The sequence below is a fragment of the Gordonia sp. NPDC003376 genome (assembly GCF_053589235.1).
In genome coordinates this window covers 208605-266096 of record NZ_JBSFRM010000001.1, presented here as the reverse complement: position 1 = coordinate 266096, position 57492 = coordinate 208605, and the positions used below count along the sequence as shown (strand labels likewise).

Here is a 57492-nt window from a genome sequence, read left to right as displayed (position 1 = left end):
GGTGCCGACGCCGTGTGCATCGGCCGTCCGCACATGTACGGGCTGGCGCTCGACGGTGCCGACGGCGCCCGCGACGCGGTGGCCAACATCATCGCCGAACTCGATCTCACGCTCGGGTTGTCGGGGCACACGTCGGTGTCGGAATTGGATCGGAAAGTCCTGAAACGGATTAGGTGAGCGCTGCGCGGTATCGACGGGGCCGTGCTCAGACCAACGGCCGATGGGTTCGCATGCGCCACTTCACGTCCGCGAGAAGGAGGTTGAACGGAAACGCGCGCAACGGCTTCGGGAGCCGCCGGATCAGCGTGCGGGCGACGGTGTTGTGGATGTCGAAGAACCGCTGCTGCCACGGTGTCATCTCGACGCCCATCGCGGTACGGAACCCCTCCGGGAGGAATCCGATGGTGAAGATCTCCGAATGCCAGCCGAACAGTCTCGACATCACCGGCCCGGCGAATTCCATCCGGGCGATCGCCATCAGGTGCTCGCGGATCACCGGATCGATCTCCAGGTCGTCGAGCATGCCGTTCCAATAGTCCTCGAAATCGGCGCGCGTCGCGGGCCACATCTCACGCGGCATCTGCAGGGTGGTGCCCATCACCGCGCCCTGCTGATACGCGGTCTCGGTGATCGCCGCGGGATCGCCGTAGATGCGCTGAACATCCTCCCATCCCTTGTACAGGCATGCCGCGACCCACAGCTGCAGCCGCGGGTCGAAGGCGTTGTACTCGACGGGGCTCTCGGGAGTGGAGCGCACCTTGGCGTGGGAACGGCCGACCGCACGACGATATGCCTTGCGCACCGTGGGATCATCGCTGCTCGCCACCGCCAGGTACGACAGTGTGGTGCGGGTGCGTTTGAGCGGGTGCCGGAACAGGTTGCCGGAGTCGACGCGGCTCTCGTAGACGCCGTAGCCGACGGCGGGCAGGGCCAGCTGCATGATCACGTTGGCGGGTCCGGCGAGTGCGGCGATCCCGAGCAGTTCCAGGTTCGCGGCCGGGAGTGCGTCGCGCTCGGCGCGTGAGATCCGGCCAACGCTCGGCGGGAACCCGGTATCCGGTGATGCTGCTGTGCTCAGGTGGTCCCTTGCCGCGGTCATATGTCCTCCCCGGTGTGTCGTGCGCGTGATCTCGTGACTGTCGGGTCGGCACCCCTCGAGCCGCCCCGGCAATTGTGGAAACGCATGTTTCCTGATTGATTGAACCGCTCTGGACAGTGGGGTGTCAAGGGTGGGGATGCCAAGATGGGAGCCGTGACCGAAGGTTCCCGGCCCGTCGACGGCCAGTCCGAGCGGAGTGCTCCACTGCGCTCCTATGGCGGCGTCGACGGTGACGAGCGGGTTGCGCGGCGCCGGACCGCCCTGATGGACGCCGCGCTCGACCTGCTCGGCGCCGACGGTGGCGGATCGGTCACCGTCCGGGGGGCCTGCCGGGCATCAGGGCTCAACCCGCGCTATTTCTATGAGAGCTTCGAGTCGGTGGAGGCCCTGGTGGCGGCCACCTTCGACCGTGTCGTCGACGAGATCTCGGACTCGGCCCTCGCCGGATTCGGCGCCGGGTCCGGTATCGACGACAAGGTCGCCGGTGCGGTGGGCGCGATCGTCGACATCATCGACGACGACCGGCGCAAGGGTCGGTTGTTGTTCTCTCCCAAACTCCTGTCGCCGACGATCGCCGACAAGCGCAGCGAGTCGACGGCACTGTTCGCGATGCTCACCGTCGACACCGCATCGAACGCGCTGGCCAAGGCGGTCTCGCCGGAGGCGATCGGCGCCGCCCAGTTCGAGGTCGGCGGCCTCGCGCGACTGCTGTCGGCGTGGCTCGACGGCGACGTCGCGCTGGGTCGTGACGAGGTCGTCGCGCTCAGCGTGCGACTGATGATGTCGCTGGTGGATGCGGTGGCCGGGTAGGCGTCGGGATATGTTGGTCACATGAGTGGCGGAGTCGAGCAGACGCAGGTGGAGTCCGCGGACACCCCCGAGAGTGCCGAGGACGGCTGGCGGGACTATGGGGTCGAGGAGCTTCCCGTCCCGCTCGCGGCTGCGCTCTCCGCGTTCGCCGAGCACGGCTACCACGGCACCTCGGTGCGTGAGATCGCTGCGCGCGCCAATCTCTCGGTACCCGGTCTGTACCACCACTATCCGTCCAAGCAGTCCCTGCTGCAGGGACTGCTCGAACGCACCATGACCGACCTGCTGGCCCGCTCGGAGAAGGCCATCGAGGAGGCCGGCCCCGAGCCGGTCAACCGTTTCGACGCGGTCGTCGAGTCGCTGCTGCGGTTCCACATGTACCGCCGTGAGCAGGCCTTCGTCGGCTCCACCGAGATCCGCAGCCTCGACGACGACTACCGCCCCACCTACATCGGGTATCGCGATCGGCAGCAGCGGATGGTCGACGAGATCGTGTTCGCCGGCGTCGACCAGGGTGTGTTCGCCACCGAGTATCCCAAGGACGCCGCCCGGGCGGTCGCGACCATGTGTGTGGGTGTGTCCACCTGGTTCAAGCTCGACGGCGAGCTCGGCGCCGATGAGCTCATCCGCCGCAATCTGCAGCTCGCGCGGTCCATCGTGGGATACCGTCCGCAGCAGTGAGGGGTTGACCCCCGCGGGCGGGCCTGGCAGTCTGACTCCGACAGAACGAGCGATCGGTCGGCACGCGAACAGCGTGTCGTGAGGAGGAATGCATGGCCATCGACCTGCGGTACGGCCCGGACGTGGTCGACGTCATCGAGAAGACGACCCGCTTTGTCCGCGAGTACGTGTTGCCGATCGAGGACCGCTTTGCCGGCGACATCACCGCCGCCGGCGGCGACGAGCTGCGGCGCGAGATGAACGCCAAGGCCCGTGCCGAGGGCATCCTCGCCCCGCACGCGCCCGTCGAGTACGGAGGACTCGGACTGGACATGTCCGACCGCGTACCGGTGTTCGAGGCGGCGGGATACTCGACCTTCGGGCCGGTGGCCCTGCACATCGGTGCTCCCGACGAGGGCAACGTGCACATGCTCGCCCACATCGCCGACGACCGGCAGCGTGAGCTCTACCTCGGGCCACTGGCCACCGCGGAGGTCCGATCCGGCTTCGCGATGACCGAGCCCGCTCCGGGTGCGGGCGCGGACCCCAATGCACTGCGCACGCAGGCCACCAAGGTCGACGGCGGCTGGAAGATCAACGGGATCAAGCACCTGATCACCGGTGCCGAGGGGGCCGCGTTCTTCATCATCATGGCGCGCACCGCCGGCGCCCCCGGTGACCGCGGCGGGGCCACGATGTTCCTCGCCCCGGCCGACACCCCGGGAATCGAGGTGGGGCGGCACGTCCCCACCATCGACCGGTCGATGATCGGCGGACACTGCGAGGTGCTGTTCACCGATGTGTTCGTCCCCGACGAGGACGTCCTCGGCGAGGTCGACGAGGGCTACCGCTACGCCCAGGTGCGCCTCGGTCCGGCCCGCATGACCCATGTCATGCGCTGGCTCGGTGCGGCCACCCGCTGTCACGACGTCGCCCTCGACTATGTCTCGCGCCGTGAGGGTTTCGGCGGCCGACTCGGTGATCTCGGCATGATCCAGCAGATGGTCGCCGACAACGAGATCGACCTTGCCGCAACCCGATCCCTGCTGGTCAAGGCCTGCTACGAGCTCGACCAGGGCGGCCATGCGTCCACCGAGACGTCGATCGCCAAGACCTTTGCGGCCGAGGCGTTCTCCCGGGTCGCCGACCGGTCGATGCAGATGTGCGGCGGGCTCGGTGTGTCCGACGACCTGCCGATCGCCCGACTGCAGCGGGAACTGCGGCCGTTCCGGATCTACGACGGCCCCTCCGAGGTGCATCGCTGGTCCATCGCCCGTCGTTCGATCGGACGTGCCCGCAAGACCGCCAGCGTCAGCCGAGGCGGCCCAGGCATGAGCGGCACCGGGACCGGGATCGACCCGCTCAGCGTCCTCGACCCGGCCGTCCTGCGGAAGTTCCTGGAGGACAACGGTGTCGGAGTTGCCGGTGACCTAGAGATCGGTCTGATCAGCGGCGGTAAGTCCAATCTGACGTTCACCGTCACCGACGGTGTCACCCGCTGGATCGCGCGTCGCCCGCCGACCGGTGGCCTGACGCCCTCGGCACACGACATGGCCCGCGAGTGGTCGGTGACCAGCGCGCTCGGTGGTACGGATGTACCGGTGGCACCGACCGTCGCCTTCGACGTGGAGGGAGACGTCCTCGGTGCGCCGTGCACCGTCGTCGAATTCGTCGACGGTCGGGTGGTCCGTACCCGCGCCGACCTCGACGAGCTCTCCGATGCCGAGGTCGACAGCAATCTCGACGGCCTGGTCTCGACCCTCGCCGCCCTGCATGCGGTGGACTACGAGGCGGTCGGCCTCGGCGAATTCGGCCGTCCCGCAGGGTTTGCCGCCCGTCAGGTCAAGCTGTGGGCACGGCAGTGGGGGATCGTCAAGTCCCGTGAGCTGCCCGACGTCGACAAGCTCGTCGGTCTGCTGTCCGAGCGGGTGCCGGCGACCGCCCGCAACACGATCGTGCACGGTGACTACCGGGTGGACAACACGATCCTCGCCGCCGATGACCCGGGACGGGTTGCGGCCGTGGTGGACTGGGAGATGGCCACGCTCGGCGACCCGATCACCGACGTCGCCCTTATGTGCGTGTACCGGGAGCCGGTGTTCGACGCCGTCGTCGGCTTCGACGCCGCATGGACCTCACCGCGCTACCCGTCGGCCGATGACATCGCCCAGCGGTACGTGACCGCCACCGGAAACGACCTGGGGGACTGGAAGTTCTATCTCGCCCTGGCGAACCTGAAGCTCGGGGTGATCGCCGAGGGCATCGCCCACCGGGCGCGGGCCGGGGCGTCATCGGGCGACGGTGCCGAGAAGGCCGACCAGGCGACCGGTGAGTTCATCGCCGCCGGTCTGGGTCACCTGGCCTGATCGGCACGACCGGGCCGAATCCCACGAGTTCGGCGCGAGGGTGGTGCCGTCACCGGAAGGTGGCGACACCACCCTCGCGGTCGTCGAGGTGGGCGTGCTCGTTGAACGACACCACCGACACCCCACGACGTCCGACGATCAGTTTGGTGACCGAGGCGTTGACCATCGCGCGCGACACCGCGGGCCACTGCCGACCGGGAACATCCCACAGGTCGGCGATCCACTGACTGATCACGCCCGCCGACGACACCACGAGCACCGTCTGTCCACTGCCGGCCTGCTCGGTGGCGGTCTGGGCGGCTGCGCCGACCCGATCGCGGAATCCGGCGTAACTCTCGCCGCCGGCCGTCGGGGTGGCTCCGTCGAGATCGATCCACTGCCCGAGCGCGGCGTCGAGGCGTTGCTGGTAGCTGCGACCGTCGGCGTACTCGGCGGCGCTGGCCTCACCGACGAGGGCCGGGAGCGCGTACTCGTTCCATCGCGGGTCGATCGCGGGGGTGGGTGCGGTGTCGAATGCCGACAGCACGCCGGCGAGGGTGTCGCGCTGACGTGGAAGGTCACCGCAGAACGCCGAGGTGATCTCCCCGGTCCGGCCGGCGAGCAGTTGTCCGGTCAGCGTGGCCTGCAGCACCCCGGTCGGCGTGAGGCCGCCGATCTCACCGGACGCGCTCTGCGATGCCGCATCGACGATGCCGTATGCCTTGGGATCGGCCTGACCGTGCCGGACGAGATAGATCACACCCATGCCTGCAGCCTATGTGGTGTGGGTCTCGCCGTCTCCGTCGGGCCCGTCGAGAACGGGACCGATGAATTCCATGGTCCCCGTTGGTCATACCCGTGGTGCTCGGCGACGACCGACGCCCACGGGGCCGAGGAGGGATGTCGTGACGCGGATGCTGTTCGTCAATCTGGCGGTCGCCGAGGTGTCGCGTACCCGTGACTTCTTCGAGGGGCTCGGGTTCGTCTTCGACGAGATGTTCAGTGACGGCTCCACGCTGTGCATGCCGGTCACCTCGGACGCCGTGGTGATGATGCACCGGTGCCACCGGTTCGCCGGATACTCGGCGGGCCCGGTGGCCGATCCCGCCGTCGGCCGGGAGACCGTGCTCGCGTTCGCGGCGGAATCACGTGCGGAGGTGGACAGGCGCCTCGACGCGGCGCTGGCCGGTGGTGCGACGGTCCTACGGCCTCCCACCGACCTCGGCTTCCTCTATGCCCGCACCTTCTGCGACCTCGACGGTCACGCCTGGGAGGTGGTGTGGACCGATCCACGGAACTCGGGGGTGTCAGCCTGCTGAATCGTCGTACGGCAGTGCCGGCAGGCCGAAACGCGCGAACTCCGCCTCCAGGTCTCCATCGAAGAAGGCGACGACGTGGGCCACCTTGTGGACCGACGGATCGAGGTCGAGGACCTGTAGCTGGAACGGGCGATGCACGCCGTCGTGGCCGCGCATGTACAGACCGAACGCGGGCTGCCCGTTGGCCGTCGTCGGCAGCAGGATCTGATCCCCGGCCTTCTCGGCAGGACAGTTGCCCCGGATGAGGGTCGCGATCGACTCGGCCCCCTGGTACCACCCGGTGAACGGGGGCATCTCCCAGATCGAGGAGTCGGTGAACATCGCTGCGATCGCGTCGACGTCGTAGCGTTCGAACGCCGAGACATACCGTGCGAGCAGGTCCCGCGTCGCCGGATCGTCGATGGTGACCGGGGCGTCGCGGTCGGGTCGGGCCACACGGAGTTGTTCACGGGCACGCTGCAGCAGGCTGTTCACCGCGGCGGTGGTGATGCCGATGGCGTCGGCGACCTCGGCGGCCTTCCACTGCAACACATCCCGCAGGATGAGGACGGCCCGTTGCCGTTCCGGGAGGTGCTGCAGGGCGGCGATGAAGGCGAGCCGGACCGATTCCCGGGCGCTCACCACGAACGCCGGGTCGGCGTCGTCGGCGGGGGTCACCTCGTCCACCGTGCCCGCATATGGCTGCAACCACGGGACCTCATGGTCTTGCAACAGGGTGTCGGTGGGGTCGAACGCGTCGCCGCCCAGCCCCGACGGCAATGGCCTGCGACGCGATCCGTCGAGTGCGGTGAGGCAGGTGTTGGTGGCGATCTTGTGCAGCCAGGTCCGGACCGAGGCGCGATGATCGAACTTCGGGTACCCGCGCCAGGCGCGCAGGTAGGTCTCCTGGGTGAGGTCCTCGGCGTCGTGGTGGGACCCCGTCATGCGATAGCAGTGCGCGATGATCTCGCGCCGGAAAGGCTCGGCGACCTCGAGGAACTCGGCCTCGGAAGGGATTGGTTCCGTGCTCGTGGACATGTGACCCAGGCTACGTCCCACCACTGACAGTGACCATGGTGTGACGAAGTCCCCTCGGGCTCCGGGTTGCCATGCGGTGCCGCGCGTTGTTAGCTTGACACCCATGCACGCGAACGAGCAGACCCGCATCCCGGAGGTGACCTATATGATCACCGCTCTGGGCTGTCGCCTGCCGTTCGCTCGTGTCCTGTGTTGTTGTCGAATGCGCTGACCAGCCGCTCGTGAGATGCGTCCGTCGTCGGACGCCGTGCGGCTGCTGTTCTCGAATCCGCCCGAAACAACGAACTCGCCGCAGAATGTCGCCCGATCGGTCGCCGATGACCGGTGCCGGATGCCGACAATGATCTGTGGCCCACTCCGTGAGGACACGAAACATGACCGCCACCATCGATCACCGCACCACCGCCACCGTCTCCGCCCCGTCCCGACCGGTGCCGCCGCGGATCTCCCGCCCTCGCCCCACCGGCAGTCGGGTGAGCTCACCTCGACCGACGCGCACCCAGGGAGGCCGGCCGATTCACGTCGCGACCCCGCAGCTCGAACTCTCCACCAAACCGGCGGCGCTGGTCCTGCGCACCGCTCGGCTGTCGGGCCCGCTGTTCCGGGACGAGGCCGCCGAACTCACCGGTCTGTCCATCTCCACCGTCAATCGCCAGGTCGGCACCCTGCTCAAGGCGGGTCTGCTGCGTGAACGTGCCGACCTCGCACCCGCCGGTGCGATCGGCCGGCCGCGCCTGCCGTTCGAGTTGAATGTCGCCGACTACCTGACCCTCGGCATCCACATCGGCTACAAGGTCACCTCGATCACCACCCACGACCTGCTGCATCGCGTCGTCGGTGCCATCCAGATCCCCACCCCGGTCGCCGAGTCGCCCGAGCAGACCCTGGCCGCCATCGGTGACAGCGCGCGCCGCTTCCTCGGCCGTTGGAACAACCGTCGCGTCCTGTGGGCCGGGGTCGCCGTGGGTGGCCGCGTCGCCTCCGGTGGCTTCGTCGACCACCCGCGCCTGGGCTGGACCAACGCCCCGGTCGGGCGGATCATCGCCGAGTCGGTCGGTCTGCCGGTGTCGGTGGCCTCGCACGTGGAGGCGATGGCCGCCGCCGAACTCGTGGTGAATCCGGGCACGGTCACCGACGACGAGTCGCAGCGCGCGAGCTTCCTCTACTTCTATGCCCGTGAGATGGTCGGCATCGCCTTCAGCGTCGACGGCACCGTGCACACCCCGGCCGCCGGTCCGCCGGTGATCGGTCACTTCCCGGCTGCCGGGACCACCCTGCTCGACCCCAACCGCACCGGTCGGCTCGAGCCGGCCGTGAGCGACACCGGAGTCGTCGAGGCCGCGCAGTCGCTGAATCTTCCGGTGGAGGACGTCGACGGCGTGATCGCGCTCGCCCGTGCCGGTGATCCCACCGCACAGGCGCTGCTCGAGGAGCGGGCCGAAGTGCTCGGCCGCACCGTCGCCCTGATCGCCGACATCTTCAACCCCGATCACGTCATCCTCGGTGGGCAGGCGTTCACCGACTACCCGACCACCCTCCCCGCCGTGGCCGCAGCCATCCGGGGGACCTCGGTTGTCACCAATCGTGATGTGCGCGTGTCGCATTCGGGTGCCACTGTCCAGCAGCAGGCCGCCGGCGCGGTGTCGTTGGACGCGGTCTACAGCGACCCCATCGCGGCACTCGCCGCGACGGAGTGACCTGAGCCGGCCGTCCTCAGGAGGGCGGGTCGGGCGAGTTCGCCGCCGCCGCCTCCCGAAAGCCGTCGTCGCTTCCCGAAAGCCGTCGTCGCTTCCCGAAAGTAGGGGAAGGCGACTTTCCCCTACTTTCGTCGCCTTCCCCGTGTTTCAACCAGGGGAGGGTTGCGAAACCAGGGGAAGAACAACCTTCCCCTGGTTTCGGGGACGGGGACGGGGCCGGGGAGCTGGGGACCGTGGGAAACGGACGGTCGGTGGAGTCTGGTGCGCTCCGCGGCGCCGCCCCACGGCCTGGCGAACGCCCGTCAGTCGGCGGTCCGGCGGTTGTAGCCGCGTACGGCGAACGGGGCGAACACAGCGGTCAGGACGATCGCCCAGATCAGGGTGGCGAGTTCGGGATGGCGCATCGGCCACGCGGCGTCGGCCGCGGCCGCCGGTCCGTTCCCCCACAGCACACGCATGGCCTGCACGAGCGCCGACATCGGATTCCACTCGGCGATCGCGCGCAGCCACGGCTGCATGTTGGCGGTGGGGACGAAGGCGTTGGAGACAAAGGTCAACGGGAACAGCAGGGTGAACATGAACCCGTTGACCGCCTCGACCGATCGCAGCCAGGAGCCGATGAGCACGCCGAACCAGATCATCCCGAAACCGAAGAGCAGCACCAGGGCGAAGCCCAGGATGCCCTCGCCGACCGACGTGGTGATCCGCCAGCCGATGATCAGCCCCGTCACGGCCATCACCACGATGCCGATCGAGGAGTGGATCAGGCTGGCGATGCTGCGCCCGACGAGCACTGAGGAGCGTCGGATCGGCAGCGAGCGGAAGCGGTCGACGATCCCCTTCTCGATGTCTGCGGTGATGCCGGTGGCGACGATGAACGCGGTGAACACGATGGTCTGCCCCATGATGCCGGGCAGCAGGTACTCCTTGTAGCTCACGCCGGGGACGCCGAGGCTGATCGCCGGCCCGAAGACGTAGGCGAACAACACGACGAACATGATCGGCTGGATCGTCACGTCGGAGAGCATCTCCGGCATTCGGCGTGTGTGGATCAGATTGCGACGCACCATGATCCAGGATTGCTGGGCGATGTTCGTCTGATGGATCGTGGGTGCGGCGGACAACGATCGTGGCGAAGGCGTGGTGGTCGAGGTGGTGGCGGTGGTGGTCATGCGGATTCTCCGTCGGTGGTGGAGGAGTCGGAGTCAAGTGGATCGGGGACGCCTTCGGCCCGGTGTCCGGTGAGCGACAGGAAGACGTCGTCGAGGCTCGGGCGGGCGAGGCCGAGATCGTCGACGCCGATCTGCGATTCGTCGAACAAGCCGGCGATCCGTGTCAGATCCGACAGCCCCGACGCCGGGGTGGTGACGGTGCGCGACGCGGCGTCGACGAACACCTCCTGGCCGTGGCGGGACAACAGTTCGCGTGCCGGCTCGAGATCGGTGTCCGCCGACACGGTGATCACCACACTCGCCGCCCCGGCCTGCTGTTTGAGCTGCAGCGGGGTGCCGTGCGCGATGATCGTGCCGCGGTCGATGACGACGATGTCGTCGGCGAGCTGATCGGCCTCTTCCAGATACTGCGTGGTGAGCAGCAATGTGGTGCCGCCGTCGACGAGTTCCCGCAACACATCCCACAACTCGTTGCGGCTACGCGGATCGAGTCCGGTGGTCGGCTCGTCGAGGAACAGCACCGGTGGTGCGGCGAGCAGGCTCACGGCCAGGTCGAGGCGTCGGCGCATACCACCGGAATAGGACTTGACCTGCTTGTTGCCGGCATCGGTGAGCGAGAACTGCTCGAGGAGCCGGTCGCTGCGCCGGGCCAGTTCGCGGCGTCGGATGCCGTAGAGGCCACCGATCATCCGGAGGTTCTCGCGGCCGGTCAGGATCTCGTCGACGGTGGCCGCCTGGCCCGTCAGTCCCATGTGGCGGCGGACCTCCTCCGGATCGTCCCGGACGTCGAATCCGGCGATCCGTGCGGTGCCGGAGGTGGGCTCCGACAACGTGGTCATCATGCGGACGATGGTGGTCTTCCCGGCCCCGTTGGGGCCGAGGAGTCCGAGCACCGATCCCTGCGGGACAGTGAAGGACACACCGTCGACGGCGGTCAGGTCGCCGAAGGTCTTGACGAGGTCGATGGCCTCGATCGCGGGGGTGTCGGGGCCGATGGCCCCGACCTCGACTGCTGGTTGTGCGGTCATGTTTCTCCAGGCTAGGGACGGGCGCGCACCGGCGCCAGGGGTTTTCGGTGGACTGTCCTCGATACAGACCACCTGGGTGCGCAGAACTCATCGGCAAACGGTCGTCGCAGGTCTGCGACCATGAACGAATGGCAAGCGACAGTTTTGATCACGATTCCGAATCATTCGAGAACGGTCTCCGGATACGGCGCGCGGTGATGGGCGACGACTTCGTCGACGCGGCCCTCGCGCGCACCGACGGAACCCCCTCGGCGACGCTGCAGCAATTCGTCACCGAGCACGTGTGGGATGCGGTCTGGAACCGCCCGGGACTCGAGCGTCGCGACCGCAGTCTGCTCAACATCGGCATCCTCACCGCATTGCGTGCTCACGAGGAACTCGTCGGGCATGTCCGCGGTGCGCTCACCAACGGACTCACGCAGGACGAGATCGTCGAGGCGATCGTGCACACCGCCGGGTACTGCGGCGCGCCTGCCGCGTTGTCGGCGATGAAGGTGGCGCAACAGGTCTTCGACGCGCACAACGCGTCCTGACGAGAGAGAGCGTGGCTCCTCCTCCGCGTTTGCGAACGCTGGTGCGGCATCGATCCGCAAGTGCGGATAGGGTACCCGTATGGTCGCGATCAGGATCAAGGAGGCGGCGGCGCTGCTCGGGGTCAGTGACGACACCGTGCGCCGGTGGATCAGTGTGGGGGCATTGTCCGCCACCAGCGCCGAGGGTGCGACCACCGTCGACGGTGCCGAACTGGCCGCACTCGCGGTCGACCGTGCCCGCGACCCGGGGCAGGACGACGACCGAGTGCTGACGTCGGCCCGTAACCGCTTCACCGGTCTCGTCACCGACGTCGAGATGGACGGGGTGATGGCCAAGGTCGGCCTGCAGTGCGGGCCGTTCGCGGTGACCTCACTGATGAGTGCCGAGGCCGCCCGTGAACTCGGCCTCGAACCCGGCGTGATCGCGAGTGCGGTGGTCAAGGCGACGACCGTGATCGTCGAGCGCGACGCGCACCGCTGACGCTCCGGCGTCGGACACCACTACGGACAGTTTTCCAGGGAGAGCAGATGATGTTGCGCGGTAAGAGGATTCGTCAGACGATTGCGGCCGTCGGGGTGGTCGCGGCCGCGTCCGTGACCGTCGCCGGATGCTCGTCGTCGGATGACGGCGGGTCCGGCGAGAAGACCGTCCTCAACGTCTACGCGGCCGCATCGCTGAAGAAGACCTTCACCGAGTTGGAGAAGGCCTACGAGGCGCAGCATTCCGACGTCGACGTGAAGATCAACTTCGACGGATCGTCGGCCCTGGTCAACCAGATCCAGCAGGGCGCCGACGTGGACGTGCTCGCCACCGCCGACCAGAAGACCATGGACAAGGTGGCCGACAAGGTCGACACCCCGCAGATCTTCGCCCGCAACACCCTGGTGATCGTCACCGCCCCCGGAAACCCGAAGCACGTCACCGACTTCGCGAGCCTGCGCAACCCGGACGTCACCACCGTGGTCTGCGCGGTCGAGGTGCCGTGTGGCGCCGCGACCGCCGAGGTCGAGCAGAACACCGGCGTCGACATCGCGCCGAAGAGCCAGGAGACCTCGGTGACCGCGGTCCTCACCAAGGTCACCAGCGGTCAGGCCGACGCCGGTCTGGTCTATGTCACCGACGCCAAGGGCGCCGGTGACAAGGTCACCACCGTCGACGATCCCGCCTTCGCCGCGGTGGTCAACAGCTATCCGATCGCCACCCTCACGGCGTCCAGGCACGAGCAGCAGGCGCAGGAGTTCGTCGATCTGGTTCTCGGCAGCACCGGTCAGAAGATCCTGACCGACGCCGGCTTCGCCGCGGCCTCCTGATCGGGCGCCACGTCAGCAGATGAGGCGCGTCCCGCTCTGGATTCACGTCCCCGCCACCCTCGGGGTCGCGCTGATCCTGATGGGTCCCATCGCGATCCTGTGGCGGATGCCGTGGGACACCTTCTGGGAGTCGGTGACGTCGCCGGACTCGGTGGCGGCGCTGCGGCTGGGCATGCTCACCGCGGTGAGCACCACCGTCGTATGCCTGCTACTCGGTGTGCCGATGGCGATCGTGTTCGCCCGGTACGACTCGATGGTCGTCCGGGTGATCCGTGCGGTTGTCCTGCTGCCCCTGGTGCTGCCACCGGTGGTCGGTGGTGTGGCGTTGCTGTACGCGCTGGGCCGGTACGGGCTGATCGGGCAGTACCTCGACCGGGCGGGGATCGTCATCGCCTTCACCACCCCGGCGGTGGTGATCGCGCAGACCTTTGTGGCACTGCCGTTCCTGGTGATCAGCGTGGAAGGTGCCCTGCGCACCGCCGGTGACCGGTACGAGCAGGTCGCCGCCACCCTGGGTGCTGGTCCCACGCGCACCCTGTGGCGGGTGACGTTGCCGCTGATCGTGCCGGCACTGATCGCCGGCAGCGTCCTCGCCTTCGCCCGGGCGCTCGGCGAGTTCGGTGCCACGATCACCTTTGCCGGGAACCTGCCCGGGACCACCCAGACGGCACCGTTGAAGATCTACCTCGACGCAATCTCCGATCCGCTTGCCGCACTGCCGATGTCGTTGGTGTTGATCGTGATCGCCCTGGTGGTCGTGGTGGGCGTGCACCTCCGGAAGGGATCGGGGGTGATGACGTGACCGAGGAGTCCGCGGCCTTCCGCGCCGCCGTGCGGTGTGAGCTGCCGCCGCTCACCGCCGATCTCGAGGTGCCGCCGGCGACCACGCTCGGCGTGATCGGCCCCAACGGCGCCGGAAAGTCCACGCTGCTGGGGATTCTGGCCGGATTGCGCCGCACCCCGGACTCCGAGGTGCGATTGGGGGAGCGGGTGCTGCAGGGCCGCGGTGTCTTCGTCGAACCGCACCGGCGTTCGGTGGTGTTGCTCGAGCAGAAGGCGAAGCTGTTCCCGCATCTCGACGTTCGGCGAAACGTCGCCTTCGGTCCGGCGGCCGCAGGGTTGTCCCGTCGTGCGACGCGGGACCGCGCCGGGCACTGGCTCGACGCGGTGGGCGTCGCCCATCTCGCCGACCGCATGCCCTCGCAACTGTCGGGTGGGCAGGCCCAGCGCGTGGCGATCGCCCGGGCCCTGGCCACCGAACCGTCGGTGCTGCTGTTCGACGAACCATTCGCGGCACTCGATGTGGATGTGGCACAGCAGATGCGGGCCCTGGTGCGATCCCTGCTCGCGGACCGGGCGGGTTGTACGGTGCTGGTCACCCATGATCTCGTCGACGTGGTCGGGCTCGCCGACACCGTTGCCGTGCTCGACCACGGCAGGCTGGTGCAGACCGGCCCGACCAGTGAGGTGCTGATGCATCCGGAGACGCCGTTCGCGGCGTCGCTGTCGGGGGTCGACCTGGTGACCGGCCGGTTCGACGGTCCGTCGACGATCGAAGGGCCGGGCGGGATCACGGTGGTCGGGGAGCCCACCGAGCCGCTGAGCTCAGGGCAACCCGCGGCCGCTGCGTTCTCCCCGCGTGCCGTCGCAGTGTATCCACAAGCGCCGCATGGTAGTCCGCGCAACAGCTGGGCAGGAACCGTCACCGAGGTGCTGCCGCGCGGCGATCACGCACTGGTGTGGGCGGACTGCGGGGGACTTCGGATCGGTGCCGAGGTGACCTGGGCGTCGGTGGCCGAACTCGGGCTGGGACACGGGAGTCCGGTGTACCTGGTGGTCAAGGCCACCGAGGTGCGGATCTACGGAACCGCCGGACCGGTGTCGACGCTTCCGGGGGTATCGGAATCGGGGCGGTGACGACCCGCCGTCAACGCCTTCGCCTTCAGTCGGCGATAGCCGCGCACCGAGAGCGTGGGGATCGATCGCAAGTGCACCGGCGCGACGTCGGCGAGCTCGTCGGCCACCGCCTGGTCGACCAGAGTCGTTCCCGGACGTGCTGATCCGCAGAGCCGGGCCGCGATGTTCACCGGCTCGCCGAAGACGTCGCCGAGACGGGTCAGGATGTGTCCGCGGGCGAGGCCGACCCGCAACGACGGGATTCGGTCGTCGTCACTGAGCCGGTGGATCGCCAGCGCGGCCTCGGCGGCGTCGGATGCTCCGGTGAAGGTGAACATGACGGCGTCGCCGAGCGTCTTGATGACCGTTCCACCGTTCTTCGCGATGATCTCGTGCGTCCGGTCCTCGAAGATCTCGAGCAGCACCTCGAGCTCGGCCATCCCGATCCGGCGCGACAGGCTGGTGTAGCCGACGATGTCGACGAATCCGACCACCAGTTCCTGCGATTCGTCATGGGGATGGGTGATGTCCCGTTCGAGGGCCACCGACAGGTGGCGCCGCCAGATCATCTGCTGGATCAGGCCGAGTGCCAGCGCCATCTGGTCGCGGGTCCACGGGATCTCGGGATTCTTGTCGAACTCGATCAGCTGTTCGGCCTGCCAGTCGGCCAGTCGTGACATGGTCTGTCCGATCGCCCGCGCGACCGGCACCTGCGCGGCCGGGGGAATGGCCTCGTCGGAATGGGCGAAGAACCGCAAGGCCTCCACCTCGGCGGCGGTGAAGATCTTCTCGTCGGTGGTCTGCCGGGCGAAACCGAAGGCATTCCACATCTTCTCGGCGTACTCGGTGGAGATCCCGAGTTCGGCGATCAGCTCGTCCCGGGTGTACTCGGGTTCGCCCGCGGTGGTCATACCGAGAGTATCCCCTTCATCAGGTACGCCATGGTGGCCGGGAACTCCGGACGGTTCACCCCGCGTCGCACACGCACCGCGTCGTTGACGATCGACAGTGCGGCATGGACCGCGATCGCTGCCTGCGCGCGGTTCAGTTCGGGATGGGCCGCACCGAGCAGGTCGATCCACCGGGTGACGTAGCGACGTTGCACGTCCAGGAGATCCCCCGCGGCCGGTTGGCCGGCCAGCGCGTAGGAGTTGTTGAACGCCACCGACAGGTCGGAGCTCGACGTGATCACCCCGACATACGAATCCACCAGCAGCGCAAGCACTGCGGCGGCGTCCTCGGCCTCTGGCCCGCCTGCCTCGGCCGGGATCGCGGCGTACGCGGCCATCACCCCGGCCTCCAGCCGGGTACCGCTGCGTTGGCCGATTCCGAGCAGGATCGCCAGTTTGGACGAGAAGTGTTTGTAGACACTGGGTCCGGTGATGCCCACCGCGGCACCGATGTCGTCGACGCCCACTCCGGCATAGCCCCGCTCGGCGAACAGGTCGGCTGCGGCGTCGAGGATCTCGTCCCGGCGCGTCCTCGTCGAGGTACCCATCGGTGGGGGAGTGGTCAGCGGCGGCGCCGACAGCGGCTGCACCGCCACCAGACGACGCACCAGGATGCCGAGCTCGGCCTGCGCCCGCGTGCTCGAGAGCCGGGTGGTGTGCACCGCGAGACTGCCGGCGATCGACAGCATCGCCCAGGCGATCTGGATCGCGTTGCGCTCACCCATCGTCGTCGCGGCGTCGATGGTGGCCGCCCAGCGGTGCAGGACCTCACGCGTCCGCAGCACCACCTCGCGGTTCTGCTCATCGGTGAGGTGCTGGCTGGCCGACCGCCACAGTGACGTCGACTCCGGCCGCTTGGCGCCCAGTGCACACAGCATCGTCACGAGGCGATCCATGCTCTGGTCGCCGACCAGTGCACGGTCGGTGCAGGACTCGAGATCGTCGACGGCGGCGATCACCGCGGCGTCGAGCAAGGCCAGCTTGTCGGTGAAATGCCGATACACCGACGGTGCGGTGACGCCGGCGGCGCGCGCGATGTCTGCCACCGAGACCTGCTGGTATCCGCGTTCGGCGAACAGCGTCGTCGCGTGGTCGACGAGCTGCCGTTTGCGGTCGGCCGGACGCGTCCGACGCGGTCCGGCCGGTGGGGTGGAGGTAGACATGGTGAATCGACCTTAGCTGAAAATCCAAGGCTTCATCTAGTCCCTGACCTCTAGGTATAGCCAAACAAGTTATTCCGCGTTAGCCTGGGGTGAAACCATCGCTGGTTCGTGTGAAAGGAACACTTCATCGTGGCCGATCAAGCATTCATCTACGAGGCACTCCGTACGCCTCGCGGCAAGCAGCGCGGTGGTGCGCTGCACAGCGTCAAGCCGGTCGATCTCGCCTCCGGACTGATCAACGAGGTCCTCGCCCGCCACGGCGGCCTGGATGGCTCGCAGGTCAACGACGTGATCCTCGGCGTCGTCTCGCCCGTCGGCGAGCAGGGCGCCGTCATCGCGCGCACCGCAGCCCTCAACTCGGGCCTGCCGGAGAACGTCCCCGGCACCCAGATCAACCGCTTCTGCGCGTCGGGTCTGGAAGCCACCAACCTCGGCGCGGCCAAGGTCGCCAGCGGCTTCGACGATCTGGTGATCGCCGGTGGTGTCGAATCGATGTCGCGTGTGCCGATGGGCAGCGACGGCGGCGCGCTCTTCACCGATCCGCTGACCGCCTACCAGAACTACATCGTCCCGCAGGGTATCGGTGCCGACCTGATCGCGACCATCGAGGGCTTCTCCCGCGAGGACGTCGACGCTTACGCCGCCGAGTCGCAGGTCCGCGCCGAGAAGGCCTGGACCAGCGGCTTCTTCACGAAGTCCGTGGTTCCGGTGCGTGACATGAACGGTGTCATCCTGCTCGACCACGACGAGCACCGCCGCCCGAGCAGCACCGTCGAGTCGCTGGGCAAGCTCAAGCCGGCCTTCGCCGCGCTGGCCGACATGGCCGGCTTCGACGACGTGATCCTGCAGCGTTACCCCGAGGTGGAGCGCGTCAACCACGTCCACACCGGCGGCAACAGCTCGGGCATCGTCGACGGTGCCGCAGCGGTCCTGATCGGTAGCGAGGAGGCGGGCAAGCGCAACGGCCTGACCCCGCGCGCCCGCTTCGTGTCGTTCGCGCAGGTCGGTTCCGAGCCGTCGATCATGCTCACCGGCCCCACCCCGGCCACCGAGCTCGCCCTCGAGCGCGCCGGCCTGACCGTCGACGACATCGACGTCTTCGAGCTGAACGAGGCGTTTGCGTCGGTCGTCATGAAGTGGATGAAGGACCTCAAGGTCCCGCACGAGAAGGTCAACGTCAACGGTGGCGCGATCGCGATGGGTCACCCGCTCGGTGCCACCGGTGCGATGATCCTGGGCACCTGCCTCGACGAGCTCGAGCGCACCGGCGGTCGCTACGGCCTGGTCACCCTGTGCATCGGCGGCGGCATGGGCATCGCCACCGTCATCGAGCGCGTCTGATTCCACCTCGACAGATCAAAGGACTTTCGAAACACCATGACTGACAACATGATTGCGTGGGAGAAGGACGCCGACGGCGTCGTCGTGCTCACCATGGACGACCCGAACCAGGGCGCCAACACCATGAACGACCTCTACATGTCGTCGATGGCGGCCACCGTCGACCGACTCGAGGCCGAGAAGGACGACATCACCGGTGTCATCATCACCTCCGCGAAGAAGACCTTCTTCGCCGGTGGCGACCTCAAGGACATGACCGCCGAGCGCACCCAGAGCAAGGAAGAGATCGCCACCGCGATCACCACGCGCACCAACGCCATGAAGAAGGTGCTGCGTCGGCTCGAGACCCTGGGCAAGCCGGTCGTCGCCGCCGTCAACGGTGCCGCCCTCGGCGGTGGCCTGGAGATCGCGCTGCACACCCACTACCGCGTCGTCGCCGACGTGAAGGGTGCCGTCGTGGGCCTGCCCGAGGTCACCCTCGGCCTGCTGCCCGGTGGCGGCGGCGTGGTCCGTACCGTGCGTCTGCTCGGCATCCAGAACGCGCTGATGGGTGTCCTGCTGCAGGGCCCGCGCCTGAACCCGACCAAGGCCAAGGAGATCGGCCTGGTCAACGAGGTCGTCGCCTCGATCGACGACCTGGTCCCGGCCGCCAAGGCCTGGATCGCCGCCAACCCGGAGGCGCAGCAGCCCTTCGACGTCAAGGGATACAAGATCCCCGGTGGCGACCCCAAGAACCCGAAGTTCGCCGCCAACCTGCCCGCGCTGCCCGCACTGCTGCGCAAGCAGATCAAGGGCGCCAACATGCCGGCCCCGCGCAACATCCTCGCCGCGGCCGTCGAGGGCGCCTACGTCGACGTCGACACCGCCGACATCATCGAGACCCGCTACTTCGTGGATCTCGTGACCGGTCAGGTCGCGCAGAACATGATCAAGGCGTTCTTCTTCGATCTGCAGCACATCAACAACGGTGGTTCGCGGCCCGAGGGCTACCCGAAGTACACCGCCAAGAAGGTCGGCGTCATCGGCGCCGGCATGATGGGTGCGGCCATCGCCTACGTCTCGGCCAAGGCCGGTATCGAGGTGGTCCTCAAGGACATCGACATCGAGGCCGCCAAGCGGGGCAAGGGTTACGCCGAGAGCCTCGAGGCCAAGGCGCTCTCGCGCGGTAAGACCACGCAGGAGCGCTCCGACGCGCTGCTCGCCCGGATCACCCCGACCGTCGACCCGGCCGACTTCGCGGGCGTCGACCTCGTCATCGAGGCCGCGTTCGAGTCGGTCGAGGTGAAGAACAAGGTGTTCCAGGAGATCGAGGACATCGTCGAGCCCGACGCCATCCTCGGCTCCAACACCTCGACGCTGCCGATCACGATCCTCGCCCAGGGCGTCAAGCGCCAGGAGGACTTCATCGGCATCCACTTCTTCTCGCCGGTCGACAAGATGCCGCTGGTCGAGATCATCCGCGGTGAGAAGACCTCGGATGCGGTGCTGGCCAAGGTCATCGACTACACCCTGCAGATCCGCAAGACCCCGATCGTCGTCAACGACAGCCGCGGGTTCTTCACCAGCCGTGTGATCGGTACCTTCATCAACGAGGCCATCGCGGCCGTCGCCGAGGGCGTCGAGCCGGCCCTGATCGAGCATGCCGGCACCCAGGCCGGTTACCCGGCCGCACCGCTGCAGCTGAGCGACGAGCTGAACCTCGTCCTGATGCAGAAGATCCGACTGTCGGGTCAGGAGGCCGCCAAGGCCGAGGGCAAGGAATTCCCGCACCACGGGTCGTTCGACGTCATCGACTACCTCGTGGAGCAGGGTCGCCCGGGCAAGAAGGACGGCGCCGGCTTCTACGAGTACGACGAGAGCGGCAAGCGTGTCCAGCTGTGGCCGGGCCTGCGGGAGAAGTTCAACTCCGGCAGCGGTTCGGCCACCCTCGAGGACCTCAAGGAGCGCATGCTCTTCGCGGAGGCCGTCGAGACCGCTCGCTGTATCGAGGAAGGCGTCATCACCTCGGTGCCCGACGCCAACATCGGCTCGATCTTCGGCATCGGCTTCCCGGCGTGGACCGGTGGCGTCGTCCAGTACATGAACCAGTACGAGGGCGGCCTGCAGGGCTTTGTCGACCGCGCCCGCGAGCTGGAGGCCAAGTACGGCGCCCAGTTCACCCCGCCGGCCTCGCTGGTGGAGAAGGCCGCCAAGGGCGAGAAGTACTGATCTCGTTCTCGGACTGCTGAACTGACGCGCAGGGCCCCGACCGGATCTCCGGTCGGGGCCTTGTTGCTGTTCGGTTGCCGCGTACTCGATGTGTTCCCGCCCATCGGAGCCGACAAGCGGGAAGTGAACGAGTACGCCGGAACCCGGTCAGCGGGTGCCGTCGGACGTGGCGGGCCGGCCGGCCGCAGCGTCGGCATCACCGATGGCGAGAACCACCTTGGCGCCGTACGGCGCCTCCTGCACCAGCCGCAGCCGTGCGAGTGCCGGGTGCGCGTCGAGCAGTCGTCCGGCGTTGGCCAGTGCACGCAGGGCGGCGGTCTCGGCGCGGGCCTTCTCCAGACGGGCCTGCCCCTGCATCGTGGCGGTGATCAGTTCGAGTGCCGCCGAACGGATCTCGGACGGCACGATCACGTCCTTGAGGAACACCGCCTCGACGTCGATACCCATGGTGGCACCCGTGGTGCGGGCGGCCTGCAGGATCGAGTCGGCGTCGACGCTCTGGTCGCGGGCGAGCAGCTGCTCGACGGTCGACGACGCGCAGGCATCCCGGAGGGCGACCTGGGCGGCGAGATAGACCGCCGACCAGGGGTCGGCCGTGGTCTCGGTGTACGCCACCGCGTCGGTGACCCGTGCCCGCAGTGCCATGGTGACCCGGACCGAGACGGTATCTGCGGTCAGGACCTCCTGCGGCGCAACGGGAACGATGTGCGTACGGAGGTCGACGTCGACATACGATGCGGTGCGCCGAACGCGGTGACGGCCGGGGGTCAGCGTGCGCGACAGGCGTCCGCCACGGTATTCGAGGACCGTGTGACCGGGCTCGATCTCCTGGTGGGAGAACAGCTTCCGCTTGGGCTGGAGTGCGAAGGCGAAGGACATGGCGAACCTCCTTCCGTGTGCGCCGCGCATGTCGATGTTCGATTGTGGGTTCCACGTGGAACGCGACGGCATGCGACACCGCCCGCGGGCGGGTGTACCGGTGGGGACACGCGCGGGACGAACCGGACGCGCGCCACAGGACCGATGCCACCCGGAACCCCGGGGGCGGTGCCAGGATGGAGGAGTCGAACCCCGGGCCGTGCCGGCCGTTGCCATGTGGAGACACGAGAGTGTCACGCGCAGAACATGATCGGCGGTACCCCGCGACCGGCTGCTTCCCTCGTGTGGATATGACTCTGGCAGATCCGACGACCCGGGCGCAATCGATTAAACGTGTGTCGGTCGGCGGGCGAGGAAGGCCGCGACCGCGGACTCGAAGGCCTCCTTGGCCTCGATCATCACCCAGTGCCCGCAGTTGGGGAAGATGTGCAGCTCGGCCTGCGGGATCAGCCGCATCGGGACCATCGCCATGTCCGGCGGGCTCACCCTGTCGTCACGACCCCAGGTGAGCAGTGTCGGGCACGAGATCTTGTGCATCATCGACCAGTACGGCGGGATGTCGGAGTCGGCCATGAACTTCTGTTGCATCGCAAAGGATGCCGACCCGTACATCATCCTGCCGGTCTGCAGGGCGTCGGGATGCATCGCGGCCTCCCAGCGTTCCTCGATCAGCTCGTCGGTGACCAGTGCCGGGTCGTAGACCATGCCGCGCAGCCAGCGGATCAGTTTGTCGCGGTCGGGGTCGTCGGCGAACTCCTGCAGCAACCGCAGTCCTTCGGAGGGGCTCGGGGAGAAGATGTTGGGCCCCACCCCGCCGATGGTCACCAGCTTCTCGACGCGGTCGGGCTTCTTGATCGCCAGGTTGACACCGACGACGCCGCCCATCGAGTTGCCGATCATCGGCGCCGAGTCGATGCCGAGGGCGTCCATGAACGCGATCACCGACTTGCCCGCGGTCAGTACGGGCATGCCCTCCCAGGCGTCGCTGACGCCGAATCCCGGGAACTCGACGATGTAGCAGTGGTGGGTCTCGGCGAAGAATCCCAGGTTGCCGCGATAGTTGCGCCAGCCGTTGACGCCCGGCCCGGACCCGTGCAGCAACAGCAGCGTCGGGGCGTCGGGGCTACCGGCCTCGTGGTAGCGCAGCACGCCCTTGTCGGTGGTCAGTTCGCGTCTGGTCGCGTCATAGGTGACATCCACCCCATCAGACTAGAACGTGTTCTCGTTCGTTGTCACCGGGTCGCCGCGCGTCGACCCTCGACGTCTCGGCTGTCCCGCCCTGTCCGGTTGGTCAGTAATGCGTCGAAAGACTGGCCAACGGCTGTCCGGATTGCGACGATCACCCAATGGGCTGAGAATATGCTCATATGTTCAACTGAACAGACTTTAGAGGTGGTAAATGAAGCGGCGCGCAATGCTCGCGATGGCCGGAGCGGTGGCGATGCTCGCGGCCGCCTGTTCCGGCTCGACGGACGAGCAGGACGATCGGCTGGTCCTGGCCACCGGGTACGAGCTGGGTGACTACAACCCGATGATGGGCTACGGGCAACTCGGTGTCTCCCCGATCTACGAGGGATTGCTGCAGCCGCAGGCCGCCGACGACTCCGTCGTCCCGGACCTGGTCCCGGCGCTCGCCGCGGCGGCACCCGCCCGGATCGCAGACACCAACACCTGGCGTATCCCGTTGCGGGAGAACATCTCCTTCTCCGACGGAACCGCCTTCGACAGCGCCGACGTCGTGGCCACCTACCGGGCGGTGCGCAACCCGGCCGTCGCGTCGGAGATCTCCACCGATGTCGCACCGATCACCGAGATCACCGCGGACGGGCCGAACGCGGTGCTGGTGAAGCTCGACACCGCAGCCGACCCGTCGCCGTACCTGCTGCTGGGCATCGTCCCGTCCGAGCGGGTGCAGGACGCGCCGGCCGCCGAGTGGAAGCTCAACACCGAGCCTGTCGGCACCGGCCCGTACCGCCTGGACTCCCTGCAGCCCGACCAGGCGGTCCTGGTCGCCCGCGACGACTACTGGGGCCGCGCGCCGCAACTGCGCCGCGTCGTCTACAGCTACGTCCCCGACGACAACACCCGTGCCCAGCGGATCGCCGCCGGCGAGGTCGACGGCACCAACCTCCCACCGCGACTGGCGAACACGCTCCACGGCCGGGACGGTGCACAGGTGGTGGCCGTGCGCTCGGCCGACTGGCGCGGCGTGTCGCTGCCGGCCGGCAACGCCTTCACCGCCGACGTGCAGGCGCGACTGGCGATGAACCTCGGTGTGGACCGGCAAGCGCTGGTCACCGACGTCCTCGCCGGCCGGGGGGAACCGTCGTCGACGCCGATCGCACCGGTGTACGGCGAGGCCTACTACGCCGCAACACAATTCGGATACGACCGGGCTGCGGCGGAGGCCGTCCTGGAGCGTGCCGGATGGGTGGCCGGTGGTGACGGAATCCGCGCCAAGGGCACCGATCGCGCGTCGTTCACGCTGCTCTACAACGCCCAGGACACCCTCCGCCGCGATCTGTCGGTGGCCTTCGCCGCGGCGATGAAGCCACTCGGTGTCGAGGTCACCCCGCGCGGCACCAGCTGGGACGATATCGACACCCGACTCGGCACCGACGCAGTGCTCCTCGGCGGCGGCTCCACCCCGTACAGCATCGACTCGCAGGTGTACGACACCCTGCACACGCGCGTGCCGGACTCGTCGCCGTACTCGAACCCGGGGAACTTCACCGCACCCGGACTCGACGCACTGCTCGACGCCGCCCGGATGAGCGCGCCGTCACCGGAGAACACCGAACGGTACCGACAGATCCAGCGGGTCTACGCCCAGGCGCCGTCGTCGGTGTTCCTGACCTTCCTGCACCACACCTATGTCTCCCGGCCCGGCGCATGGACACACGACGCGCCGATCCTCGAACCCCACTCCCACGGGGTCACGTGGGGGCCGTGGTGGAACCTGCCGTCGTGGACCGAGGGTGGCCGGTGATGACCGCCACCGTTTCCGCCGACTCGACGTCGGACCCGAAGGTCGCTGCACGACATCAGGGTTCCGATGAGGTGATCGGTCCAGGTGTGGCCGGGCGCCGGCGGCCGTCGCGGAACCGGGTGGCGCTGCGACTGCTCGCCCGCCGGCTGCTGATCGCGATCCCCACCATCGTGCTGGTGTCGCTGGGTGTGTTCCTGGTGGCGGGGATGTCGCCGTTCGATCCACTGACCGCGCATCTCGGCGACCGCTACCAGTCGGCGACCGAGTCCCAGCGCGAAGCCGTCCGCGAGGCCTACCACCTCGACCAGAGCTGGCCGTCGGCATGGTGGGACTGGTGCCGCAACCTGATACACGGTGATCTCGGCTGGTCGGCGACGCAGTCGCAGCCGGTCGCCGACGTGATCGCCGCACGCATGCCGTTCACCGTCGGTATGTCGCTGGCGGCATTGCTTGCCGCAGCGGTCATCTCGATCATCCTGGGCGCGGTGATCGGCATGCGCCGCGGCGGGAGCGTCGACCGGGTCTGCACCGGTCTCGCGGCGGTCCTGGCCGCGACACCGCCGTTCGTGGTGTCACTGTTGCTGGTGAGCGTGCTCGCGGTGGGGCTCGGGGCGTTCCCGACGTCGGGCGCCCGACGGCCCGGCGACGACTACAGCGTCGACGGCATCCTCACCCACGCCGTGCTCCCGTTCGTCGCCCTGACCGTGTCGATGATCCCCTGGCTGCTGCTGTCCATGCGGGCGGCGGTGATCGATGCCGTCGACTCCGATGCGGTGCGCGGTGCGCGCGCACGCGGGATCGGCGGAATCCGTTTGCTCCGCGGCCATGTCGCGCCGATGTCGGTTCTGCCGACTTTGGCCCTGCTGGGTACACGCCTGCCCGAGCTCATCGCCGGGGCCGCGATCGTCGAGACCGTCTTCGGCTGGCCGGGACTGGCCCAGGCGCTCGTCGATTCGGCTGTGGCCCTGGACTTCCCGCTGCTCGCCTCGCTCGCGGTGGGATCGGCGGTGCTGGTGCTGATCGGCTCGGCACTCTCCGACGCCGCAGCCGTCTGGATCGACCCGCGGATCGGGCTGACCGCATGACCGCCGGGAACCTCACCGGAGGTGCAGACGTCCGGACGCGGACAACCGGCCGTGCACAGGCCGTCCGGGATGCCGCCGGTCGGCTGTGGCGACACGGGCCCTGGGTGGTCCTGGCGCTGGTGGCGGCCTTCGCCGTACTCGTCCCGGTGCTCGCCGGTGACCAGTCCGCCGACTTCGCCGGCGCCCTGCGCGCACCGGGCGACGGAACATGGCTGGGTACAGATCATTCCGGCTACGACCTCGGTGTCCGAACCGCAGAGGGGCTCCGCATCTCCCTGCTCATCGCAGCACTGTGCGCGGTGATCTCCACGGTCCTCGGCCTGGTGGTGGGAATCGGTGCGGTCACCATCGGCGGATGGTTCGACGCCGTCGTGATGCGCGTCGTCGACGGGGTCAATGCGTTGCCCCACCTGGTGGTGGGCGTGGTGATCGCCGCGATGTGGCGTGGTGACCCGGTGGCGATCATCGCCTCGATCGCGCTGACCCACTGGCCGTCGGTGGCCCGCGTGGTGCGTGCCGAACTGCTCGACAACGCGCACGCCGGGTGGATCGAGTCGGCCCGGCTGGCCGGAGCGTCCCGCTGGTTCGTCGCGCGTCGGCACCTGCTGCCGGCGGTCACCGGACAGGCGTTGGTGGCCATGATCATCCTGCTGCCGCATGCGGTGTGGCACGAGACCACGCTCTCGTTCCTCGGTGTGGGACTCTCCCCGGACGCGGCCAGCCTCGGCACACTGCTGGGACAGGCCCGCGGTGACGTCCTGACCGGTGCCTGGTGGACGCTGGTCGTCCCCGGACTGGCGTTGATCATCGCCGCCCTGGCGTGTACCGCCGCGGGATCGGCGTTGCGCCGCGACCATCGTCCGCCGAGCGGGGAGGTGTGGTGATGCCGGAGTCGATCACGCAGGTGAGGGGTCTGACCGTCGACATCGCCGGCCGTCGCGATCGCCGCGCCGCCGCGGTGCGTGTGCTCGACGATGTCGACCTCACCCTGACCGCCGGGGACGTCACCGCGCTCATCGGCGAATCCGGTTGCGGCAAATCGATGCTCGCCGCCGCACTGACCGGACTGCTCCCGCCGGGATCACGGGTCACCGGCACGGTGACCGTCGCGGGGGAGACCCTCACCGTGGACGACCCGCGCTGGCGCCGGTTGCGCGGCAAGCACATCGGGTTGGTCCCGCAGTCGCCGATGACATCGTTCACCCCGGTCCGCACCCTCGGCGGTCAACTGTCCGAGGTCGTCGGTGTGCTGGGCGGTTCGCGCACGCCCGCCGAACTGTGTGCCGACGTCGAACTCCCGGTCGACGCACTCGACTGTTACCCGCACGAGCTGTCCGGCGGAATGGCCCAACGGGCGGCGGTCGCCGCAGCGATCGTCGCCGAACCGGCCGTGATCATCGCCGACGAACCCACCTCGGCGCTCGACCCGGAACGGGCGCAGGCGATCTGGACGCTACTCGGAGGTCTGGCCGACCGCGGTGCGGCGGTCCTGGTGATCACCCACGACGTGGACGCGTTGATCGAGGCCCGTGTGTGCCGGTCGATCGCAGTGATGCGGGCCGGGCGGATCGTGGCCGAACAGGATCTCGAGACGTGCACCACGCATCCCGACCAGTACGTCGCCGCCTTCTTCACGCCGATCCGATGAGACGGAGTATCCCCATGCCGCACAGGCGGACCGCCACCAACGCGACAGTGCTGGACTCCCTGGCGCCCGATTCCCCTGCACTCGTCGCCGAGCGGCTGCACCTGACCTTCGACGGGCACACAGTTCTCGACGACGTCGACCTCACCGCCCGTTCCGGCTTGATGACCGGCGTGACCGGGCCCTCGGGAACCGGGAAGACGACGCTGCTTCGGGTACTCGCGGGTCTGTTACCGGCCGATGAGGGCATCGTCCGATACGGCGGTCGCCACAAAGCGGAACCGGGTGCGATCGGCATGCTCGCCCAGCACCCGCGGCTCGTCACCAATCCGAGGTGGACGCTGCGCCGCATCGTCGCCGAACCGGCTGTGATCGCCGGACGTGAGGTCGATGTCGACGATGTCGCCGATCGCATCGGTCTGGAACCCTTTCTACTGGAACGGTTTCCGGCACAGGTGAGTGATGGCCAGCTGCAACGGGCGTGCGTTGGGCGTCTGCTCGTGCAGGGCCCGAACATCGTGCTCGCCGACGAACCCACCTCGATGCTCGACCCGGTGGCAGCCCGGTCGGTGATCGCACTCCTCCAGGAGATCGTCGACGATGGAGCGGCGCTGGTCCTCGTCAGCCATCATCGAGGGCTGGTCGAGTCGCGGTGTGCGGAGATCGTCGAGCTGGGGAGCAGGTGAGCCGTCTTGTCAACTGGCAATTGGCAGTTGGTGGTCGAGCAGACGAGGAGCGTGGCGACGAGGCGTGTCGGACTCGCCGCCGGCCGGATTCGGGTGGTGACCGGCTGGTGGCGGATGCCGTCGTGCTCGACCGGCATGGGTGCGGCAATGGATTCCACCGTCGGGGCAGTCAGACCGAACCCATCGCCGCGGCGTCCTCTTGCCCGAACTTCTCCTCGAGCTCGGCGGGGGAGTAGTCCAGGTCGATCTCGGCGACGTCGCGGCCCCGCGCGGATTCGATGGCACCGAGTCGACGCTGCGCGCGGTCGGCGGCATAGGCGACGAACTCGTCGTTGTCGAGGCCGAACGGCTGCTCGTCGAACTGGTCGTCGACCCAGTTGATCAAGCCGACGGCGAGGGGCAACAGTTCGCCCATCCGGTCGGTGATCACGGTCCACAGCGAGTCGTCGGCAGCCACGTGCCGACGGCAGGTGAACGTACCCCACGCCATGTGGCGGCGCTCGTCGTCGCCGATCAATCGGATCAGGTTGCGCATGCCGGGGAAGATCTCGTACTCGGTGCAGACCTTGTGCCACGCGTGGTATCCGGTGAGCGCCAACGAACCCTCGACGACGTGGTTGTAGGTCACGCTGGCGCGCACCTGATTTCGCGGTGACGGGTCGGCGTGCAGTGCCTGCAACGCCTGCGGCAGCTCGTGGTAGAACAACTGCCGGTAGTAGGGGTTCTCGGCGACATACGGATTGAGGTCGGCGGTCAGACCCACCGCATCCATCCACAATCGGAACACCTGGGTGTGTTTGGCCTCCTCGAAGCAGAACTGACTCAGGTACATCTCGTCGCCGAAACGCCCCTCCGCCGCCATCGCGTCCATGAAGGGGCGGATGTCGGCGGTGACGGCCTCCTCACCGGCGACGAACTCGGACACCAGGAAGGTGGCGCTGCGCCGCTGATCGTCGGTGATCTCCCGCCAGTCCTCGGTGTCGGCGCCGAAGTCGATCGCCGTCGGATCCCAGAAGCGGGCATTGCCCTTGCTGAACAGGCGCAGGGGCAGAGAATTCCAGTTCAGGCCACCACGACGAAGGGAGGTGAAGTCCTCCCGAAGGTCCGCGGTGTGATCGGAGAGGGTCATCGGACACCAGATTTCACGTCAATACGGGCTGTGGTGCCGACGCTAGCCCTCTTCGTCGACGCGGGCCGCGGATTCGGCCGAACCGGTTGCGGGACAAGGTGTCTGAGCGGACTCGTCATGAGGCGGCTCGGCACGGGCGAGGGCACTCGGCCACCAGATCCGGCGCCCGATGTCCAGCGACAGCGCGGGGACGAGCAGCGTCCGGACGATCAGCGCGTCCACGAGCACACCGAACGCCACCAAGAAGGCGACCTGCGCCAAGAACAGCAGCGGGATCACCGCCAACGATGCGAAGGTGGCGGCGAGAACGACACCCGCCGAGGTGATCACACCTCCGGTGGAGGTGAGTCCGGTGATCACCCCCGCCCGGGTGCCGTGCCGTATCGATTCCTCGCGCACCCGGGTCATCAGGAAGATGTTGTAGTCGATCCCGAGTGCCACCAGGAACACGAAGGCGAACAACGGGACCGTCGGGTCTGCCCCGGGGAACCCGAACGGGCCGTTGAACAGCAGGGCGGCGACCCCCAGCGTGGTCGCGAACGACAGCACCGTGGTGGCCAGCAACAGCAGGGGGGCGACGAGACTGCGCAGCAGCAGGATCAGCACGGCGAGCACCACCAACAGCACCACCGGGATGATCCGATTACGGTCGGAGATCGCGGTGGTCCGGGTGTCGAGGTCGACCGCGGTGGTGCCGCCGACGTCGGCGTCGGCACCGGGGACGGCGTGGACCCGGGTGCGGATCTCCTCGACCGTGTCCTGCGCGGCCAGCGACTCGGCGTTGTCGGCGAGTGTCACCTGCACCGCGACCCGACCGTCCCGGATGACTGGGGAACCGTTCTCGCCGAGCACCGACACCCGTGCGACGCCGTCGACCGACTCGGTCACCGCGACCACCTGATCGGCGGTGCCGGCGCTGGTCAGAATCCAGGTGGGGCTGCCACCCCCGGCGTCGAAGTGTTGCGCCTGGATCTCGGCACCGGCAACCGAGTCGACGTCGCCGAGGAAGAAGTCGGTCTGGGCGATGCCGTCGGACCGGAAGGTGGGCGCGAACGCCGCGCCGACGATCAACACGATCAGTGTGCCGACCCAGACGGCGCGCGGACGGGCCGCGACCCACTCGGCGATGGCATGCCAGAAGCGGTGCGCGGGTTCACCCGTGCTGCGGTGTGGCCGAAGCGGCCAGAACGCCGAGCGTCCCAGTAGGGCGAGTGCGGCGGGTAGGAAGGTCATCGACGCCAGGAACGATGCGACGATGCCGAGCGCGGCGATCGGGCCCAGACTGCTGTTGGAGTTGAGGTCGCTGAGCAGCAGACACAGAACACCGGCGATCACCGTGCCTGCCGACGCCGCGATCGGTTCGATCGTGGCGCGCCAGGCTCGCGTGATCGCCTCGACCCGGTCGTCGGTGCGGGTCAGTTCCTCGCGGAACCGTGAGACCAGCAGCAGGGCATAGTCGGTGGCGGCGCCGAACACCAGGATGAACAGGATGCCCTGGCTCTGTCCGTTCAGCTCGAGCAACCCGGCGCGGGTGAGCGCATACACCACCCCGCACGCCAGGGCGAGGGCGAACACCGCGGAGATGATCACCACGAACGGCAGGATCGGGCTGCGGTAGACGACGATCAGGATGGCGATCACCACCAGGCCTGCGACCAGCAGCAGGATGCCGTCGATCCCGGCGAAGGCCTCACCGAGATCGGCGATCTGTCCGGCCGCCCCGGTGACCAGGACCGTCAGACCGTCGGGTGCGCCGGCGAGCGCGTCGCGCAGGGCCTCCACCGCGTCACCCGGGTCGGCGTCGGCGGTCGAGATCGGGATGAACACCTGGAGCGCCTGGCCGTCGGCGGACGGGATCGGCGGTGAGACGGCCGTACCGAAACCGTCGGTACCGGCGACGCGGGCGGTGGCATCGGTGACGAAGGCGCGGTCGGCCGGGGTGATGCCGGATGTCCGCTGCGCGATCACGATCGCGGGGACCTCGTCGGTGTTCTGGAAGGCGGCGAGTTCCTCACCGGCGCGGGTGGACTCGGCCGACGCGGGGAGGAATGCACTGTTGTCGGAGGTGGCGACCGAGGAGAGTTTGCCGGCGAACGGCCCGGTCAGTCCACCGATCGCGACCCACAGCAGGATCAGCAGTGCGGGCAACAACCACCGGAGGGTGCGAACCCGGCCGCCGGAGGCGTTCGGGTTCGCGGACGCGGACGCGGGCTCGGCCATGGCCCCCATCCTCGCATAGGCGCGTCGATGCCCTGCCGCGCACCGAATCGGTCATTCTCGTGCGCCCAGATGCATACATGTCCGACGATGTGATCCGGGGCACAGACTGTGCCGGAAAGGTGTGGGGTGCGTGAAGACCAAGGGAGCAATTCTACGGGAGCCCGGACAGCCGTGGCAGATCGAGGAGATCGAGGTCGGCGATCCCGCCGCCGGTGAGGTCCAGGTGCGGCTGGCGGCATCGGGGCTGTGTCACTCCGATCATCACCTGCGCACCGGCGACAGTCCCATCCCGATGCCGGTGCTCGGCGGCCACGAGGGTGCCGGGGTGGTGACCAAGGTCGGTCCCGGCGTCACCAGGCTCGCCGAGGGCGATCACGTCGTCACGGCCTTCATCCCGGCCTGTGGTGTGTGCGAACCGTGTTCGCAGGGACGTCAGAACATCTGCGACGAGGGTGCCCGGCTGCTGAGCGGACTGTCGATCTCCGACAGCACCCACCGAGTCCACACCGCCGACGGCACCCCGGTCACCCAGATGTGCCTGCTCGGGACATTCGCGCCCTACATCACCGTCAGTGAGGCGTCGGTGGTCAAGATCGAGGACGACATCCCGCTGCGCGAGGCGGCGCTGCTCGGTTGCGGTGTCGCCACCGGCTGGGGATCGGCGGTGGAGATCGGCGACACGCACACCGGCGACACCGTGGTGGTGATCGGTATCGGCGGCGTCGGCATCAACTCCGTGCAGGGTGCCGCAGCGGCCGGTGCACGATTCGTGATCGCGATCGACCCGGTCGAGTTCAAGCGGCAGATGGCCGAGAAGATGGGCGCGACGCACACATTCGCCTCGATCGAGGAGGCGGCACCGGTGATCGGGGAGATCACCTGGGGAAAGATGGCCAACACCACGGTCATCACCGTCGGCGAGATCTTCGGCGACATCATCGCCCCGGCACTGGGAATCACCGGGAAGGGCGGTCAGGTGGTCGTGGTGGGCATGGGCAACTTCGCCGCCGAGGACGTCAAACTCAACCTCTTCGAGCTGACGCTGCTGCAGAAGCGGGTGCAGGGGGCGATCTTCGGCGGTACCGGACCCCGTACCCAGATTCCGAACCTGTTGCGCGAGTACCGTTCCGGATCGCTGAACCTCACCGATCTGATCACCACGACCTACCGTCTGGACCAGATCAACGAGGGCTACGACGACATGCTGTCGGGGAAGAACATCCGTGGCGTGATCGAGTACACCGACGCGGACTACTGATCGGTCGCACACCTCCCGGTGGTTGCGCCGGCGAGGTCGGGTTGCGGGGGTTTCGACTCGACTTGTCGCTACGCTCCTCGTCGGCTCAACCATCGGAGGGGGCGATTTGTCGTGCGTTTCTTGTGGGTTCGGCCGTTGTGAGTCCGCTGATGATTGAGCCGGGACCGAGCCCGAAAAGGGCGAGGACCCGAGTCGAAATCGGGTGAGTTGGATGTGTCCGTGACTGTTTCGGAGGTGGTGGTGTCGGGAGGTCGGCCGGCGGGGGTTTCGACTCGACTTGTCGCTACGCTCCTCGTCGGCTCAACCACCGTGGGGGCGACTTGTCGCTGCGCTCCTCGTCGGCTCAACTCAACCACCGTGGGGGCGACTTGTCGCTGCAGCTCCTCGTCGGCTCAACTCAACCACCGTGGGGGCGACTTGTCGCTGCAGCTCCTCGTCGGCTCAACCATCGTGGGGGCGAGTCGTCGCTGCGCTCCTCGTCGGCTCAACTCAACCATCGTGGGGGCGACCCGTCGTGGGGGGCGACGTCGCTCCGCTCGGCTCGACCATCGTGTCCGGCACTCGCGCAATGCCTTTCAGTTGTCTTCCTGCTTGCGCTTGTAGTTCACGAGCAGCGTCACCAGGCGCAGCCCCAGGCCGATCAGCACGACGGTGCTGACCATCTGGATCGACACCATCGCCCGGGCCCCCTGGGAGGCCGGGGTGATGTCACCGAACCCGGTGGTGGTGAAGACCGTGAGACTGAAGTACAACGCGTCGTTCCGGGTCAGTCGCTCGGACATGCTGCCCGGGGAATACTCGGAGAACAGGTAGTACGTGGTGGCGAACGAGATGATGTACAGGCTCGCCACCGCCACCATCATCTCGAGTGCGGTGGCCACCGGGCGGTGCGAGCGCATGAAGTGCCGGATCTCCCAACCGCAGAACGCGATGAGAAGACCAGCGCCGACCAAGAATCCGATCCCCTTGTATCCGCTGTCGGCGTTGATCGGCAGCAGGAAGTAGCCGACCAGGAGGATCAGCCCGGCCAGGATCGGGCGCAGGAGTGCCACCGCGACCTGGCCGGGAGTGACCTGCATGCCGTCGAACTGCGGCGGCTCCTCGGCGCTACCAGATCCGAACACGGTCGGCGTCCGGGAGGAACAGGTCGTCACCCTCGGAGACGTCGAACGCGTCGTAGAATGCGTCGATGTTGCGGATCACGCCGTTGCACCGGAACTCGGGCGGCGAGTGCGGATCGATCGACAGGCGCCGGATCGCTTCGGCCTCACGGGTTTTGGTGCGCCAGATCTGAGCCCACGAGAAGAACACCCGCTGTACCCCGGTGAGTCCGTCGATCACCGGGGTCTCGGTGCCGCGGGTCGCCAGGCGATAGGCGACCAGGGCGATCGACAGGCCGCCGAGGTCGCCGATGTTCTCGCCGATCGTGAACTCGCCGTTGACCTTCTGGTCGGCATCCAGGCCGGCCGGGGTGAACTCGTTGTACTGCTCGATGAGTTTGCGTGTGCGGGCGGAGAACTCGGCCCGGTCGGAATCGCTCCACCAGTCGACCAGATTGCCATCGCCGTCGTACTTGGCACCCTGGTCGTCGAAGCCGTGCCCGATCTCGTGGCCGATGACCGCCCCGATGCCGCCGTAATTGGCGGCGTCGTCGGCCTCGGGATCGAAGAACGGCGGCTGCAGGATGGCCGCGGGGAAGACGATCTCGTTCATCCCGGGGTTGTAGTAGGCGTTCACTGTCTGCGGGGTCATGAACCACTCGTCACGGTCCACCGGGGCGCCGATCTTGGCGAACTCGCGGTCCTGTTCGAACGACGATGCGCGGGCGACGTTGCCGATCAGGTCGCCGCGATCGACCGTCAGCGCACCGTAGTCACGCCAGCGGGCCGGATAGCCGATCTTCGGGGTGAACTTGTCGAGCTTGGCCAGCGCCTTCTCTCGGGTGACCGGGCTCATCCACACCAGGTCGGTGATGTTGCGGCGGTAGGCCTCGACCAGGTTGGCGATCAGCTCGTCCATCCGGGCTTTGGCCTCTGGTGGGAAGTGCTTGTCCACGTAGAGCTTGCCCACCGCGAATCCGGCGGCGTCCTCGACGAAGCCGACGCCGCGCTTCCAGCGTTCGCGGATGGTCTCCGCGCCGGTGAGGGTGCGCCCGTAGAAGTCGAAGTTCTCGTCGACGAAGGCCGCGGACAGATACGGTGCGGCGGTACGCAGCAGCCGCCAGGTCAACCAGGTCTTCCAGTCCTCGAGCGGGGACGATGCGATCAGCGAACTCGCGCCGGTGACGAATGACGGTTGTCCCACGACGGTCTCGGCGAAGGTGGCCTCCCCGGCGGTGCCGAGCCCCCCGAACCATGCGGTGAGATCGAAACCCTCTGCAGTGGAGGCGAACTCGTCCAAGCCGAGAAGGTTGTAGGTCAGCTCCGCATCGCGGCGTCGCACCACGTCCCAGTGGTGTGACGCGATCGCGGTCTCGAGGTCGAGCACGGTCTGTGCATGCGCGTCGGCGTCGTCGGCTCCGGCGAGGGCGAACATCTTGCCGATGTGGGCGAGATACCCCTCACGGATGGCGGCGTGCTTGTCCTCCCGGTAGTACGACTCGTCGGGCAGGCCGAGCCCGGACTGCACGACGTGCACCAGGTAGCGGTCGGACTGTTTGGCGTCGGTGTCGACGTAGAACCCGAACAAGCCGCCGACGCCGCGGCGCTGCAGCCGGCCGATCTGGGCGGCGAGACCGGTGGTGTCGGTGATCGCGGCGATCCGGTCCAGCTCACCCTGGACGGGGCCGAGGCCGAGCGCCTCGATGTGGTCGGTGTCCATGAACGAGCCGTAGAGGTCACCGATCTTGGCCGCGTCGGTGCCGCTGTCGGGGTTGGCTTCCGAACAGGCGATGATCAGGTCGCGGACGTTCTCCTCGGCGCGGTCGCGCAGGACGTGGAAGGCGCCGTCCACCGACCGGTCGTCGGGGATCTCATGGGTCGCCAGCCACTTGCCGTTGACGTGTGAGAACAGGTCGTCCTGGATGCGGACGGAGTCGTCGACCCAGTCGAGGTCGAGACCCGAGATCACGGTGGCGGTCGGGGCAGGGGTCTTCGAGGCAGTCACGCCGTCCATCCTGTCACCGTCGGGCGGATACGTCAGCCACGTCGGGTGAGCGGGGGCGCCGCTAGAACTCGCCCAGTGCGCGATCCATCGCCCAGATCAGCACCTCGGCGTCGGTCTCGGCCGTCATGTCCTCGCCGCCGGTGTCACGCCCACGGGCCGCGTCGCCGGGTCCGAGTGTGAACTGTTCTCCCGCGGCGTCGTCCACGGCGAGCTCCCCGCGGACGACGAAGACATGGGTGAAGCGCGCGGCCGGGAGGGTCAGATGTCGGCCGGCCGGGGGACGGGCGGCGTAGAGGGTGGCGCCGCGGTTGGCGATCGTGATGGCCGCCCTGTGTGCGGGATCGCCGGAGGCCACGGCGACCAGCCCGCCGGACGCCAGCTCCGCGGAGATGTCCTGCTGGGCATAGGACGGGTCGGTGCCGTGCGTGTCGGGCATGATCCACATCTGCACGTAGTGCGCGGTCCCGGTGCCCGAACCGGGCAGGTCAGGCCACGGATCGTTGCGCTCGGAATGATCCACGCCGTGGCCCGCGCTCATGCGCTGCGCCAGTCCCGGGTACACCACGCCGGCATTTCCGGCGGAATCTCGATGGACCAGGGAACCCGAGGTGACCCACGTGACGATCTCGGATTCCTGGTGATGGTGTGCATCGAACCCGCATCCAGGTGGCAGATTCTCCTCATTCGACGCGATCAATGCCCCATGATGGGTGTTATCCGGATCATAGTGATCGCCGAAGGAGAAACTATGACGGGAGGAGAGCCAGTCGGTCTGCGTCAGGCTCCTGTCGCCGGCCCGGAGCACGGAAAAACCCATGACCCATTATGGCCATCGGGTGAGCCGGACCATTCGGGCCGGCACCGGCGCCACACCGGAGGTGACGAGGCCGCCGCGACCGCTTCCCGCGGCCCGGCTCGGCCTCAGGACGCGGCGCCTGTGACGACCACCCCGACCGCGACCACCCCGACCGCGACCACCCCGACCGCGACCACTCAGGCCCCGGCCACCCCCACCGCGGTCTGCGGGGCCGCGGGCATTCAAGCCGCGGCCTGCGAGACCTCGACTCTCGAGGCTGCGACTTCCTGGGCTGCGGCAAAACCCCAGGTCGCCGCGAAATCCGAGGGCGAAATCACCCGATCCCGCCGAAAGCCCGGACCGCGAGACCGGATCGTGACCGGTCCGAGTCCCGATCGGAAGAGGCGGGTATCGAATTCTCGTGTGACTAGAGTGAAAATTGTGACTATGGGTTCTCGTGTGAAATGGGCGGCGCTTGCCGCCGGTGTGGTGGTGATCTGTGCTGCCGCGTTCGGCATCAAGTCGTTGGTCGCCTCGACACCCGACACCGGAGCCGTCGCCGCGATCGACACCTTCGCCGAGGCCTGGAGCCACCAGGACGCGACGACGGCGGCCCGTCACACCACCGCCCCCGAACAGGCGGCCGACGCTCTCTCCCAGACCTTCCAGGCGATGAACGCCAAGGCCGTCGACGTGGTGGTGGAGAAACCCGTCGAGTACAGCGACGGCACCGCGTCGTTCGACCTCAAGAGCACCTGGCACTTCGACAAGGGCCGATCGTTCACGTCCACGAGCTCGGGCACCGCACGTCACCTCTCCGCAGGCTGGCGGGTGACCTGGGAGCCATCGGTGATCTACCCCGGTCTGCCCGTGGGCGGCGGCATCCGCGAGGTCCGGACCGACGCCACGCCCGCACCGGTCATCCGCAGTCGTTCCGGCAAGACCTTCATGTACCTGCAGCCGGTCAACGAGATCGTCCTCGATCCCGCCCTCACCCGAGACCTGCCCGCCTCGGCACGCGCCCTCGCCGACTCGATCGGACCCATCGCACCTCTCGTGACCACCGCGGTGATCAACCAGAAGCTCGTGGCGTCGCAGGGCAAGGCGATCATCGCGGTCACCCTGCGAAATTCCGACATGGAGGTGCTGACCACCGATCCCGGTAGGGTCCCCGGGGTGACCGTCCGCAAGACCGGCATGCTGGTGATGGCCGACCGCCGGTTGTCGTCGCCGCTGGAATCGGGACTGACCAACTACTGGCAGGCGATCCGCGATGCGACCGCGGGCTGGCAGGTCCAGTTGGTCGGTCCGGGACTGGCGCCCCAGCGGCTCGAGGGCGAACAGGGGCCGGCCGGTCCGAATGTGCAGACCTCGATCGACCAGGGCGTCCAGCTGACCCTCGGTGATGCCGCGGTCGAGGTGGGGCAACCGGCCACCATCCTGGCGCTCGATGCCGCCACCGGCGGGATCGTGGGCATGGCCCAGAACTCCTATGCCATCGACCGCGGGACCACCATCGACGCCGCATACCCGGTGGGCACGACGCTCGACCCGGTGCTCGCCGCGGTCGACCGCACCGCCCGCGACGGTCAGCAGAACGCCGACACCGTCCTGGACCGTCTCGGTCTGGGCGTGCAGTTCACCATTCCCGGTGCGAGCGCGCCGAGCGGCGGTCAGCCCGGGGTCGCCACGATCGACTTCCGGCCGCAGAGCACCACGATGTCGATGAGCAACATGGCCGCCCTCGGAGTGGCCTTGGCCCGCGCGGCGTCGGGTACCGGCTCGTCGGTGGCGCCGTTCGTGATCGAGGGAGTGCCCACCAAGGTCGGCGGTGGGGAACTGGGTGACCTCGACCCGGCGCTGACCGCGTCGGTGTGGCAGGCGATGACCACCACCGCCAAGACCGGTGATGCCAGCGACCTCACCAAGGCCGCCGGACTGCGTGCCCTGGTCGGCACCAACGGGCCCGAGGGCCCGGGATGGTTCGTCGGGGTCCAGGGCGGAAAGGTGATCGTGATCTACACCGAGGGTCCCAAGTCGGGTACCGCTGCCCTCCAGGTGGCGCAGAAGTACTTCACCATCCGGTGAGGCCCCGGCCGGGTCAGGCGGTACGGCGCAGCACGAATGCGGCGAGGGCCCGCCAACCCAGCAGGAACAGGGCGAGGACGACGGAGGCGACGATGACGAAGCTCACCGCGATGCCCTCGTGGAGCAGGTAGCGCAGGATCATCCCGACGGTCACCGTGCAGAACCAGATGAGCAGTCCCGCCGGGACGATGCGATCGGGTCGGAACTCCCGGCCGAACCAGTCGCTCGACCGGACGTGGGAGTACACGTAGTCGATCGACCAACCGACGGCCGCGCCGGCCAGGAACGGCCAGAGCGTCTGCAGGACCCCGAGCAGGGCATACCCGTTGTGGTGGGAGGAACGACCGATCAATACGAACACGGTGATGGCGACCGCGTCGATCAACGCGGTGACCGGCAACGACACCGACGACGACGTCGTGGACCCCCCAGAAGTCATGGCCGAACTCGACATGGTCTCCAACGGTAGCGCCATACCCCCGGCAGACGTCAATTCACGTCGTCATCCGGTCGTCGGAACGGGTGCGTGTCCCGTGCGTCGGGCCGGTCGGGGTCGGTCCGGCCGGGATCGGGATGAGGATCGGGGTCGTCGGGTCGTTCGCTGCTCAGCCGTTCGGTGTCGATCTGGTCGGCGTCGGGGTCGAGCCCCAGATCCCGGTCGTACTCGTCCTCGAGGGTGTCGGTGTCGCGGATTCCGGTGCGGAACTTCGCGAGGATCACCACCCAGCCCACCACAGAGACCAGGACATAGCTGACCAGCCGGTACACCAGGACGGCGGTCAACGCATCGGCCGCGGGCATGTCGGCGGTGGTCAGGGCCGGCACGAGCACCGCGTCGACGACGCCGATCCCGCCCGGCAACAACGGCACCGCGGTGCCGACCGCCTTGCCCGCGGCATAGGCGACCATCACACCCGAGATGGCCGGGGTCGCGCCCACCGCCCAGCAGGCGAACAGCAGACAGGCGATGTCGGTGACCCAGTTGAACAGGCTCCATGCGAAGGCCGTCGCGGTGTCGCGGCGCGTGAGCTGGACTGCCCGCAGCTGGTCGAGGATCTCCGACAGCCGTGCGACGCCGTGATCGGCAGGCTTGTTGCGCACCTGGTTGACCCAGACCAACGCCCGCTCGCCACCGGAGTGCAGCGATTCCGGATGCGTTGCCAGGTATTGCAGGACGGCCACCACCGCCACGCATCCGATCACCGAGAACATCAGCGAGAACGGGCTGGTCTTGGCACCCGCCAACACGGCCCCACCGAACCCGAGGATCGCCAGGCCGACTCCGGCCAACAGTCCCGACATGACGACCTGCCAGGACGCCACCACCGGCGAGGCGCCCCACTTGCGGGTCTCCCGGTAGGTGAACGCCGGCGCCAGCACCTGACCGCCTGGCATCGTCTGGCTCAGCGAGTTGGCCGCGAGTACGACGGCGAGCGACTTCACCTGCGAGACCATCACCCCGGCCGACCGCAGCAGTGCCCGCTGCACCTGCGCGAAACTGTCCATCGACAGCATGGCGGCGACGATGCACGCCACCAGCCACACCCAGTCGAGCTGGTCGGTGCGTTCCCACGCCTTCTCCAGGCTGGGCCAGATCAGCACCACTTCGACCGCGAGGATCACCACGACGACGGCGAGCAGAACCCAGCGCGCCCACCAGAAACGGTGGCGCCTGTCGGGGTGCGGCACCGCCGGCGAGTCGGATGACATGTGCCCCAGCCTATCCACAGCTACCCTGACTCCCGTGAGCGATGGCGACTCAGGCGCAATGTCGGCCGAGCGCGGCGGGGCCGCGGCGACGGGCGACGGGGGTTCGGCCCGGTTCCGCGGACTGGCGGATCTCGACCGGTCCAAGGTGCACCCGGTGGTCCGGGCGGGCGCGGAATGGTCATGGCGGCTCCTGCTCATCCTGGTCGCCGTCTACGTGGCCGGCAAGTTGTTCCGGCAGTTCGAAGAGGTCACCGTCCCACTGTGTCTGGCGGTCCTGCTGTCGGCGTTTCTCGTCCCCGCGGTGGACTATCTCAACCGTCGGCGCGTCCCCCGGTCGATCGCGGTGGTGCTGGTGCTGGTGCTCGCGATCGGAGTGGTGGGCACGGTGCTGACCTTCGTCGGCCGGGCCTTCGTCTCCGGGTTCCCGGATCTGACGCACGAGGTGATCGACACCATCGGCCAGCTACGCACGTGGCTGGCCGACGGGCCCCTCAAGGTCGACGAGTCGCAGGTCAGTCACCTGGGCAACAACATCATCTCGCTGATGCAGAACAACCAGGCCCGGCTCGCCAGCGGCGCACTGGCCACGGCAACCACCGCGACCGAGCTGGTCACCGGTGGCCTGCTGATGGTGTTCCTGCTGATCTTCTTCCTCTACGGCGGCGGCCAGATCTGGGAGTTCTGCGCCAAGCTGATCCCGTCGGGATCGCGTGACAAGGTCACTGCGGCCGGTATCGCCGGCTTCGGCACCCTGGTCGCCTACGTGCGGGCGACCGTGGTGGTGGCCCTCGTCGACGCGATCTGCATCGGCATCGGCCTCGCCATCCTGCGTGTGCCGCTCGCGTTGCCGCTGGCCACGGTGATCTTCCTGTTCTCGTTCATCCCGATCGTCGGTGCACTGATCAGCGGGTCGCTGGCGGTGGTCATCGCACTGGTCACCCAGGGATGGATCACCGCGGTGATCGTGCTGGCCATCCTGGTGGGTGTCATGCAGCTGGAAGGCCATGTCCTGCAACCATTCCTGATGGGCCGGTCGGTACGACTGCATCCGGTGGCGGTGGTTCTGGCGATCGCCGCGGGCCTCGTCGCCGCGGGCATCGTCGGCGGGTTGCTCGCGGTACCGCTGATCGCGTTCTGCAACACCGCGATCCGCTACCTGCTCGGCGAACCCCTGATCGAGGTCATCCACGGTGATGGTGCGTTCGAGGCCTCACCCGATCCGCCGATCTGGGATCGGGTCCACCTCGACAAGGCGATCGCCGATGCCGAGGGGCTGTCCGACGAGATCGCCGACGGGTCCGATGTCGACGAGACCCGGACGCCGGACCCGCGCTGAGTCCGGCGTGCCGGCCGGTCCCGATCGGTCCGGTGTGATCAGTCCTGGTCTTGATCGCCGGACCGGCTGCGGCGCAGCAGATCCTGCACGCTGATCCTGTCGCCGTCGCCGTTGTCCCGCGCGTGTCTGTCGGCACCGGTCGAGCGGGCCGCCGGGGTGTCGGTGGGCGCGACGGAGTCGGTTGCCCCACCGGGACGGTTCGGGGCGGACGGTGTGAGTCCCTGCGACAGGCCACGATCCATCGGCGACGGGCCGGACCCGGTACGGCCGGGTGTCGACGGGGATCGGTCCTCCGGGCTCAGCGACGCGGCCAGCGGACGGCGTCCGGTCTGGTCGAGCTCCGGCCGTCGGCTCAGCGGTGACCGGCCTGCGCCCATGGGTGCCGGCGGCTTCTGCGGTGTCGCGGGGGGACCGTTCGATCCCGAATCCGGCTGTGCAGGTGCCGGAGTGGGCCTCGGTGAGGGGCCGGAACGGCGCGCCGGGGGTGTCGACGGGCGCGGCTGCGGCCTGGCCGGACGCCCGGCCGACGGCGGGGCGGGCGGTGTGGTCGCGGCGGGCGGGACGGGGGTGTCCGGCGTGATGACCGGGCGGGGACCCGACACCGGATTGCCGCCGGCGCGCCGTGCGGCAGGCCGCGGGTCGACGTCTCCGGTGGCCTCCACGCCGAGGCGGATACCGCCCTCGCCGAGTCGCCAGCTGCCGGTGTCGGGCCGGTCGACGTTGCGTGGCGAGTACCGGCGTGGCGGCATCGGGCGCTGATCGGCCGGAACCGCGGGGGCCGACGGGGGCATCGGCGGGCGGGGCGCCTGCCGGCGGCCGGTCGGCGGCGCGGACGGGCCCACGCGGGTCGGGGTCGGGCGCGGCCGGTCGGGTTCTGCCGGTTGCGGCCGCGCGTGCTCGCGGGTGGGATTGTCCTGTCCGGCCGGCGCCGGTGGGGTGGCCGGAGCCGATCGTGCCGGAGCCGGTACCGGTGTCGCGGCGGGGGGCTCCTTGCGGACGGAGACCCCGGCGGGACGTGCGGCGCGCATCGCGGTGGTCGGTACCTCCGACACCAAGGTGCCCGCGCTGATCGCGCGCCCGGTCGCCCCGGCGGGCGGGGCGACCATGTCCTCGGGCTCGTCGTCGAGGACGGTCTCACCGAGGCCGACCTTGCGCTGCAGTGTCTGCATCCAGCGGGGCGCCCACCAGCAGTCGTCGCCGAGCAGCTTCATCACCGAAGGCACCAGCAGCATGCGGATGATCGTGGCGTCCAGGATCAGGGCCGCGATCATGCCGTACGCGATGTACTTCATCATCACGATCTCGGAGAAGCCGAACGCACCGGTGACCACCACGAGGATGGCCGCGGCGGCGGTGATCAGACGGCCGGTGTAGGCGGTACCCATGCGGATCGCCTCGGTGGTGGACGCGCCCTTCTGTCTGGCCTCCACCATTCGGGCGAGCAGGAATATCTCGTAGTCGGTGGACAGGCCGAACACGATCGCGATGATCAGCACGAGCACCGCCGCGAACAGCGGACCCGGGGTGAAGTTGGCGAGCGTCGCACCGTGACCGTCGACGAAGATCCAGGTCAGGATGCCGAGTGTGGCGGCGAGGCCGAGTGCCGACATCAGGGCGGCCTTGATCGGCAGCACCACCGAACCGAACGCCAGGAACATCAGCAGACCCGTGATCAGCACCAGCATCACGGCCATCAACGGGAGCCGTTTCAGCAGTGCGTCGATCGAATCCTGGGTGAGGGTCGGCGTACCGGTCACCCACATGCTCACGCCGTCGTGGTTGATCGCCCGCAGATCCTTGATGGCCTCGGCGGCGGTGGTGCGGTCGACCAGACCCGCCGACATCTGCACGACGGCCGGACCGTTGTCGCCGTACGTACCGAACTTGGCGCCGGCGTCGTCGGCGGAGATGCTGAACGGCTTGGTGAAACCGGGGACCTTGCCGGCCGCCTCGGCGATCTCGGCGATCTTCGCATTGGCGGCGGAGTCGTCGGGGTTGTAGGCGATGACGATCTTGACCGCCTCGGTCCGCTCGGTGGGGAAGTACCTGTCGAAGCTCTCCTGCGCGATCCGGCTCGGGTTGTCCGGCGGAAGGTACTGCTCGCTGATACCGCCGAACTTGATACCGCCGAACGGGACGGTGAGCAGCAGCAGGATCAGGATGGTCGGCACCGCGGTGGCCACCGGATGCTGCATCACCCAGCCGGACAGGCGACCCCAGAAACCGTGCTCGATCTGTTCGCGCGACTTGGTGCGACCGGTCAGGTCGGCCACCTTGTGCTCGAGTGATTCGGCCTTGGCCGGGGAGAACTTCCGCACGATCGGGAACAGGGTGAACGACAGCATCCAGCGCAATGACATCGCATCGATGCGGGGTCCCAGGATGCTCAGGATCGCGGGTAGCACGGTGATCGACAGGATGGCGGCCAGCGAGACCGAGAAGATGGCGCCGTAGGCCACCGACTTGAGGAAGCCCTGCGGCATGATCAGCAGACAGGCCAGCGCGGCGACGATGATGGTCGCGGAGAAGACGACGGTCTGACCCGACGTCATCACCGTTCTTCGTACCGCGGCTCTCGTCGTATAGCCCTCGGCGAGTTCTTCGCGGAAGCGGCTGACGATGAACAGGCCGTAGTCGATCGCGATACCGAGGCCGATCAGCGTGACCACCGACTGCGCGAAGATGTTGACCTCGATGGACTGGGCCAGGATCTTCATCATGCCGAGCGATCCGGCGATGGTCAGACCGCCGATCAGTACCGGAAGACACGCCGCGACGACGCCGCCGAAGATGAAGAACAGCATCAGCGCGACCAGCGGCAAGGCGATGACCTCGGCGCGTTTGATGTCGTCGTCCATTCCGCTGGCCATCGCGCCGGCGACCGGCTGTAGGCCGGCCAGCTGGAACGTCGCCCCGGGCATGTCGAATCGTTCGGGGATGTTGTCGAAGAACGGTTGGATGGTCTTGTAGTTGTTCAGGACGGTCGTGTCGTCGTCGCCGGTGACGCCGATGCTGATGAACGCGTGCTGTTTGTCGTCGGTGAACAGTCTGGCGCGTTTGATGTCGAGGGCGGCTTTGCCGCTTGCGCTGGTGTCGGAGCTGTCGAACGGGTCCACCACACCCGGGTCGTTGCGGTTGACGATGTCGGGATGGGCCGCGATCAGGTCGTTGACGAAGTTCTCGACCTTCGCGCCGAACTCGGGGTTGTCGACGGTCGTCCCCTCCGGGGGCGTGACCAGCAGGATCACATCGGAGGTGTGGTCACGGCCGAACGAGCGGTCGGCGACCACCGCGCCCTTGGAGGACTCCGACGTCGGGTCGAACCATCCGCTCTGGCTCAGATACTTGTTGAGGTCCATGCCGTAGAGGCCCAGACCCGCCATGAGTACGACCATGACGGCGATGACGGCGAAGCGCATCCGATAGACGAATGTGCCGATGGCTCCGAACACGCCGAGTCCTTTCGCAGAGATCGGGAAGTGATTCTGTCAGCGCAGCCTGAGGACTCCCTGAAGGATGTGGCCCACCACAGGTGCTCCCGGCCGTGGCCCGCGAGGTGCGGGCACGCGGCCGGCCGACGTCGACGTCAGCGCAGCAGTGCGCCGAGGGGGCGGAACGGGGCGAGCCACGCGCCGTCGTCGGGGAGGGAATCGAGGCCGATGCGCGGCAGCGGCTCACGGAACACGCCCGGGATGTCTTCGAGGTCGATGAACTCCAGTTCCTCGGTGGTCAGCGCCCAGCTGGCGTGTTCGCGGAACCCGATGACGGTGACCGGCGTGCCCTCGGCCGCGATCTCGCGCAGCGGGTCACGGAAGGCCTGCCCGTCGGCGGAGGCCACGATCAGGCCAGCTAATCCAACAGTGTGCCTGCGAAGCTCGATGTGGTCGAGCATGTCGGAGTCGACATCGCTGTCCTCGGACAGTTTCGGCTTGGCGAAGACCGCGTAGCCGACGTTGCGCAGTGCTTCCACCCAGGGGCGGACCACATCGGCGCTACCAGGGACGATGTTGGTGAAGACGGTGGCCTCGGGTTCCACCGCCGACGCCGAGCCGTCGGTGGTGACCGACGCCGATGTGTCGGTGGACACCTCGGCGGCATTCTGCGCGCGGGTGGCCGAGATGTCGGCGGTCCGCGACAGGATCCACCGGCCCAGCGCGTCGAACCGGGGCCGGTGTGCAGCGGTCGGCCGGCCACCGAGGATCGCCCCGAGACCCATGTCCATGTTGGGGGCGTCCCAGACCAGCAGCACCCGCGGTGCGCTCGCCTGCCCGGAGATCGTCTCGGCGAAGCGCGTACGGCCGGGCGAACTGTCGTCGCTCATGGCTGGTCCTCACTGTGGGGGTCTGCTGGGCTGTCGGGGTCTGGGCTGTCGGGGTCTGGGCTGTCGGGGTCGGGGCTATCGGGGTCGGGGGATTCCGATTCCGCACCGCGGCGGGTGGAGACCGGTTTCACATAGACGAACTCGTTGACCTCGCGGCCCTCCCGCTCGGCCCGGCCCTCGAACTTGGTGGTCGGGCGGCTCAGCGAGATCGGGACCGCGGTGGTGGCCGGGACGACGTGCGGTCGGGCGGGGTCCTGGGTGGCCAGCACCTCGGCGATCCACTCGGCGTAGTCGGCGTGATCGGTGGCGATGTGCAGGACACCTCCCTCCCGTAGCCGGTCGGCGATCAGTTCGATGGTCCCGCGCTGCAGGAAACGGCGCTTGTGATGACGTGACTTGGGCCACGGGTCCGGGAAGAACACCCGGACCCCGGTCAGGCTGCCCGTCGGGATCAGCTCCTTGAGCACCACCATCGCGTCGCCGCGGATCAGGCGGATGTTGGTCAGCCCGTTGCGGTCCACGAGACCGAGCAACTGGGCCAGTCCGGGCTTGTAGACCTCGACGGCCACCACATCGACGTCGGGCTCGTCGGCCGCCATCGCCGCGGTCGACACCCCGGTGCCGCTGCCCACCTCGAGGACCCGCGGTGCCTGCCGGCCGAACACCGCGTCGAAGTCGATCGGCGGTTCGGGGGTCTGGGTGTGGTCGACGGACAGATCGCGGCCGAGGGTCGGCCACAGGGTTTCCCAGTTTCGCTGCTGGCCGGGGGTCAGGGTTCCGCGTCGAAAGCGGAAACTCGTGACCCGCGGGTACAGACGCGCACGGTCGAGCGCGTCGCGAGGGGCCGGGTCGGGACTGTTGCTCACCGGTCCATCGTGGCCCATCGCCGCCATTGCCTCACAGTCGACACCCTCATCCTGTGCATTTCCGTCTGCCGGTTCGGCCGATCGGGGGTTAGGCTGCGACCAGCGAAGACGACTGGCCGGACGCAGGGGGAGCGCCATGATCGACGCGAACGGGGAACTCGGGCGGATCCTGGAGGGGGCGCCCGAGGGTGTCACCGGGGTGCCACCGGGCTTCGACACACTCGCATCGCACTACCGTCGGGGACTCACGACCGCGGTCGTGGGTCGGCCCGGCGTGGGCCGGGACACCATGGCGCGCGCGGTCCGCCGCAGGTTGTCGGTGACCACGCTGGGTCCGGGGGAGGACGCCGCGGCACTCGTCGATGCCGATCTGTGGCTGTATGTCCTCACCGGGGTGCCCCGTGCCGACGATCATCGGCTGCTCGACCAGCTGCCGCGGGAACGGACCATCGTGGTCCTGGGCAAGGCGGACACCCACGACGATCCCGAGACCGCGGCCGCCGTCGCGGTGGCGGCCGCCGAGATGATCGGGATGCCGGTCACGCCGGTGTCGGGGCTGTTGGCCTGCGCCGACGTCACCGACGAGGAGTGGGGGTTCCTCACCGAACTCGATGCGTCGGGGGAGTCGATGCCGTCGATGGCCGGCCGGTTCCTGGTCGGGGCACCCGGGAGTCGGGAACGCCGGATGCGACACGGACTGCTGCGTCGGCTCGGCCGGTTCGGCGTGGACGCCGCGCTGACCTGTCTGGCCGACGGCACCGTCGACGATGCGACGTCGTTGAACACCGTCCTGACTGCGATCAGTGGGATCGAGGCGTTGCCGAGCCGGATCGCCGGATGTGTGGCGGCCGTGCGCGGTGAGCGTGAGTCCGACGTGCGGGCCGAGCTCGAACGATGGGCCGCCGAGGGCACCGAGCGGGACATCGCCGAACGGTTGTTGAGGCTGTCGGAGGTGGTGGTCGGGTGAGCGCCGATACGCCGATCCCCGCTGTGCCGATCGGGACGATCCCCGCTGGTGGAGGACGGTCGGCCGACGTCTCCACCGCCTCGATGATCGATCGGGTGCACCGACTGACCGGGGTGCAGGTCGCCGATTGTGGGCCGGCACCGGTCGGCCCGGGGTCGGTGATCGTCACCGGGACCGCCGACATGGAGGTCGACGGTGTCGTCGATGCATGCCGACGACTCGCCCCGGAACTGTCGTTCACCGGATTCGGCGAGCGGACGCGCGTCCCGGGAAGTGCGGTGGCGTTGATGGTGGTGGACCCGTCGTCGGCGATCGGCGACGAGGAACGGGCCCTGCTGAACGGTCTGCGGGCACGGGTCGGCACCGTGGCGCTGGTGTGTACCCGCATCGACGCGTTCTGGGAGTGGCCGCGAATCCTGCGCGGCCACCGTGCGCTCCTCGACCCGGCGTCGGAACTGCCGGTCTTCGCGGTGTCGGTGGCCGCCGCCGATGCCGGCGCCGACGACGAGTCGGGCGTCGCGGATCTCGCCGACTGGCTGGCGGAGACGACGGCGGCACCACCGGCGACACGTGCCGAGCGGGCACGGATGGGGATCTGCCTGGGCGAACTCGACCGGACGCTCGCCGATGTGGTGGCCGCCGACCTGGCCGCGGGTACCGCGCTGCCGGCCGCCGACGACCCCGGTGCCCAGCGGCTGACCGCTCTGCGCCAGCATCTCGTCGCGACCCGTGATCGAGGACGCAACGACCGGCTCGGGGCGATCCGTGCAGGTCTTGCCGGGGTGCGCGCCAGTGCCCTCGCCGATGTGGCGGTCGGTGTCCGGTCGGCGGGCGCGATCGCGACGGCCCGCTGCTCCCGGCCCGGATGCCGGACCGACGAGCACGCTCACCGGCTCGACGCCGAGATCACGGCCCTGGGTGCCCGCATCGACGACATCGTGACCGAACGGCTGGAGGAGGTCTCGGCCGTCGCACTGCTCGGTGTCGAGGGGGCAGATGTGGCCATGCCGGAACCGGATACGCCGCTGGAACAGGTGCGCAGACCGCTGCCCACCGGGCGGCGCGGCGCCGAGGACGCGCTGGTGGTGCTGATCGGTGCGTCCACCGGATTGGGGGTCGGACGGCTGGCAGTGGCACCGATGGCGTCGGTACAGACCCTGCAGTGGATCTCGATGCCGTTGACTCTGGCGCTGGGTGTCGCGGCGGCGATCTGGGTGATCCGGGTGCGCCGGGCGACCGTGCGCCGCACCGACCTGCGCGGATGGTCCCTGGACGTGCTCGCCGATACGCGGGGGCGCCTCGAACACCGCGTCGCGATGCGCGTCGCCGCCGCCGAATCCCGACTCGCCGGGCAGATCGGGCGGCATCATGACCGGCGCGCCCGGCAGGTGGCCGAGCAGGTGGGCGAGATCGACCGGCGGTTACGGGAGCTGCGCGGATCGGCGGCCCGGGAGCACAAGGCCAGGACGGACTATGCCCAGCAGGTGCGGGCCCTGCGCGTCGAGGTCGCCGGTCGGGCCGAGGAGATCTGGGCGGGTCGGGACGGGGAACAGACAGGCCGGGAACAGGCAGGTCGGGAACAGGCAGGTCGGGAACAGGCAGGTCGGGAACGAGGAGAAGGGGAGTGTCGTGGTGGATCCGTTCATGTCGGGTGAGGGGGCGGAGTCCGAACCACTGCAGTTCGGCGGGGTCGACGACCCGCTGGGGGTGGAATCGGCAGCCCATGTACCGGTGTTCCCCGACGAACCGTTGCCGGGCGAGGTCGAGCCCGGCGGGGACGTCACCGACCACCTCTGGATGCATGACGGCGGGCGGATCTGGGATCTGGGGCCGGCCGATGTCGACACCGATGCCGACGGGGTCGACGACTCGCTCACCCGCAACGGGCCGGAGGGCTTGACCGTCTACACCGACGCCGACCGGGACGGCCAGGTGGACACGATCACCCGCGTCGGCGCCGACGGCAGCTACGCCGCGCAGGTGCTCGACCCGGGGACCGGGCGTTGGGTACCGACGGATTCGGGTCGACTGGAGTGACCTCGCGGTGGCGGCGCCGTGTACCGATCTTCGCCGGCCGAGTGCGGTCGACACGGTTTTCGCCAGGTACGAAAGTCGCCGATTGGTGGGTAAAAGGGCCGGTCAGGGGCCTGATTCGCTGGGTTGGCGGTTCTGTGCCGAATGTGGAAATGTGGCGTAGACCGCATCTGTCGGCCCCAGGCCAAAACGGGCGTTCGGTCATCGTATCCTGAGATGAAGCCGCCGTACCGGCCGCCGACTTGAGTGGCCGACTCCGAGGAGGAGAAATGACCTCAACCACAATTCCCGGATTGGATCCGAGCAGCGCTCCCACCAAACATCAGGGGCTGTTGGCATGGGTCGCCGAAGTCGCCGAGCTGACCCAGCCCGACCGCGTCGTCTGGTCGGACGGCAGTGACGAGGAGTGGGCACGGCTCACCGAGCACCTCGTGACCGCCGGCACCCTGGTGAAGCTCGACGACGAGAAGAAGCCGAACTCCTACCTCGCGAAGTCCGACCCCGCCGACGTCGCCCGGGTCGAGTCGCGCACCTTCATCTGCTCGACCTCCGAGGAGGACGCGGGCCCGACCAACAACTGGGTCGCCCCGGCCGAGATGCGTGCCACCATGACCGAGCTGTACCGGGGCAGCATGCGCGGCCGCACCATGTTCGTCATCCCGTTCTGCATGGGCCCGCTGGGCTCGGATGATCCCAAATTGGGTGTCGAGCTGACCGATTCCGAGTACGTCGTGCTGTCCATGCGGGTCATGACCCGCGTCGGCCCGCAGGTCCTCGAAGCCCTCGGCGACGACGGCTTCTTCGTCAAGGGTCTGCACTCGGTGGGTGCTCCGCTGGAGCCGGGCCAGGCAGATGTGCCGTGGCCCTGCAACCCGGACAAGTACATCACCCACTTCCCCGAGGACCGTGAGATCTGGTCCTACGGCTCGGGTTACGGTGGCAACGCGCTCCTCGGAAAGAAGTGCTATGCGCTTCGCATCGCCTCGGTGATCGCCCGTGACGAGGGCTGGATGGCCGAGCACATGCTGATCCTGAAGCTGACCAGCCCGGAGAACAAGGTCTACTTCGTCGCCGCGGCCTTCCCGAGCGCCTGCGGCAAGACCAACCTCGCGATGATCCAGCCCACCATCCCGGGTTGGAAGGCCGAGACCGTCGGCGACGACATCGCCTGGATGCACTTCGGCGAGGACGGCCGCCTGTACGCGATCAACCCGGAGTTCGGATTCTTCGGTGTCGCCCCGGGCACCAGCGAGGACTCGAACCCGAACGCGATGCGCACCATCGAGGCCGGAAACACCCTGTACACCAACGTCGCCGAGACCGACGACGGTGACATCTGGTGGGAGGGGATCGGTACCGACGCCCCGCCCCATCTGACCGACTGGCTCGGTAACGACTGGACTCCGGAGTCGGATCATCCTGCCGCACATCCGAACTCGCGCTACTGCACCCCGATCTCGCAGTGCCCGTCGCTGGCGAGCGAGTGGGACGACCCGAAGGGTGTGCCGATCTCGGCGATCCTGTTCGGCGGCCGTCGCAAGACCACCGTGCCGCTGGTGACCGAGGCCCGCGACTGGCAGAACGGTGTCTTCATGGGTGCCACCGTCGGTTCCGAGCAGACCGCCGCCGCCGAGGGTCAGGTGGGCACCGTCCGCCGCGACCCGATGGCCATGCTGCCGTTCATGGGTTACCACGTCGGCGACTACTTCCAGCACTGGATCGACCTCGGCAAGAACGCCGACGCATCCAAGCTGCCGAAGATCTTCTACGTCAACTGGTTCCGTCGTGGCGACGACGGCCGCTTCCTGTGGCCCGGATTCGGTGAGAACAGCCGCGTGCTGAAGTGGATCATCGGCCGGATCGAGGGCGCGAACGAGGGCGTGCAGACACCGGTCGGCATCGTCGCGAAGCCGGAGGAGATCGACGTCACAGGTCTCGACGAGCCGGCCGAGGACCTCGTCGCCGCCCTCGACTTCGACGCCGACGAGTGGCGCCGTGAGATCCCGCTGATCGAGGAGTTGTTCGAGTTCGTCGGCGACAAGTTGCCGACCAGCCTGCAGGACGAGCTCGACCAGCTCAAGCAGCGCCTCGCCGAGTGACCCACCCCTGAGGCGGGTTGCGCCGTCCCCATCCGGTACGTCCGTTCCGGTCCCGCGGGGTGAGAGTCGCATCCCAACCCTCCAGCTCTCCTTGAGCTGAGGTGCCCGCTCTCGGGTATCGTTGCCCCCTATGAGACTTCGCTCATGGGGGGCAACGTTCGTTTCTGCGGCAGCCATCGCGACCTCGGTCGGGGCCGGGGCGGCCGTCGCGGAACCCGCTCCGACCACGGTGACGTCGCGCTACGTCGACTCCGCGATCGTCAACGGGATTCCCACCTTCGGCGGGATCTCCGGAATCGATCGGCTCGCCAATGCCGAGTACGCGATGATCTCGACCGACGTGGGCCGCGCCGGACCGGCACGGTTCTACACCACCCATGTCGGCTACAACAGCGATGCGGGCCTGCTCGGCGCCGCCCAGGTGAACCTGGGTGGCGGTGGCACGGTCCTGAGTCCGCAGAACCTTCCGCTGCTCCCCGGCGACGCCCAATTCGAGGGCATCCGACGTGTCGGCGGCGGCTATGTGGTCGTCAGCGGCGGCAATCACCAGTTCATCCGGCAGATCGGCCCGATCGGTACGTTCGTCCGTGACCTGCCGTTGCCGAAGGCATGGCGCCCCACCACGAAGGCCGGCGTCAACGGCCAGAAGGGGCTCACCGGCGTCACCGTCGGACCCAACGGGGAGATCAGCGTGATCACCGCAGGCGCCCTGCGTCAGGATCCGGGCGGCACCGCACGCCTTCTGACCTATGCCGGACGGGGCACCAAGGAGTTCGTCTACCGTCCCGGCGGCGGTCGGGTGGTCGCCGACGTGCTCGCGGTCAACAGCACCGACTTCCTGGTCCTCGAGCGCGGCAAGGGGCGAGTCACCCGGATCTTCTGGGCCACCACCGACGGCGCCCAGCAGGTTGGCGGTTCGGCGAAACTGGCCGGCACCGAGAAGGCGATGCGCAAGGTGGAGATCTTCTCCACCGATCCGGTGCCACGTCTGGCGGCGGGCAACATGTCGTCGATGGCGTGGGGCAACTGGATGGCCGACCGTCCGGGCGACAAGTTCCGCGCGCGCATGCTCTATGTGGTGACCAATGACATGTTCGCCGGGCCCACCCGTCTGCATGCCTTCGAGGTGCGTTTCCCGCGGCGCTGACGCAGGTGTAGGCCATTCCGGGCCGGTTTCGGGTGCCGGCCTGGGGGTCGACCTCAGGGAGATTCCTGATAGCGTCGCCGCCCGCAACCTGGCACCGTGGTGGCCATGACATCAGCGCACGCACAGATTCCCCGCAGCGAGCCCGACACGGTGGCCGCCGGTGCCGAGGATCTCACGAAGGTCTACGGGGCGGGTGATACCGCGGTCCATGCGTTGCGCGGAGTCACCATCGAGTTCGCCACCGGCGAGTTCACTGCGATCATGGGGCCGTCGGGGTCCGGGAAATCGACGCTCATGCACTGCCTCGCCGGTCTCGACGACGCGACCGGTGGTCGAGCCTACATCGGCGACGACAACCTGACCGGTCTGTCCGACAAGGAGATGACCAGACTCCGTCGCGACCGCATCGGCTTCGTCTTCCAGTCGTTCAACCTCGTCCCCACCCTGACTGCCGCGGAGAACATCACCCTGCCCCTCGACATCGCGGGCCGCGACGTCGACCAGCAGTGGTTCGACACGGTGGTCCACCGACTCGGCATCACCGACCGGCTCGGCCATCTGCCCACCGAACTGTCGGGTGGCCAGCAGCAGCGTGTTGCGTGCGCCCGGGCGCTGGTCGGCCGGCCCGCCATCATCTTCGGCGACGAACCCACCGGCAACCTGGACTCCCGCTCGTCCGGTGAGGTGCTGGCGATCCTGCGGGCGGCCACCGACGAGTTCGGCCAGACCGTCGTGATCGTCACCCACGACCCGCGTGCCGCGTCCTACGCCGACCGCGTGGTGTTCCTCGCCGACGGTCAGATCGTGCGTGAGCTCAGCCGTCCGAGTGCCGACGACGTCTTCGAGGTGATGCGTCACCTCGACGGCGCGGTTCCCGCGGATCCTGCCGAGCAGGCGGACCGTCCCGGTCCCGTGGAGGCCGGCGGCAAGCACGAGGCATCCGGTATCTCCACCGACCCGACCACGCAGGGCACCGAGGCTCGCTGAGACCATGACAACTTCCTCGGTGATGCGGAAGGTCTCCACCAGAAACCTTCGCGCACATAAACTCCGGCTCGTCCTCACCGTCTTCTCGATCGTCTTGGGCACGTCCTTCGTCGCCGGGTCGATCGTGTTCACCTCGTCCATCTCCAACGCGTTCAACTCGATCTTCGACAACACGATCCCCGGTGTCGCCGTACAGGTCACCCCGGAACGGTCGGCGGCGGCCGGCATCCCGGACTCGGTGGTGGCCGACCTGTCCGGCCGCAAGGACGAACTCGGGATCGCCAGGATCGAGACCAACCAGGAAGGTTCGGTCACCCTGGCAGGGGCCGACGGCAAGGCGGTGCAGACCGGTGGCGCACCCAGCGTCGGAACCGCGTATGTCCCTGCCGGCCAGGCGATCTCACCTGAGACGATTCTCCCCGGCGGCCGCGGGCCGACCGGGCCCGGCGAGATCGCGATCAACGCGTCGGCGGCCGAGAAGGCCGGACTCCGCGTCGGGTCGAAGACCAAGGTCGTGATCGGGCAGGGCAACAGCACCCCACTCGAGGTCACCGTGGTCGGATTGGTCGACCTGCCGAGCTCGACCGGCGGTTACGTCGACGTGCAATTCGACCAGGCGACCGCCAACCAGCTGTTCTCCGACGGCAGTCACGTTGCGGCGGTGAACATGTCGGCGGTGAAGGGCGTCGACGACGGCGAGCTCGCGCAGCGTGTGAGGACCGCCCTGAACTCCGACGACTACAAGGTCCGTACCGCCGCGCAGGTCCGCGACGACCAGAAGGCCCAGGTCAACGAGTTCCTGACGATCTTCACCGGAATCCTGTTGGCATTCGCGGCGATCGGTCTGATCGTCGGAACCTTCATCATCTACAACACCTTCTCGATGATCGTGGCGCAGCGTAACCGTGAGCTCGCGCTGCTCCGGGCGATCGGCGCGAGCCGTCCGCAGGTGTCGCGGTCGGTGCTGTTCGAGGCGTTCATCGTCGGCGTGATCGGTGGTGCCGTCGGGCTGGGTATCGGCGTCGGTCTGGCGGCTGCGCTGAAGGCCATCATCGGTGCGACCTCGGGCCTCCCCGACGGTCCACTGCAAGTGGGTGTCTGGGCGGTGTTGGCCGCATTGTTCGTCGGCATCGTGGTCACCATGGTGAGCGCATGGGTGCCCGCGGTGCGTGCATCACGGGTGTCGCCGGTGGAGGCGATGCGGGCCGGCGTGACCGAGGGATCGGCGCCGCTACGTACCCGCACCCTGGTGGGCGTGGTGTTCCTGCTGGTCGCGATCGGCACGATCGTCTGGGGAGCACTGGGCGAGGGCCTGTTCCGCGCGATCATGGTCGGGGCCGGTGCCGGTGCCGCCATCGTGGCGACGGTCCTGGCCGGACCGGCGTTGTCGCGGCCGGTGGTCGGCGCACTGGGCAGGGTGATCGGCGCCCCGTTCGGTACGGTCGGGCGACTCGCGCGGACGAATGCCGTTCGTAATCCGCGACGTTCGGCGGCCACCGCATTCGCGTTGACCCTCGGCATCATGCTGGTGGCGGTGATCGGCACGCTCGGCAGCTCGTTCAAGGGCACCGTCGACAGCGCCGTCGACAACGGGGTGCGCGCTGACTACATCGTCACGGGCACCAACAACATGCCGCTGGCACCGACCGTCTTCGAGGCAGTGAAGAAGGTGCCGGGCATCGCCGATGCGGTGTCGTTCGGCATGGTGCAGACACAGATCGACGGGGTCGACCGCAGCGGATTCGCCGCGCTCGGGGACGACCTCGCCGCGGTGTCGGTGGTCACCATGCTCGACGGCGCATCCGATCAGCTGCCCGCCGACGGCATGTTCATCAGCGCCCGCACCGCCGAGGACCGTGGGTGGAAACGGGGCCAGACCCTGACCTTCGCCGCGCCGGACGGGACGACCGTCCCGGTCACGGTGTCGGGGGTGTATGAGGACAACGAGTCGCTACAGCCGTGGGTTGTCGGCTCTCAGGTGTACGACAAGATCATCCCGCCGATGGCGCGCGCCACCTTCGGGGTGTTCGTGAAAGCCGACCCCGGGACGAATCCGGACACCCTGCGGACCGATCTCGAGAGCGCGACCGCGGACTACCTGACGGTTCAGGTGCAGAGCCGCGAGCAGTACAAGAACAGCATCTCGTCGCAGATCGACCAGATGTTGGGCACGCTGTACGCGATGCTCGGATTGGCGCTGGTGATCGCGGTTCTCGGCATCATCAACACGCTCGCGCTGTCGGTGGTGGAACGTAAGCGGGAGATCGGCATGCTGCGTGCGATCGGAACGTTGCGCAGCCAGATCCGCCGCACGATCTACATCGAGTCCACCCTCATCGCGATCTACGGTGCGGTGCTCGGGGTGATCCTCGGAACGGTCATCGGGTGGGCACTCGTGCGCACACTCGCCCGGTGGGGCCTCGGTGACCCGGTGATCCCGTGGACACTGATCGTGTGGACCCTGGTCGGTTCTGCGGTGGTCGGCGTCCTGGCGGCGCTGTGGCCAGGGATCCGTGCGGCACGGACCAAACCGCTCGAGGCGATCGCCGAGGGCTGACCCGCCGATCGGATGACCGACACCGGATTACCGGTGTCGGTCATTTGGCAGAATCATCGACATGACCCAACCGCCGGGGGAGCCCAGAGACCCGAACCAGCAACCGCCGCACACGCGCGCATTCGGGCCCGACGACAATCCGGCGATCCCACCGGAGGCGACCTACGGCTATGGCTACACCGCCGGACCGCCGCCGTCGCCGCCCGGTGGCCACGGCGGATCGAATGGCGGCGGATCGAACGGCGGCGGCGGGAATCGGCGCACGCTGTACCTGTCGATCGCGGCACTCGTCGCGCTGATCCTGGTGATCGGACTCGCCGCCCTGGTCTTCAAGGGAAGGAGCGGCGACAACACGTCCGCCGCGAGTTCGACCACGTCCACGCCTGCGTCGTCGCAAGCCTCGTCGACGACCAGCACCGGCACCACCACGTCGACGACGCAGGAGACCACCACCACGCCCACTTCGACGGTGGTCGCCGGGTCGGTGGTCTACCAGCTCACCGGCAACGGTGACGTGATCGGGCTGCGCTACCGCAGTGGCGGCGATTCGGTGTTCGTCGCCGCCACCGGGACACCGTGGTCGCAGCACACGCGCATCGACGACGGCAATGCCGAGCTGACCGCCATCGTGGTTCGGGGTCCGGTGACCTGCACGATCATGCAGGGGACCGAACTGCTCTCGTCGGCCACCAGCAACGGCGGCCCCCTACGGTGCGGAGCCCAGCTGCCCGAGTAGGCGCACAAGCAATGTCGTGAGGTTGTCGATATCGATCAGACACCGGCACATGATGATTGAGCCGTGTCGAGATTTCCGCCAGCCCACGTCGGAAGCCGACCACCTCTGAGGTGGTCACCTACCGGCGCAATGTGACGGAGGTTTCGACGGACGGGCGGCCTCGCTGGCGCGAGGACGTCCTGCTCAACGAGCCACGGGGGCACGATGGTTGAGCCGATGAGGAGTGTAGCGACGAGGCGTGTCGAAATCTCTGTCGGCCGGGTTGCTGAGGTGGCCACCTCTGAGGTGGTCGCCGCCTGACGT

48 protein-coding genes and 1 pseudogene (1 of these 49 cut by a window edge) are annotated in these 57492 nt (G+C 68.3%); 30 read left to right on the top strand and 19 right to left on the bottom strand.

What is annotated here, in order from left to right; translation table 11 throughout:
• Window positions 1-177, top strand: the end of a protein-coding gene (locus ACWDUA_RS01145) for an alpha-hydroxy-acid oxidizing protein (protein WP_449749167.1). Its footprint begins 1113 nt before the window's first position; only the last 177 of its 1290 coding nucleotides appear in the window; the start codon falls outside the window, past its left edge; its stop codon occupies window positions 175-177.
• Between the two features lie 28 nt (window positions 178-205).
• Here the strand turns inward: ACWDUA_RS01145 and ACWDUA_RS01140 are convergent, their stop codons facing one another.
• Window positions 206-1099 (bottom strand): oxygenase MpaB family protein, encoded by an 894-nt coding sequence (locus ACWDUA_RS01140; RefSeq protein ID WP_449749166.1) that lies wholly within the window; start codon window positions 1097-1099, stop codon window positions 206-208.
• Window positions 1100-1243: 144 nt separating this feature from the next.
• Between ACWDUA_RS01140 and ACWDUA_RS01135 the strand changes: the two genes are divergently transcribed.
• The 4 genes and pseudogenes from ACWDUA_RS01135 (at window position 1244) to ACWDUA_RS01120 (ending at window position 4935) form a co-directional block, all read left to right on the top strand.
• Window positions 1244-1909 carry a TetR/AcrR family transcriptional regulator gene (locus tag ACWDUA_RS01135; RefSeq protein WP_449749165.1) on the top strand — a complete coding sequence of 222 codons (666 nt, stop codon included), beginning with the start codon at window positions 1244-1246 and terminating at the stop codon, window positions 1907-1909.
• A 21-nt stretch (window positions 1910-1930) separates the two neighbouring features.
• Complete coding sequence (locus tag ACWDUA_RS01130) at window positions 1931-2590, top strand: TetR/AcrR family transcriptional regulator (protein ID WP_449749164.1); 660 nt, start codon at window positions 1931-1933, stop codon at window positions 2588-2590.
• 92 nt (window positions 2591-2682) lie between these two features.
• A pseudogene (locus ACWDUA_RS01125) lies at window positions 2683-3885 on the top strand (acyl-CoA dehydrogenase family protein); the annotation flags it as partial.
• Window positions 3886-3900: 15 nt separating this feature from the next.
• A complete protein-coding gene (locus tag ACWDUA_RS01120) occupies window positions 3901-4935 on the top strand; it encodes a phosphotransferase family protein (RefSeq protein ID WP_449749385.1) in 1035 nt (344 codons plus the stop codon).
• Window positions 4936-4984: 49 nt separating this feature from the next.
• On the opposite strand, the gene ACWDUA_RS01115 is transcribed toward ACWDUA_RS01120, so the two are convergent.
• Window positions 4985-5680 carry a histidine phosphatase family protein gene (locus ACWDUA_RS01115; RefSeq protein ID WP_449749163.1) on the bottom strand — a complete coding sequence of 232 codons (696 nt, stop codon included), beginning with the start codon at window positions 5678-5680 and terminating at the stop codon, window positions 4985-4987.
• A 148-nt stretch (window positions 5681-5828) separates the two neighbouring features.
• Between ACWDUA_RS01115 and ACWDUA_RS01110 the strand changes: the two genes are divergently transcribed.
• The gene (locus ACWDUA_RS01110) at window positions 5829-6233 is read left to right on the top strand and encodes a VOC family protein (RefSeq protein WP_449749384.1); all 405 of its coding nucleotides are present in this window, start codon (window positions 5829-5831) and stop codon (window positions 6231-6233) included.
• Here ACWDUA_RS01110 and ACWDUA_RS01105 read toward each other — a convergent pair.
• Window positions 6222-7250: a sigma-70 family RNA polymerase sigma factor gene (locus ACWDUA_RS01105; RefSeq protein ID WP_449749162.1), complete on the bottom strand. Its 1029-nt coding sequence runs from the start codon at window positions 7248-7250 to the stop codon at window positions 6222-6224. The two genes, ACWDUA_RS01110 and ACWDUA_RS01105, sit on opposite strands and share 12 nt — an antisense overlap.
• 374 nt (window positions 7251-7624) lie before the next feature.
• On the opposite strand from ACWDUA_RS01105, the gene ACWDUA_RS01100 reads away from it, so the two are divergent.
• Complete coding sequence (locus tag ACWDUA_RS01100; RefSeq protein WP_449749161.1) at window positions 7625-8947, top strand: ROK family protein; 1323 nt, start codon at window positions 7625-7627, stop codon at window positions 8945-8947.
• Window positions 8948-9249: 302 nt separating this feature from the next.
• Here ACWDUA_RS01100 and ACWDUA_RS01095 read toward each other — a convergent pair whose 3' ends face one another.
• Complete coding sequence (locus ACWDUA_RS01095; RefSeq protein WP_449749160.1) at window positions 9250-10119, bottom strand: ABC transporter permease; 870 nt, start codon at window positions 10117-10119, stop codon at window positions 9250-9252.
• Complete coding sequence (locus ACWDUA_RS01090) at window positions 10116-11147, bottom strand: ATP-binding cassette domain-containing protein (protein WP_449749159.1); 1032 nt, start codon at window positions 11145-11147, stop codon at window positions 10116-10118. The genes ACWDUA_RS01095 and ACWDUA_RS01090 overlap by 4 nt, the downstream gene beginning before the upstream one ends.
• Window positions 11148-11275: 128 nt before the next feature.
• Here ACWDUA_RS01090 and ACWDUA_RS01085 point away from each other — a divergent pair, with 128 nt between their 5' ends.
• The 5 genes from ACWDUA_RS01085 to ACWDUA_RS01065 all read left to right on the top strand — a co-directional run bounded on the left by ACWDUA_RS01085 (window position 11276) and on the right by ACWDUA_RS01065 (window position 14908).
• Window positions 11276-11680 (top strand): carboxymuconolactone decarboxylase family protein, encoded by a 405-nt coding sequence (locus ACWDUA_RS01085; protein WP_449749158.1) that lies wholly within the window; start codon window positions 11276-11278, stop codon window positions 11678-11680.
• A gap of 79 nt (window positions 11681-11759) precedes the next feature.
• Window positions 11760-12161: a TOBE domain-containing protein gene (locus ACWDUA_RS01080; RefSeq protein ID WP_449749157.1), complete on the top strand. Its 402-nt coding sequence runs from the start codon at window positions 11760-11762 to the stop codon at window positions 12159-12161.
• A 50-nt stretch (window positions 12162-12211) separates the two neighbouring features.
• The gene (gene modA, locus ACWDUA_RS01075; protein WP_449749156.1) at window positions 12212-12991 is read left to right on the top strand and encodes a molybdate ABC transporter substrate-binding protein; all 780 of its coding nucleotides are present in this window, start codon (window positions 12212-12214) and stop codon (window positions 12989-12991) included.
• A gap of 19 nt (window positions 12992-13010) precedes the next feature.
• The gene (locus ACWDUA_RS01070; protein WP_449749155.1) at window positions 13011-13793 is read left to right on the top strand and encodes an ABC transporter permease; all 783 of its coding nucleotides are present in this window, start codon (window positions 13011-13013) and stop codon (window positions 13791-13793) included.
• Window positions 13790-14908 carry a sulfate/molybdate ABC transporter ATP-binding protein gene (locus tag ACWDUA_RS01065; RefSeq protein WP_449749154.1) on the top strand — a complete coding sequence of 373 codons (1119 nt, stop codon included), beginning with the start codon at window positions 13790-13792 and terminating at the stop codon, window positions 14906-14908. The genes ACWDUA_RS01070 and ACWDUA_RS01065 overlap by 4 nt, the downstream gene beginning before the upstream one ends.
• Here ACWDUA_RS01065 and ACWDUA_RS01060 read toward each other — a convergent pair.
• Window positions 14851-15798 carry an adenylate/guanylate cyclase domain-containing protein gene (locus tag ACWDUA_RS01060; protein WP_449749153.1) on the bottom strand — a complete coding sequence of 316 codons (948 nt, stop codon included), beginning with the start codon at window positions 15796-15798 and terminating at the stop codon, window positions 14851-14853. The two genes, ACWDUA_RS01065 and ACWDUA_RS01060, sit on opposite strands and share 58 nt — an antisense overlap.
• Complete coding sequence (locus ACWDUA_RS01055) at window positions 15795-17000, bottom strand: TetR/AcrR family transcriptional regulator (RefSeq protein ID WP_449749152.1); 1206 nt, start codon at window positions 16998-17000, stop codon at window positions 15795-15797. The genes ACWDUA_RS01060 and ACWDUA_RS01055 overlap by 4 nt, the downstream gene beginning before the upstream one ends.
• A gap of 129 nt (window positions 17001-17129) precedes the next feature.
• On the opposite strand from ACWDUA_RS01055, the gene ACWDUA_RS01050 reads away from it, so the two are divergent.
• Window positions 17130-18341 carry an acetyl-CoA C-acetyltransferase gene (locus tag ACWDUA_RS01050; RefSeq protein WP_449749151.1) on the top strand — a complete coding sequence of 404 codons (1212 nt, stop codon included), beginning with the start codon at window positions 17130-17132 and terminating at the stop codon, window positions 18339-18341.
• Window positions 18342-18377: 36 nt separating this feature from the next.
• Entirely contained in the window at window positions 18378-20549 is a 2172-nt protein-coding gene (locus tag ACWDUA_RS01045) for a 3-hydroxyacyl-CoA dehydrogenase NAD-binding domain-containing protein (protein WP_449749150.1), read from the top strand.
• Between the two features lie 147 nt (window positions 20550-20696).
• On the opposite strand, the gene ACWDUA_RS01040 is transcribed toward ACWDUA_RS01045, so the two are convergent.
• Both ACWDUA_RS01040 and ACWDUA_RS01035 read right to left on the bottom strand, forming a co-directional pair.
• Window positions 20697-21428 carry a slipin family protein gene (locus tag ACWDUA_RS01040; RefSeq protein ID WP_449749149.1) on the bottom strand — a complete coding sequence of 244 codons (732 nt, stop codon included), beginning with the start codon at window positions 21426-21428 and terminating at the stop codon, window positions 20697-20699.
• A gap of 327 nt (window positions 21429-21755) precedes the next feature.
• Complete coding sequence (locus tag ACWDUA_RS01035; RefSeq protein ID WP_449749148.1) at window positions 21756-22628, bottom strand: alpha/beta fold hydrolase; 873 nt, start codon at window positions 22626-22628, stop codon at window positions 21756-21758.
• 199 nt (window positions 22629-22827) lie between these two features.
• On the opposite strand from ACWDUA_RS01035, the gene ACWDUA_RS01030 reads away from it, so the two are divergent.
• The 5 genes from ACWDUA_RS01030 to ACWDUA_RS01010 are packed head-to-tail and all read left to right on the top strand — an operon-like array spanning window position 22828 to window position 27833.
• Window positions 22828-24417, top strand: a complete 1590-nt coding sequence (locus ACWDUA_RS01030; protein WP_449749147.1) for an ABC transporter substrate-binding protein — start codon at window positions 22828-22830, stop codon at window positions 24415-24417.
• On the top strand, window positions 24417-25502 hold the full coding sequence (locus tag ACWDUA_RS01025; protein WP_449749146.1) for an ABC transporter permease: 1086 nt from the start codon (window positions 24417-24419) through the stop codon (window positions 25500-25502). The genes ACWDUA_RS01030 and ACWDUA_RS01025 overlap by 1 nt, the downstream gene beginning before the upstream one ends.
• A complete protein-coding gene (locus ACWDUA_RS01020; protein ID WP_449749145.1) occupies window positions 25499-26386 on the top strand; it encodes an ABC transporter permease in 888 nt (295 codons plus the stop codon). Before ACWDUA_RS01025 ends, ACWDUA_RS01020 begins: the two co-directional genes overlap by 4 nt.
• The gene (locus ACWDUA_RS01015; RefSeq protein ID WP_449749144.1) at window positions 26386-27150 is read left to right on the top strand and encodes an ATP-binding cassette domain-containing protein; all 765 of its coding nucleotides are present in this window, start codon (window positions 26386-26388) and stop codon (window positions 27148-27150) included. The genes ACWDUA_RS01020 and ACWDUA_RS01015 overlap by 1 nt, the downstream gene beginning before the upstream one ends.
• Before the next feature lie 14 nt (window positions 27151-27164).
• Window positions 27165-27833 carry an ABC transporter ATP-binding protein gene (locus tag ACWDUA_RS01010; RefSeq protein WP_449749143.1) on the top strand — a complete coding sequence of 223 codons (669 nt, stop codon included), beginning with the start codon at window positions 27165-27167 and terminating at the stop codon, window positions 27831-27833.
• A 169-nt stretch (window positions 27834-28002) separates the two neighbouring features.
• Here the strand turns inward: ACWDUA_RS01010 and ACWDUA_RS01005 are convergent, their stop codons facing one another.
• Both ACWDUA_RS01005 and ACWDUA_RS01000 read right to left on the bottom strand, forming a co-directional pair.
• Window positions 28003-28962 carry a R2-like ligand-binding oxidase gene (locus ACWDUA_RS01005; protein ID WP_449749142.1) on the bottom strand — a complete coding sequence of 320 codons (960 nt, stop codon included), beginning with the start codon at window positions 28960-28962 and terminating at the stop codon, window positions 28003-28005.
• Between the two features lie 42 nt (window positions 28963-29004).
• The gene (locus tag ACWDUA_RS01000) at window positions 29005-31182 is read right to left on the bottom strand and encodes an MMPL family transporter (RefSeq protein ID WP_449749141.1); all 2178 of its coding nucleotides are present in this window, start codon (window positions 31180-31182) and stop codon (window positions 29005-29007) included.
• Between the two features lie 130 nt (window positions 31183-31312).
• Here ACWDUA_RS01000 and ACWDUA_RS00995 point away from each other — a divergent pair, with 130 nt between their 5' ends.
• The gene (locus tag ACWDUA_RS00995) at window positions 31313-32440 is read left to right on the top strand and encodes an NDMA-dependent alcohol dehydrogenase (RefSeq protein ID WP_449749140.1); all 1128 of its coding nucleotides are present in this window, start codon (window positions 31313-31315) and stop codon (window positions 32438-32440) included.
• Between the two features lie 575 nt (window positions 32441-33015).
• On the opposite strand, the gene ACWDUA_RS00990 is transcribed toward ACWDUA_RS00995, so the two are convergent.
• The 3 genes from ACWDUA_RS00990 to ACWDUA_RS00980 are packed head-to-tail and all read right to left on the bottom strand — an operon-like array spanning window position 33016 to window position 36362.
• Window positions 33016-33519, bottom strand: a complete 504-nt coding sequence (locus ACWDUA_RS00990) for a potassium channel family protein (protein WP_449749383.1) — start codon at window positions 33517-33519, stop codon at window positions 33016-33018.
• A gap of 28 nt (window positions 33520-33547) precedes the next feature.
• On the bottom strand, window positions 33548-35554 hold the full coding sequence (locus tag ACWDUA_RS00985) for a M13 family metallopeptidase (RefSeq protein WP_449749139.1): 2007 nt from the start codon (window positions 35552-35554) through the stop codon (window positions 33548-33550).
• 52 nt (window positions 35555-35606) lie between these two features.
• On the bottom strand, window positions 35607-36362 hold the full coding sequence (locus ACWDUA_RS00980) for a pirin family protein (RefSeq protein ID WP_449749138.1): 756 nt from the start codon (window positions 36360-36362) through the stop codon (window positions 35607-35609).
• A gap of 426 nt (window positions 36363-36788) precedes the next feature.
• Between ACWDUA_RS00980 and ACWDUA_RS00975 the strand changes: the two genes are divergently transcribed.
• On the top strand, window positions 36789-38429 hold the full coding sequence (locus tag ACWDUA_RS00975) for an NTF2-like N-terminal transpeptidase domain-containing protein (protein WP_449749137.1): 1641 nt from the start codon (window positions 36789-36791) through the stop codon (window positions 38427-38429).
• Between the two features lie 13 nt (window positions 38430-38442).
• Here the strand turns inward: ACWDUA_RS00975 and ACWDUA_RS00970 are convergent, their stop codons facing one another.
• Window positions 38443-38868, bottom strand: coding sequence for a DUF3054 domain-containing protein (locus ACWDUA_RS00970; protein ID WP_449749136.1), 426 nt, complete (start codon window positions 38866-38868; stop codon window positions 38443-38445).
• 50 nt (window positions 38869-38918) lie between these two features.
• Window positions 38919-40139: a lysylphosphatidylglycerol synthase transmembrane domain-containing protein gene (locus ACWDUA_RS00965; RefSeq protein WP_449749135.1), complete on the bottom strand. Its 1221-nt coding sequence runs from the start codon at window positions 40137-40139 to the stop codon at window positions 38919-38921.
• Window positions 40140-40197: 58 nt separating this feature from the next.
• Here ACWDUA_RS00965 and ACWDUA_RS00960 point away from each other — a divergent pair, with 58 nt between their 5' ends.
• Window positions 40198-41475, top strand: coding sequence for an AI-2E family transporter (locus ACWDUA_RS00960; RefSeq protein WP_449749382.1), 1278 nt, complete (start codon window positions 40198-40200; stop codon window positions 41473-41475).
• 38 nt (window positions 41476-41513) lie between these two features.
• Here ACWDUA_RS00960 and ACWDUA_RS00955 read toward each other — a convergent pair whose 3' ends face one another.
• The 3 genes from ACWDUA_RS00955 to trmB all read right to left on the bottom strand — a co-directional run bounded on the left by ACWDUA_RS00955 (window position 41514) and on the right by trmB (window position 46680).
• Entirely contained in the window at window positions 41514-44927 is a 3414-nt protein-coding gene (locus ACWDUA_RS00955) for an MMPL family transporter (protein WP_449749134.1), read from the bottom strand.
• Window positions 44928-45061: 134 nt separating this feature from the next.
• Window positions 45062-45796, bottom strand: coding sequence for an NYN domain-containing protein (locus ACWDUA_RS00950; protein ID WP_449749133.1), 735 nt, complete (start codon window positions 45794-45796; stop codon window positions 45062-45064).
• Window positions 45793-46680 (bottom strand): tRNA (guanosine(46)-N7)-methyltransferase TrmB, encoded by an 888-nt coding sequence (trmB, locus tag ACWDUA_RS00945; protein ID WP_449749381.1) that lies wholly within the window; start codon window positions 46678-46680, stop codon window positions 45793-45795. The genes ACWDUA_RS00950 and trmB overlap by 4 nt, the downstream gene beginning before the upstream one ends.
• A gap of 118 nt (window positions 46681-46798) precedes the next feature.
• On the opposite strand from trmB, the gene ACWDUA_RS00940 reads away from it, so the two are divergent.
• The 8 genes from ACWDUA_RS00940 to ACWDUA_RS00905 all read left to right on the top strand — a co-directional run bounded on the left by ACWDUA_RS00940 (window position 46799) and on the right by ACWDUA_RS00905 (window position 57189).
• A complete protein-coding gene (locus ACWDUA_RS00940; protein WP_449749132.1) occupies window positions 46799-47629 on the top strand; it encodes a hypothetical protein in 831 nt (276 codons plus the stop codon).
• The gene (locus ACWDUA_RS00935; protein WP_449749131.1) at window positions 47626-49284 is read left to right on the top strand and encodes a hypothetical protein; all 1659 of its coding nucleotides are present in this window, start codon (window positions 47626-47628) and stop codon (window positions 49282-49284) included. Before ACWDUA_RS00940 ends, ACWDUA_RS00935 begins: the two co-directional genes overlap by 4 nt.
• A complete protein-coding gene (locus ACWDUA_RS00930; protein ID WP_449749130.1) occupies window positions 49262-49666 on the top strand; it encodes a DUF6802 family protein in 405 nt (134 codons plus the stop codon). Before ACWDUA_RS00935 ends, ACWDUA_RS00930 begins: the two co-directional genes overlap by 23 nt.
• Before the next feature lie 266 nt (window positions 49667-49932).
• The gene (locus tag ACWDUA_RS00925; RefSeq protein WP_449749129.1) at window positions 49933-51762 is read left to right on the top strand and encodes a phosphoenolpyruvate carboxykinase (GTP); all 1830 of its coding nucleotides are present in this window, start codon (window positions 49933-49935) and stop codon (window positions 51760-51762) included.
• Between the two features lie 130 nt (window positions 51763-51892).
• Window positions 51893-52909 carry an esterase-like activity of phytase family protein gene (locus ACWDUA_RS00920; RefSeq protein WP_449749128.1) on the top strand — a complete coding sequence of 339 codons (1017 nt, stop codon included), beginning with the start codon at window positions 51893-51895 and terminating at the stop codon, window positions 52907-52909.
• Between the two features lie 105 nt (window positions 52910-53014).
• Window positions 53015-53896, top strand: a complete 882-nt coding sequence (locus tag ACWDUA_RS00915; protein ID WP_449749127.1) for an ABC transporter ATP-binding protein — start codon at window positions 53015-53017, stop codon at window positions 53894-53896.
• Window positions 53897-53900: 4 nt separating this feature from the next.
• Window positions 53901-56453, top strand: coding sequence for an ABC transporter permease (locus ACWDUA_RS00910; RefSeq protein WP_449749126.1), 2553 nt, complete (start codon window positions 53901-53903; stop codon window positions 56451-56453).
• Between the two features lie 61 nt (window positions 56454-56514).
• On the top strand, window positions 56515-57189 hold the full coding sequence (locus ACWDUA_RS00905) for a hypothetical protein (RefSeq protein ID WP_449749125.1): 675 nt from the start codon (window positions 56515-56517) through the stop codon (window positions 57187-57189).
• The last annotated feature ends 303 nt before the right edge of the window (window positions 57190-57492 follow it).

Coding starts and splice junctions, on each gene's coding strand:
- ACWDUA_RS01140 (WP_449749166.1), bottom strand. CDS start 1,099: ATGACCGCGGCAAGGGACCACCTGAGCACAGCAGCATCACCGGATACC.
- ACWDUA_RS01135 (WP_449749165.1), top strand. CDS start 1,244: ATGGGAGCCGTGACCGAAGGTTCCCGGCCCGTCGACGGCCAGTCCGAG.
- ACWDUA_RS01130 (WP_449749164.1), top strand. CDS start 1,931: ATGAGTGGCGGAGTCGAGCAGACGCAGGTGGAGTCCGCGGACACCCCC.
- ACWDUA_RS01120 (WP_449749385.1), top strand. CDS start 3,901: ATGAGCGGCACCGGGACCGGGATCGACCCGCTCAGCGTCCTCGACCCG.
- ACWDUA_RS01115 (WP_449749163.1), bottom strand. CDS start 5,680: ATGGGTGTGATCTATCTCGTCCGGCACGGTCAGGCCGATCCCAAGGCA.
- ACWDUA_RS01110 (WP_449749384.1), top strand. CDS start 5,829: ATGCTGTTCGTCAATCTGGCGGTCGCCGAGGTGTCGCGTACCCGTGAC.
- ACWDUA_RS01105 (WP_449749162.1), bottom strand. CDS start 7,250: ATGTCCACGAGCACGGAACCAATCCCTTCCGAGGCCGAGTTCCTCGAG.
- ACWDUA_RS01100 (WP_449749161.1), top strand. CDS start 7,625: ATGACCGCCACCATCGATCACCGCACCACCGCCACCGTCTCCGCCCCG.
- ACWDUA_RS01095 (WP_449749160.1), bottom strand. CDS start 10,119: ATGACCACCACCGCCACCACCTCGACCACCACGCCTTCGCCACGATCG.
- ACWDUA_RS01090 (WP_449749159.1), bottom strand. CDS start 11,147: ATGACCGCACAACCAGCAGTCGAGGTCGGGGCCATCGGCCCCGACACC.
- ACWDUA_RS01085 (WP_449749158.1), top strand. CDS start 11,276: ATGGCAAGCGACAGTTTTGATCACGATTCCGAATCATTCGAGAACGGT.
- ACWDUA_RS01080 (WP_449749157.1), top strand. CDS start 11,760: ATGGTCGCGATCAGGATCAAGGAGGCGGCGGCGCTGCTCGGGGTCAGT.
- modA (WP_449749156.1), top strand. CDS start 12,212: ATGTTGCGCGGTAAGAGGATTCGTCAGACGATTGCGGCCGTCGGGGTG.
- ACWDUA_RS01070 (WP_449749155.1), top strand. CDS start 13,011: ATGAGGCGCGTCCCGCTCTGGATTCACGTCCCCGCCACCCTCGGGGTC.
- ACWDUA_RS01060 (WP_449749153.1), bottom strand. CDS start 15,798: ATGACCACCGCGGGCGAACCCGAGTACACCCGGGACGAGCTGATCGCC.
- ACWDUA_RS01055 (WP_449749152.1), bottom strand. CDS start 17,000: ATGTCTACCTCCACCCCACCGGCCGGACCGCGTCGGACGCGTCCGGCC.
- ACWDUA_RS01045 (WP_449749150.1), top strand. CDS start 18,378: ATGACTGACAACATGATTGCGTGGGAGAAGGACGCCGACGGCGTCGTC.
- ACWDUA_RS01040 (WP_449749149.1), bottom strand. CDS start 21,428: ATGTCCTTCGCCTTCGCACTCCAGCCCAAGCGGAAGCTGTTCTCCCAC.
- ACWDUA_RS01030 (WP_449749147.1), top strand. CDS start 22,828: ATGAAGCGGCGCGCAATGCTCGCGATGGCCGGAGCGGTGGCGATGCTC.
- ACWDUA_RS01025 (WP_449749146.1), top strand. CDS start 24,417: ATGACCGCCACCGTTTCCGCCGACTCGACGTCGGACCCGAAGGTCGCT.
- ACWDUA_RS01020 (WP_449749145.1), top strand. CDS start 25,499: ATGACCGCCGGGAACCTCACCGGAGGTGCAGACGTCCGGACGCGGACA.
- ACWDUA_RS01015 (WP_449749144.1), top strand. CDS start 26,386: ATGCCGGAGTCGATCACGCAGGTGAGGGGTCTGACCGTCGACATCGCC.
- ACWDUA_RS01010 (WP_449749143.1), top strand. CDS start 27,165: ATGCCGCACAGGCGGACCGCCACCAACGCGACAGTGCTGGACTCCCTG.
- ACWDUA_RS01005 (WP_449749142.1), bottom strand. CDS start 28,962: ATGACCCTCTCCGATCACACCGCGGACCTTCGGGAGGACTTCACCTCC.
- ACWDUA_RS01000 (WP_449749141.1), bottom strand. CDS start 31,182: ATGGCCGAGCCCGCGTCCGCGTCCGCGAACCCGAACGCCTCCGGCGGC.
- ACWDUA_RS00990 (WP_449749383.1), bottom strand. CDS start 33,519: ATGCAGGTCACTCCCGGCCAGGTCGCGGTGGCACTCCTGCGCCCGATC.
- ACWDUA_RS00985 (WP_449749139.1), bottom strand. CDS start 35,554: ATGGACGGCGTGACTGCCTCGAAGACCCCTGCCCCGACCGCCACCGTG.
- ACWDUA_RS00980 (WP_449749138.1), bottom strand. CDS start 36,362: ATGGGTTTTTCCGTGCTCCGGGCCGGCGACAGGAGCCTGACGCAGACC.
- ACWDUA_RS00975 (WP_449749137.1), top strand. CDS start 36,789: ATGGGTTCTCGTGTGAAATGGGCGGCGCTTGCCGCCGGTGTGGTGGTG.
- ACWDUA_RS00970 (WP_449749136.1), bottom strand. CDS start 38,868: ATGACTTCTGGGGGGTCCACGACGTCGTCGTCGGTGTCGTTGCCGGTC.
- ACWDUA_RS00965 (WP_449749135.1), bottom strand. CDS start 40,139: ATGTCATCCGACTCGCCGGCGGTGCCGCACCCCGACAGGCGCCACCGT.
- ACWDUA_RS00960 (WP_449749382.1), top strand. CDS start 40,198: ATGTCGGCCGAGCGCGGCGGGGCCGCGGCGACGGGCGACGGGGGTTCG.
- ACWDUA_RS00950 (WP_449749133.1), bottom strand. CDS start 45,796: ATGAGCGACGACAGTTCGCCCGGCCGTACGCGCTTCGCCGAGACGATC.
- trmB (WP_449749381.1), bottom strand. CDS start 46,680: ATGGGCCACGATGGACCGGTGAGCAACAGTCCCGACCCGGCCCCTCGC.
- ACWDUA_RS00940 (WP_449749132.1), top strand. CDS start 46,799: ATGATCGACGCGAACGGGGAACTCGGGCGGATCCTGGAGGGGGCGCCC.
- ACWDUA_RS00925 (WP_449749129.1), top strand. CDS start 49,933: ATGACCTCAACCACAATTCCCGGATTGGATCCGAGCAGCGCTCCCACC.
- ACWDUA_RS00920 (WP_449749128.1), top strand. CDS start 51,893: ATGAGACTTCGCTCATGGGGGGCAACGTTCGTTTCTGCGGCAGCCATC.
- ACWDUA_RS00915 (WP_449749127.1), top strand. CDS start 53,015: ATGACATCAGCGCACGCACAGATTCCCCGCAGCGAGCCCGACACGGTG.
- ACWDUA_RS00910 (WP_449749126.1), top strand. CDS start 53,901: ATGACAACTTCCTCGGTGATGCGGAAGGTCTCCACCAGAAACCTTCGC.
- ACWDUA_RS00905 (WP_449749125.1), top strand. CDS start 56,515: ATGACCCAACCGCCGGGGGAGCCCAGAGACCCGAACCAGCAACCGCCG.